The 56,046-nt window shown below is 66.2% G+C and carries 55 protein-coding genes, 2 pseudogenes and 1 other annotated feature (1 of these 58 only partly in view); of the genes and pseudogenes, 20 read left to right on the top strand and 37 right to left on the bottom strand.

All coding sequences use genetic code 11. The features are described 5' to 3' along the window. The 4 genes from O5O54_RS18655 to O5O54_RS18640 form a co-directional block, all read left to right on the top strand. On the top strand, positions 1 to 258 hold the 3' end of the coding sequence (locus O5O54_RS18655; protein WP_082684696.1) for a DUF547 domain-containing protein. 1,179 nt of this gene lie to the left of the window's left edge; 258 of the gene's 1,437 nt are visible here — the last part of the coding sequence; its start codon lies beyond the left edge, outside the window; the stop codon is at positions 256 to 258. Between the two features lie 18 nt (positions 259 to 276). Beyond that, positions 277 to 894 carry a CDP-alcohol phosphatidyltransferase family protein gene (locus O5O54_RS18650; RefSeq protein WP_279483353.1) on the top strand — a complete coding sequence of 206 codons (618 nt, stop codon included), beginning with the start codon at positions 277 to 279 and terminating at the stop codon, positions 892 to 894. A gap of 123 nt (positions 895 to 1,017) precedes the next feature. Next, positions 1,018 to 2,469 carry a vanadium-dependent haloperoxidase gene (locus O5O54_RS18645; RefSeq protein WP_279483352.1) on the top strand — a complete coding sequence of 484 codons (1,452 nt, stop codon included), beginning with the start codon at positions 1,018 to 1,020 and terminating at the stop codon, positions 2,467 to 2,469. A 37-nt stretch (positions 2,470 to 2,506) separates the two neighbouring features. After that, entirely contained in the window at positions 2,507 to 3,211 is a 705-nt protein-coding gene (locus O5O54_RS18640) for a haloacid dehalogenase type II (protein ID WP_279483351.1), read from the top strand. On the opposite strand, the gene O5O54_RS22400 is transcribed toward O5O54_RS18640, so the two are convergent. From O5O54_RS22400 to O5O54_RS18580, 13 genes are all read right to left on the bottom strand, one after another. Then, positions 3,194 to 3,952: an MFS transporter gene (locus tag O5O54_RS22400; protein ID WP_347814897.1), complete on the bottom strand. Its 759-nt coding sequence runs from the start codon at positions 3,950 to 3,952 to the stop codon at positions 3,194 to 3,196. The genes O5O54_RS18640 and O5O54_RS22400 overlap by 18 nt on opposite strands. Continuing rightward, the gene (locus tag O5O54_RS22395) at positions 3,853 to 4,434 is read right to left on the bottom strand and encodes an MFS transporter (protein ID WP_347814896.1); all 582 of its coding nucleotides are present in this window, start codon (positions 4,432 to 4,434) and stop codon (positions 3,853 to 3,855) included. The genes O5O54_RS22400 and O5O54_RS22395 overlap by 100 nt, the downstream gene beginning before the upstream one ends. A 56-nt stretch (positions 4,435 to 4,490) precedes the next feature. After that, on the bottom strand, positions 4,491 to 5,048 hold the full coding sequence (locus tag O5O54_RS18630; RefSeq protein ID WP_279483350.1) for an NYN domain-containing protein: 558 nt from the start codon (positions 5,046 to 5,048) through the stop codon (positions 4,491 to 4,493). Beyond that, entirely contained in the window at positions 5,045 to 5,899 is an 855-nt protein-coding gene (locus O5O54_RS18625) for a universal stress protein (protein ID WP_279483349.1), read from the bottom strand. Before O5O54_RS18625 ends, O5O54_RS18630 begins: the two co-directional genes overlap by 4 nt. Positions 5,900 to 5,913: 14 nt before the next feature. After that, positions 5,914 to 7,395, bottom strand: coding sequence for a SulP family inorganic anion transporter (locus tag O5O54_RS18620; protein ID WP_279483348.1), 1,482 nt, complete (start codon positions 7,393 to 7,395; stop codon positions 5,914 to 5,916). A 70-nt stretch (positions 7,396 to 7,465) separates the two neighbouring features. Continuing rightward, positions 7,466 to 7,518: a sequence feature (sul1 is cis-regulatory element that is thought to sense ions involved in sulfur or methionine metabolism; They are found in Alphaproteobacteria), on the bottom strand. A 255-nt stretch (positions 7,519 to 7,773) separates the two neighbouring features. Further along, positions 7,774 to 8,463, bottom strand: a complete 690-nt coding sequence (locus O5O54_RS18615; RefSeq protein WP_279483347.1) for an RraA family protein — start codon at positions 8,461 to 8,463, stop codon at positions 7,774 to 7,776. Positions 8,464 to 8,485: 22 nt separating this feature from the next. After that, the gene (locus O5O54_RS18610) at positions 8,486 to 9,496 is read right to left on the bottom strand and encodes a hydroxyacid dehydrogenase (RefSeq protein ID WP_279483346.1); all 1,011 of its coding nucleotides are present in this window, start codon (positions 9,494 to 9,496) and stop codon (positions 8,486 to 8,488) included. Beyond that, a complete protein-coding gene (locus O5O54_RS18605) occupies positions 9,489 to 10,361 on the bottom strand; it encodes a CoA ester lyase (RefSeq protein WP_279483345.1) in 873 nt (290 codons plus the stop codon). The genes O5O54_RS18610 and O5O54_RS18605 overlap by 8 nt, the downstream gene beginning before the upstream one ends. Beyond that, a complete protein-coding gene (locus tag O5O54_RS18600) occupies positions 10,358 to 11,575 on the bottom strand; it encodes a CoA transferase (protein WP_279483344.1) in 1,218 nt (405 codons plus the stop codon). The genes O5O54_RS18605 and O5O54_RS18600 overlap by 4 nt, the downstream gene beginning before the upstream one ends. An 11-nt stretch (positions 11,576 to 11,586) precedes the next feature. Continuing rightward, a complete protein-coding gene (locus O5O54_RS18595) occupies positions 11,587 to 12,663 on the bottom strand; it encodes an ABC transporter ATP-binding protein (protein WP_279483343.1) in 1,077 nt (358 codons plus the stop codon). Beyond that, positions 12,656 to 14,374, bottom strand: a complete 1,719-nt coding sequence (locus tag O5O54_RS18590) for an iron ABC transporter permease (protein WP_279483342.1) — start codon at positions 14,372 to 14,374, stop codon at positions 12,656 to 12,658. The genes O5O54_RS18595 and O5O54_RS18590 overlap by 8 nt, the downstream gene beginning before the upstream one ends. Positions 14,375 to 14,441: 67 nt before the next feature. After that, positions 14,442 to 15,548 (bottom strand): ABC transporter substrate-binding protein, encoded by a 1,107-nt coding sequence (locus O5O54_RS18585; protein ID WP_279483341.1) that lies wholly within the window; start codon positions 15,546 to 15,548, stop codon positions 14,442 to 14,444. A 3-nt stretch (positions 15,549 to 15,551) separates the two neighbouring features. Next, the gene (locus O5O54_RS18580) at positions 15,552 to 16,313 is read right to left on the bottom strand and encodes an IclR family transcriptional regulator (RefSeq protein ID WP_279483340.1); all 762 of its coding nucleotides are present in this window, start codon (positions 16,311 to 16,313) and stop codon (positions 15,552 to 15,554) included. Positions 16,314 to 16,916: 603 nt separating this feature from the next. On the opposite strand from O5O54_RS18580, the gene O5O54_RS18575 reads away from it, so the two are divergent. Further along, positions 16,917 to 17,390, top strand: coding sequence for a VOC family protein (locus O5O54_RS18575; RefSeq protein ID WP_279483339.1), 474 nt, complete (start codon positions 16,917 to 16,919; stop codon positions 17,388 to 17,390). A 172-nt stretch (positions 17,391 to 17,562) separates the two neighbouring features. Here O5O54_RS18575 and speB read toward each other — a convergent pair whose 3' ends face one another. The 5 genes from speB to O5O54_RS18550 are packed head-to-tail and all read right to left on the bottom strand — an operon-like array spanning position 17,563 to position 21,495. After that, the gene (gene speB, locus O5O54_RS18570) at positions 17,563 to 18,525 is read right to left on the bottom strand and encodes an agmatinase (protein WP_279483338.1); all 963 of its coding nucleotides are present in this window, start codon (positions 18,523 to 18,525) and stop codon (positions 17,563 to 17,565) included. Between the two features lie 17 nt (positions 18,526 to 18,542). Further along, a complete protein-coding gene (locus tag O5O54_RS18565; protein ID WP_279483337.1) occupies positions 18,543 to 19,319 on the bottom strand; it encodes an amino acid ABC transporter ATP-binding protein in 777 nt (258 codons plus the stop codon). Next, entirely contained in the window at positions 19,312 to 19,977 is a 666-nt protein-coding gene (locus O5O54_RS18560; protein WP_279483336.1) for an amino acid ABC transporter permease, read from the bottom strand. Before O5O54_RS18560 ends, O5O54_RS18565 begins: the two co-directional genes overlap by 8 nt. Further along, complete coding sequence (locus O5O54_RS18555; protein WP_279483335.1) at positions 19,974 to 20,627, bottom strand: amino acid ABC transporter permease; 654 nt, start codon at positions 20,625 to 20,627, stop codon at positions 19,974 to 19,976. Before O5O54_RS18555 ends, O5O54_RS18560 begins: the two co-directional genes overlap by 4 nt. 25 nt (positions 20,628 to 20,652) lie before the next feature. Then, positions 20,653 to 21,495, bottom strand: coding sequence for a transporter substrate-binding domain-containing protein (locus tag O5O54_RS18550; protein ID WP_279483334.1), 843 nt, complete (start codon positions 21,493 to 21,495; stop codon positions 20,653 to 20,655). Positions 21,496 to 21,602: 107 nt separating this feature from the next. Here O5O54_RS18550 and O5O54_RS18545 point away from each other — a divergent pair, with 107 nt between their 5' ends. Beyond that, the gene (locus O5O54_RS18545) at positions 21,603 to 22,523 is read left to right on the top strand and encodes a LysR family transcriptional regulator (RefSeq protein ID WP_279483333.1); all 921 of its coding nucleotides are present in this window, start codon (positions 21,603 to 21,605) and stop codon (positions 22,521 to 22,523) included. A gap of 51 nt (positions 22,524 to 22,574) precedes the next feature. Here O5O54_RS18545 and O5O54_RS18540 read toward each other — a convergent pair whose 3' ends face one another. From O5O54_RS18540 to O5O54_RS18495, 10 genes are all read right to left on the bottom strand, one after another. After that, positions 22,575 to 24,524 carry an AAA family ATPase gene (locus O5O54_RS18540; RefSeq protein ID WP_279483332.1) on the bottom strand — a complete coding sequence of 650 codons (1,950 nt, stop codon included), beginning with the start codon at positions 24,522 to 24,524 and terminating at the stop codon, positions 22,575 to 22,577. Beyond that, complete coding sequence (locus O5O54_RS18535; protein WP_279483331.1) at positions 24,517 to 24,852, bottom strand: hypothetical protein; 336 nt, start codon at positions 24,850 to 24,852, stop codon at positions 24,517 to 24,519. Before O5O54_RS18535 ends, O5O54_RS18540 begins: the two co-directional genes overlap by 8 nt. A 59-nt stretch (positions 24,853 to 24,911) precedes the next feature. Further along, positions 24,912 to 25,505, bottom strand: a complete 594-nt coding sequence (locus tag O5O54_RS18530) for a hypothetical protein (RefSeq protein WP_279483330.1) — start codon at positions 25,503 to 25,505, stop codon at positions 24,912 to 24,914. Between the two features lie 417 nt (positions 25,506 to 25,922). Further along, complete coding sequence (locus tag O5O54_RS18525) at positions 25,923 to 26,672, bottom strand: ABC transporter ATP-binding protein (protein WP_279483329.1); 750 nt, start codon at positions 26,670 to 26,672, stop codon at positions 25,923 to 25,925. Beyond that, positions 26,669 to 27,460 (bottom strand): ABC transporter permease, encoded by a 792-nt coding sequence (locus O5O54_RS18520; RefSeq protein ID WP_279483328.1) that lies wholly within the window; start codon positions 27,458 to 27,460, stop codon positions 26,669 to 26,671. The genes O5O54_RS18525 and O5O54_RS18520 overlap by 4 nt, the downstream gene beginning before the upstream one ends. Continuing rightward, positions 27,453 to 28,298: an ABC transporter permease gene (locus tag O5O54_RS18515; protein WP_279483327.1), complete on the bottom strand. Its 846-nt coding sequence runs from the start codon at positions 28,296 to 28,298 to the stop codon at positions 27,453 to 27,455. Before O5O54_RS18515 ends, O5O54_RS18520 begins: the two co-directional genes overlap by 8 nt. Before the next feature lie 10 nt (positions 28,299 to 28,308). Next, a complete protein-coding gene (locus O5O54_RS18510) occupies positions 28,309 to 29,367 on the bottom strand; it encodes an ABC transporter substrate-binding protein (RefSeq protein WP_279483326.1) in 1,059 nt (352 codons plus the stop codon). Positions 29,368 to 29,399: 32 nt separating this feature from the next. Next, on the bottom strand, positions 29,400 to 29,738 hold the full coding sequence (locus O5O54_RS18505; RefSeq protein WP_279483325.1) for a ferredoxin family protein: 339 nt from the start codon (positions 29,736 to 29,738) through the stop codon (positions 29,400 to 29,402). Then, entirely contained in the window at positions 29,735 to 31,237 is a 1,503-nt protein-coding gene (locus O5O54_RS18500) for an FAD-binding protein (RefSeq protein ID WP_279483374.1), read from the bottom strand. Before O5O54_RS18500 ends, O5O54_RS18505 begins: the two co-directional genes overlap by 4 nt. A 322-nt stretch (positions 31,238 to 31,559) precedes the next feature. Further along, positions 31,560 to 32,750, bottom strand: a complete 1,191-nt coding sequence (locus O5O54_RS18495; RefSeq protein ID WP_279483324.1) for an aminotransferase class IV — start codon at positions 32,748 to 32,750, stop codon at positions 31,560 to 31,562. On the opposite strand from O5O54_RS18495, the gene O5O54_RS18490 reads away from it, so the two are divergent. The 8 genes and pseudogenes from O5O54_RS18490 (at position 32,749) to O5O54_RS18460 (ending at position 40,643) form a co-directional block, all read left to right on the top strand. Continuing rightward, entirely contained in the window at positions 32,749 to 33,621 is an 873-nt protein-coding gene (locus O5O54_RS18490; RefSeq protein WP_279483323.1) for a transporter substrate-binding domain-containing protein, read from the top strand. The two genes, O5O54_RS18495 and O5O54_RS18490, sit on opposite strands and share 2 nt — an antisense overlap. Before the next feature lie 55 nt (positions 33,622 to 33,676). Then, on the top strand, positions 33,677 to 34,345 hold the full coding sequence (locus O5O54_RS18485) for an amino acid ABC transporter permease (protein ID WP_279483322.1): 669 nt from the start codon (positions 33,677 to 33,679) through the stop codon (positions 34,343 to 34,345). Then, positions 34,309 to 35,013, top strand: coding sequence for an amino acid ABC transporter permease (locus tag O5O54_RS18480; protein WP_279483321.1), 705 nt, complete (start codon positions 34,309 to 34,311; stop codon positions 35,011 to 35,013). Before O5O54_RS18485 ends, O5O54_RS18480 begins: the two co-directional genes overlap by 37 nt. Position 35,014: 1 nt before the next feature. Next, positions 35,015 to 35,794: an amino acid ABC transporter ATP-binding protein gene (locus O5O54_RS18475; protein ID WP_279483320.1), complete on the top strand. Its 780-nt coding sequence runs from the start codon at positions 35,015 to 35,017 to the stop codon at positions 35,792 to 35,794. Beyond that, positions 35,791 to 37,197 carry an MmgE/PrpD family protein gene (locus tag O5O54_RS18470; RefSeq protein ID WP_279483319.1) on the top strand — a complete coding sequence of 469 codons (1,407 nt, stop codon included), beginning with the start codon at positions 35,791 to 35,793 and terminating at the stop codon, positions 37,195 to 37,197. The genes O5O54_RS18475 and O5O54_RS18470 overlap by 4 nt, the downstream gene beginning before the upstream one ends. Before the next feature lie 535 nt (positions 37,198 to 37,732). Continuing rightward, complete coding sequence (locus O5O54_RS18465; protein WP_279483318.1) at positions 37,733 to 38,635, top strand: ABC-three component system protein; 903 nt, start codon at positions 37,733 to 37,735, stop codon at positions 38,633 to 38,635. Next, a pseudogene (locus O5O54_RS22390) lies at positions 38,584 to 38,838 on the top strand (ABC-three component system middle component 6); the annotation flags it as partial. The gene O5O54_RS18465 and the pseudogene O5O54_RS22390, both read left to right, overlap by 52 nt. Before the next feature lie 26 nt (positions 38,839 to 38,864). Further along, complete coding sequence (locus O5O54_RS18460; RefSeq protein ID WP_279483317.1) at positions 38,865 to 40,643, top strand: DUF2326 domain-containing protein; 1,779 nt, start codon at positions 38,865 to 38,867, stop codon at positions 40,641 to 40,643. A gap of 159 nt (positions 40,644 to 40,802) precedes the next feature. Here the strand turns inward: O5O54_RS18460 and O5O54_RS18455 are convergent, their stop codons facing one another. Beyond that, a complete protein-coding gene (locus tag O5O54_RS18455) occupies positions 40,803 to 41,009 on the bottom strand; it encodes a hypothetical protein (RefSeq protein ID WP_279483316.1) in 207 nt (68 codons plus the stop codon). 315 nt (positions 41,010 to 41,324) lie between these two features. Here O5O54_RS18455 and O5O54_RS18450 point away from each other — a divergent pair, with 315 nt between their 5' ends. From O5O54_RS18450 to O5O54_RS18425, 6 genes and pseudogenes are all read left to right on the top strand, one after another. Continuing rightward, positions 41,325 to 41,633 carry a hypothetical protein gene (locus O5O54_RS18450; RefSeq protein WP_279483315.1) on the top strand — a complete coding sequence of 103 codons (309 nt, stop codon included), beginning with the start codon at positions 41,325 to 41,327 and terminating at the stop codon, positions 41,631 to 41,633. Between the two features lie 58 nt (positions 41,634 to 41,691). After that, entirely contained in the window at positions 41,692 to 41,940 is a 249-nt protein-coding gene (locus tag O5O54_RS18445; protein WP_279483314.1) for a hypothetical protein, read from the top strand. A 242-nt stretch (positions 41,941 to 42,182) separates the two neighbouring features. Beyond that, positions 42,183 to 42,524, top strand: a pseudogene (locus O5O54_RS22480) (DNA cytosine methyltransferase); the annotation flags it as partial. Between the two features lie 384 nt (positions 42,525 to 42,908). Beyond that, positions 42,909 to 43,280, top strand: a complete 372-nt coding sequence (locus O5O54_RS18435) for a DNA cytosine methyltransferase (RefSeq protein WP_279483312.1) — start codon at positions 42,909 to 42,911, stop codon at positions 43,278 to 43,280. 69 nt (positions 43,281 to 43,349) lie between these two features. Beyond that, the gene (locus tag O5O54_RS18430; RefSeq protein ID WP_279483311.1) at positions 43,350 to 44,495 is read left to right on the top strand and encodes a hypothetical protein; all 1,146 of its coding nucleotides are present in this window, start codon (positions 43,350 to 43,352) and stop codon (positions 44,493 to 44,495) included. Between the two features lie 12 nt (positions 44,496 to 44,507). Continuing rightward, the gene (locus tag O5O54_RS18425; protein WP_279483310.1) at positions 44,508 to 44,846 is read left to right on the top strand and encodes a hypothetical protein; all 339 of its coding nucleotides are present in this window, start codon (positions 44,508 to 44,510) and stop codon (positions 44,844 to 44,846) included. 127 nt (positions 44,847 to 44,973) lie between these two features. Here the strand turns inward: O5O54_RS18425 and O5O54_RS18420 are convergent, their stop codons facing one another. The 8 genes from O5O54_RS18420 to O5O54_RS18385 form a co-directional block, all read right to left on the bottom strand. Next, positions 44,974 to 45,459, bottom strand: a complete 486-nt coding sequence (locus O5O54_RS18420) for a nucleoside deaminase (RefSeq protein WP_279483309.1) — start codon at positions 45,457 to 45,459, stop codon at positions 44,974 to 44,976. 156 nt (positions 45,460 to 45,615) lie between these two features. After that, positions 45,616 to 45,984: a hypothetical protein gene (locus tag O5O54_RS18415; protein ID WP_279483308.1), complete on the bottom strand. Its 369-nt coding sequence runs from the start codon at positions 45,982 to 45,984 to the stop codon at positions 45,616 to 45,618. Positions 45,985 to 46,653: 669 nt separating this feature from the next. Beyond that, the gene (locus tag O5O54_RS18410; RefSeq protein WP_279483307.1) at positions 46,654 to 48,504 is read right to left on the bottom strand and encodes a TniQ family protein; all 1,851 of its coding nucleotides are present in this window, start codon (positions 48,502 to 48,504) and stop codon (positions 46,654 to 46,656) included. Beyond that, a complete protein-coding gene (locus tag O5O54_RS18405) occupies positions 48,504 to 49,616 on the bottom strand; it encodes an ATP-binding protein (RefSeq protein WP_279483306.1) in 1,113 nt (370 codons plus the stop codon). The genes O5O54_RS18410 and O5O54_RS18405 overlap by 1 nt, the downstream gene beginning before the upstream one ends. A gap of 2 nt (positions 49,617 to 49,618) precedes the next feature. After that, positions 49,619 to 51,811, bottom strand: coding sequence for a Mu transposase C-terminal domain-containing protein (locus O5O54_RS18400; protein ID WP_279483305.1), 2,193 nt, complete (start codon positions 51,809 to 51,811; stop codon positions 49,619 to 49,621). 83 nt (positions 51,812 to 51,894) lie between these two features. Beyond that, a complete protein-coding gene (locus O5O54_RS18395; protein ID WP_279483304.1) occupies positions 51,895 to 52,554 on the bottom strand; it encodes a hypothetical protein in 660 nt (219 codons plus the stop codon). Positions 52,555 to 53,488: 934 nt separating this feature from the next. Further along, entirely contained in the window at positions 53,489 to 54,430 is a 942-nt protein-coding gene (locus O5O54_RS18390) for a 3'-5' exonuclease (RefSeq protein WP_279483303.1), read from the bottom strand. Further along, positions 54,427 to 56,046: ATP-binding protein (locus O5O54_RS18385; RefSeq protein WP_279483302.1), on the bottom strand; the 1,620-nt coding region annotated here is incomplete at its 5' end. The genes O5O54_RS18390 and O5O54_RS18385, both read right to left, overlap by 4 nt.

Here is a 56,046-nt window from a genome sequence, read left to right as displayed (position 1 = left end):
CTGCGCGCCGAACCCTACGTCGCCAGGCTTCTCGATGCGCAGCTCGCCGACCAGGTGGACAGGACCTTCGCCAATCCCGCGAAGGGCTACTCTGTCGACGGCGCCACCGTTCGCGTCAGCAAGGTCATGGACTGGTATCGAAAGGACTTCGGCGGGGGCGACGTGGCCGGCTGGATCCGGGCGAACGCCCCCGTAGAGTTGCCGGAGGGCGCGCGGATCGCGTTCCTGGCCTATGACTGGACGCTCAACGCCCTTTGACGGGACCGGCAAGCCGCCATGTTCGACCATCGCATCATCCCGCTCCAGAACCGCGTCCTCGTCCCCATGGCACGGGTGCTCGCGAAGCGAGGCGTGCGGGCCGACGCGCTGTCGTGGACGGGGTTCGGGCTCGGCGTCGTGGCCTTCGGTCTCATCTGGGCCAACTGGTACCTCGCCGGCCTTCTGGCGATCGCGGCCAACCGACTGGTCGACGGCCTCGACGGGAGCGTCGCGCGCGCGACCAGCCCGACGGACCGGGGCGCGTTTCTGGACATCGTCCTCGACTTCGCCTTCTACACGCTCGTGCCGCTTGCCTTCGCCCTCGCGGACCCGGACGCGAATGCCCTGCCAGCCGCCGTGCTCATCGCCAGCTTCGTCGGGACGGGAACGAGCTTCCTTGCCTTCTCGCTTCTGGCCGAGCGACGGGGCCTGAGTTCGACCAAGTTCCCTGCCAAGGGCATCTACTACGTGGGGGCGTTGGCCGAGGGTGCCGAGACGATCGCGGTGTTCGCCGCCATGTGCCTCTTCCCGGCCTACTACGCCGGGATCGCGTACGGCTACGCTGCCTTATGCGTGATGACCACCGCCCTTCGGCTGAGGCTCGGCATGGCGGTATTAAGAAATCGCTCAGGCTAAATCTTCGCGCCGACCTTTCCTTGGGTCATTTCAGAGGATAACCTCAGTACTCTTCGTACCTCCGTAGCATACCCTACAGCAGTCGCTCGCAGTCACGTCTCCGTTCAGGAAGTGGAGTGAGGCATGCTCGTCACCGACACGATCGTCGTTCGCTGGAACGACGTTCTTTTGAAAGCCCTGGAGATCGGAACTAACGAGAAGTCCCTCAGGCTCGGACCGCCGATGGTCGCGCGCCTGTTGTCGATGGTATACACGGCTGCGTTCCAGGCATGGTCGTCCTATGACCACAGTGCGAAGCCGCCACTGCCCGGCGGCCCCGGTCGAGAGCCTGTCGCCAAGCGAACGCTTGGCAACAAGAACGTCGCGATCAGCCATGCCATCTACAGGACTTCGCTGGACCTGTTCCCCAACAGTCGCATTAAGGCTCTTCTGGACGGTCACATGACGTCCCTCGGACTCGACATCGAGTCGACAGCGACGACGGGTAGCGGTCCGGCGGTGATCGGGAACGCCGCGGCGAAGGCTGTGCTCGCCGCCCGCGCGGACGATGGTGCCAACCAAGCGGGAAACAGATCGGGGTCGCCGCCTCCCGCACCGGACGGATCCCGTATTCCTTACGCTGATTATACCGGGTATGCGGCCGTGAACCAACCGGCCATGTCTTTCTCGGGGACCAGCCGCGCTCACGTCACCGAAGTAGCACGCTGGCAGCCGCTCTCGTACATTGACCCTTCCGTCGGCATGGTCACGACGCCAGCTTTCATCGGCCCCCATTGGGGACAGGTCAAGCCGTTCTCCCTCACGAGCGGGGACGAGTTCCGTCCCTCGCCGCCCGAAAGCTTCACCAGCCAAGCCTTTCTCGACCAAGCTCGATACGTTGTGGAGGTACAGCAAAGGCTTTCTTTAGAGCAGAAGATCGTTGCCGAATATTGGGCGGATGGGCCGCGCTCGTTGCTGCCGCCGGGGCATTGGTGCGAGATCGCTGGTGAAGTTTCGCGCCACGACCTCCACGACGTCGACAAGGATGCCAAACTCTTCTTCGCCCTGTCTAATTCAATTCTCGACGCCAGCATCGCCACTTGGGAAGCGAAACGCTTTTACGATTATGTGAGGCCGATCACCGCTATTCGTTGGCTGTATGCAGGCTTCACGATCGATGCTTGGGGTGGGCCGGGGCTAGGCACAACGAAAGTGCGGGGGGAGAAGTGGCGGCCTTTCCAGAAGGATACCTTCCCGACGCCTCCCTTTCCTGAATATTGCTCTGGGCACAGCGCATTCAGCATGGCAGCGGCAACCGTCCTCAAGCACTTCAGGTCCGTAGCGTCAGGGCGCTCTCTCTCCGAGAGCGATCGCTTCCCGCTGGAGCACCTTCAAGAACTACCGCTCGCCGCCGATCCCGACATCAACGGGCTCCCAGTCAGGCTCACATGGGAGACGTTTACCGAGGCGGCCATCAGTGCGGGCGAGTCGAGGATATTCGGAGGCATCCACTTCTACCAGGGAAATGTCGCTGGCCTAGATCTTGGTAGAAAGGTCGGCGAGAAGGCTTGGGCGAAGGCGCAGTCCTTCTTTTAGCCGATACGATTTGGGGCTGAGGAGGCCGGTCGTCGGAATGCCTGAGACCCCTTCCGTCATCGTCTTCGACGTCAACGAGACCTTGCTCGACATCACCGTGCTGGAGCCCCTGTTCGCACGGCTCTTCAGCGACGCATCGGTCATGCGGCAGTGGTTTTCCGAACTGATCCTCCAGTCGGAGGCGTTGACGCTCTCCGGATTGTACGTCCGCTTTGACGAACTGGCGGCGGGAGTCTTGCGGATGATCGGTGACGTGCGGCGGGTCTCTGTCGCAGAGAGCGACGTCGAGGAGTTGGGCGCCCTTCTGCGGGCCATGCCGGCGCATCCGGACGCCGCACCCGCACTGGCCATGCTCAAGCAGGCTGGGTTCCGGTTGGTCACGCTGACGAACTCGCCTCCGTCCGCGGCCCCGAGCCCGCTCGAGCGGGCCGGCCTCGCCTCGTTCTTCGACCGGAGCTACAGCGTCGATCAGGTCCGCCGCTTCAAGCCGGCGCCCGAGACCTACCGGATGGTGGCGGAGGGCGAGGGCGTGTTGCCGGCCGATCTCTGCCTCGTCGCCTGCCATGTCTGGGACACCGTCGGCGCTCAAGCGGCCGGGTGCGTTGCAGGATTGGTCGAACGCCCCGGGAATGCGGCGCTGCGCGCCGAAGGCGTCCCGTTCCCGGATGTCGTCGCCCCCGATCTTCACCACCTCGCGGCCGAGATCGTTCGCCGTTGGGGACGGTCAGCGGCGGAGCGTTAGCGGCACATGATCTGATCCGGGCTCCGGCTTACGGACGATCCGCCGCGACACGACCCACATGCCGGCGGCCGCTACCAGCGCGTAGACGCCCATGGCGGCGAGCTGGAGGTCGTAGTCGACCCCGGCGTCGATGAGGTAGCCCGTCAGCCCCGGACCTGCCGCGCTCGCGAACACCATCGTCGCCACCACGACAGAGCGGATCGCCCCGAGGTGCCGGGTGCCGTAGAGCTCGGGCCACATGGCGCCCGACAGGGTCGACGAGAAGCCGTTGCTGACGCCCATCAGCGCCATGAAGGCGAAGATCGCCCATGGCGCGGTGACAAAGGCGGCGACGAAGCTGGCCGCAGCCAGCGGCAAGAGGAACATCGGCAGGACGCGGGCCGCCGACAGGCGGTCGATCAGCCAGCCGGAGAACAGCGTGAAGGTGACGTTCGCGATCGACATGACCGCAAAGCCCGCCGCGAACAGCGTCAGCGGCCAGCCGCGCAGCTCCGTCAGGTAGACCTGGTGGAAGAAGATCGTCGTCGCGACGAAGGGCGGGGCCAAGACGCCCATCGAGATCAGGTAGAAGTTCGGGTCGCGCAGGACCTCGGAAAGCGTCCAGTCCCGCGCGACCGTGCGCACACTCGCGACCGGATCATTCAGCGGGATGCGGTCGCGCCGCAGGAGCAGCCAGACGGCAGGAAGCGCGACGAAAAGGAGGGTGGCCGTCCCCGTGAACCAGGACTGTCGCCAGCCGATCGCTCCCGCGATGAGGACGAACAGGAACGGAACGACGCCTCGCCCGCCTGCTGGCCGAGCGTGACGAGCGACACTGCGCGGCCGCGGTTGGCGGCGAACCAGCGGCCGGTCGCGGTCAGGGCGGTCTGGGTCATCATGCCCTGTCCGAACAGGCGCAGGAGGTAGAGGGAGAGGACCAGGAACGGCAGCGACGCCGACAGGCCCATGGCCATCGTCGCGACCGCCAGCATCGCGATCGTCCCGGCCGCCACCGTCGTCGTGCGGTAGCGGTCGATGACGCGGCCGAGGAAGGGCAGCGTGAAGGCGCTGCCGAGGGTCGCCAGCATGTAGAGCCCGCCGAACTCGCCGTGGGTCAGCCCGTAGGCTTCGCGGATGCCAGGGTTCGACAGCGAGATGAAGAAGGTCTGCCCGAAGGAGGAGAAGAGGGTGAGCAGGAAGCCGCCCGCCAGCCACCGTGCGTTGTCGGCGATGAACCGCCCCATGCCATGCCTTCCGTATTGTCTTCCGTACGATGCCCCGGCGGGTGCCGGGACCATCTCTAGTCGTTTCGCGTTCCGTCGTCCGCCGCGGCGAGCACCTCCGCGGTGAAGTCGACCACCGCGTCGGCCTCGGCCAGAAGCTCCGGCGACGCGCGGATGACCTCCGGGATCGCAAGCGATGTCGCGACCGTCAGATGCGTGCCCCGTTCCCGCAGCGCCTGCGCGAGGGGCACGAGCTTGCGGTCCCCGCCGACCAGCACGACACGGCGCGCCTCGTCCGCCAGCCCGATGACGGCGACCGCGAGTTCCACAAGGTTGGTGCCGTACCGCTCGCGGGGACCGTTCCCCATGTCGTCGGGCCCGGCCCCACGCACCTCGAAGCCCTTTCGCTTGAGGTGACGCAGGAGCCCGTCCAGCCGTTCGGCTTCCGTGCGGTCGCGTCGATCGCGGTGATAGACCGCCCGCACCGGCTTGTCGTCGGGGACGAGGAACCGCAGGAGGTTCGTGAACGGAATGCGGATCCCGAGCGATTTGCGGATGCGGTCGCAGTGGGCGCCGTCGAACGCCACGAGCACGAAGCCCGGGGCGGTCCGCCCGGCACTGCCGGCCGCGATCACCGGATCACGAGCACGGGGATCGCGCAGGACTGGATGAGCGCGGTCGTCGTGCTTCCGACGATGAGGTGGCGAATGCGCGAGTGCCCGTAGGCGCCCATCACCAGGAGGTCGATCCCGTCCGCCTTCACGCGGCTTGCGATGACCTCGTCGGGTTCGCCGTCCTCGATCAGAACGGTGACGGGAAAGCCGCAGGTCTTCAGGATCTGCTCGGCTGCGCGCAGCCGGCACTGGGCATGTTCCGATGCCTCGCCGACCAACAGGAGCTTGCATTGTGTCCCGGACAGGAGCGGGCTGCGGGTAAGCTTCGAGATGAGCCGTTCCGACGACGGGCTGCCGTCGAAGCAGATGAGGGCCCGTTCGACCGGTCGAAACGCACGTGCGGCTATGAGGACGGGTCTGGTCGCGGAGCGAACGACGCGCTCAAGGTTGGAGCCGAGATGGCCCTTCGCGAAGTCGGCGGCCTCGCCGCGCTTGCCGATGACCACGAGGCGCGTCTCGGCGTCGAGGTCGGTGATCGTGTCCGCCACGTCGCCGTGCCGGAGCTTCTCCGTGACCTCGCCGACCCCGTCGGACCGCAACCGGGCGACGGCCTCGGCGAGGATGTGGTGGCCGCGGGTCGTGGCGAGCTTGGCCTTCTGGCGGTCGAGTTCGGCAAGCTCGCCGATCAGGGCCTCGCGGCCGCCGAACTCGAGGCTGCCGCTGAGGTCGAACGGCGCGCTCGAGGTGTCGCGGCGTCCCAGCGCATGGACGACCTCGACGGGAGCGACGAGCCGCTGTGCGGCCCAGGCCGCGTGGTCGCAGACGCTCGCGCCGTAGGCCGAGCCGTCGATGCAGGCGATGATCTTTGTCATGCGGGTCTCCTCGCTCAATGGCCCATCAGGCGATCCATGGCGCCGGGCTTGTCGTGGACGGCGAGCTTGTCGACGATCGTCGCACTTGCCTCGTTGAGGCCGAGCACGGTGACCTCGGCGCCCTCGCGGCGGAACTTCAGGATGACGCGATCGAGCGCGGCCACCCCGGAGAGGTCCCAGATGTGCGCGGGGCCGACGTCGATCACCACGCGGTCGAGCGCCTCCTTGAAGTCGAAGGCGGAGGCGAAGCGCCCGGTCGAGGCGAAGAAGACCTGACCCTCGACACGGTAGGTGCGGGTGCGCCCGTCCACCGAGAGCTCGGAGGTGACGCGGAAGATCTGGGCGACCTTGGAGGCGAAGAACACGCCCGACAGCATCACGCCGATGACGACGCCGATGGCGAGGTTGTAGGTCCACACGACGGTGACGACGGTCGCCAGCATGACGAGCGAGGACCGCTTCGGGTGAAGCGTCAGGTCCTTCAGCGAGCCCCACGAGAAGGTGCCGATCGAGACCATGATCATGATGGCGACGAGGGCAGCCATTGGGATCACGCGGACCCAGTCGCCGAGCACCACGATCATGAACAGGAGGGCGACGCCGGCAAACGCGCAGGACAGCCGTCCCCGTCCGCCCGACTTGATGTTGATGACCGACTGGCCGATCATCGCGCATCCCGCCATGCCGCCGAAGAAGGCCGTCACCGTGTTGGCGATGCCCTGTCCGACGCATTCGCGGTTCTTGTCCGACGAGGTGTCGGTGAGGTCGTCGACGATCTGCGCCGTCATCAACGACTCCAGAAGCCCGACAACGGCGACCGCCGCCGAGTAGGGCAGGATGACGAGGAGCGTATCGAGGTTCAGCGGGATGTCCGGCAGGAGGAAGACGGGAAGCGTCGAGGGCAGCTCACCCATGTCCCCGACGACGCGCAGGTCCATGCCGAACCCGAGCGAGATCGCGGTGAGGACGACGATGGCGACGAGCGGCGACGGGATCGCCGTCGTGATGCGCGGGAAGAGGTAGATGATGGCGAGACCCAGCGCGACCATGGCGTAGGTCAGGGACGGCACGCCGACGAGTTCGGGGATCTGCGCCATGAAGATCAGGATCGCGAGCGCGTTCACGAAGCCCGTCATGACGGAGCGCGAGACGAACTGCATGGCGTCGCCGAGCCGCAGGAGACCGGCGGCGACCTGGAGGAGGCCGGCGAGGACGGTGGCGACAAGGAGGTACTGGAGCCCATGGTCGCGCACGAGCGTGATCATGAGGACGGCGGTAGCCGCGGTGGCGGCCGAGATCATGCCCGGACGGCCACCGAAGACGGCGGTGAGGACGGCGATCGTGAACGAGGCGTAGAGGCCGACCTTCGGGTCGACGCCGGCGATGATGGAGAAGGCGATGGCTTCGGGAATGAGCGCAAGCGCGACGACCAGCCCCGCGAGGAGGTCGGCGCGCACGTTCCCGAACCACTCGCGGCGGAGTGTTTCGATCTGCATGGATGAGTTTCAGTCTTGGAGGTGAACCCGACGGTCGGCCCTTGGGCACGCAACGGTCAGAATGGGTTCAAATTGGCCGGGGGATCGGCGCCCAGCGTAGCCACCCGATCGAACGGGTCCAAACTCACCGTGCTTATCGGCGAGTTTCGCTGCGAAGGCAACCCTTGGCGGCGGCAGCCATGCCGTGGCCGCGCGGTTCCTTAAACGGAACGTCCGCTTCCGGAGCCTCGCTACGACAGCCTAAAGGTCTTGGAAGGGTCGAAAGCGGGGGGTCCGCTTCTGGGCGTCCGCTTCCTTGGAGCCGATCGGCTCGACCGGGTGGTTTGCGGACCGTCCGTTTCATCGCCGAATGTACGAAAAGCGGACGCATTTGCAGCCTTAGACTCCCTGTAAGTCTTCATAGGTGCAGCCGGCAGCCTCCAGCGCCTTATCCACCCAGGATCGATCTACGGTGCGGGCTTCCGTCTCCTCCATCTGCCGCGTTTCCGCCGCGTGCTTGCGGTGCGCCGCGGAGATTACGGTCTCTACATCCTTCCTGGCGATCGTGACCACGCCGTCCGCGTCGCCGAGCACAAGGTCTCCAGACATGACGGTCAGCCCCTCGAACGAGATGGGATAGCCGATCTCGCCAGGACCCGTGCGATAGGGGCCGCGATGGGTGATGCCGAGCGCGAAGACGGGGAGGTTGCGCGCCTGGAACGCCTCGGCGTCGCGGATCGCCCCATAGAGCACGAAGCCGGCGACCCCGCGCCCGATCGCGTGCGCCAGCATCAGTTCGCCCATCAGCGAGTTCGTGCAGTCGCCGCCGGCATCCACCACGATAACGTCGCCGGCTTCCGCCATGTCGATCGCTTTGTGCAGCATGAGATTGTCGCCGGGCCGCGTTCGCACCGTGAGGGCGGGGCCGGCGAGGACGCCGTCCCGGTGCATCGGGCGAAGCTGCGGTCCGCCGGCCGCGAGGCGCGACATGCAATCGCTGACGTTGGCGACGGGGAGGGTTCGAGCGTCCTCGACGATCGCAGCGGCGGTGCGGGTCCAGGTGCGGTTGATGCGAAAGCCCACGGGCATGTCGTCAGTCCTTTTCGTGTCGTCAGGCGGCGAAGGCGTCGGGCGAGGACAGGCTCGCTGCATCGGGGGCCTTGCCGTCGAGGACGTCGATGATGTGCCGCGCGGCGATCTCGGCCATCGCGCGGGCGGATCCGTTGGTGACGCCGCCGATATGCGGGGTCGCGACGAGGCTCGGGAGGCTCCAGAGCGGGCTGTCGGCGGCGGGAGGCTCGCTCGCGAAGCTGTCGAGCGCGGCCCCGGCGATGCGGCGCTCGGCGAGCGCCGCGGCCAGCGCCGCCTCGTCCACGATGCCGCCGCGCGCCGTGTTCACGAGAAAGGCGGTCGGCTTCATCCGGGCAAGGCGCGCGGCGTCGATCAGATGGCGCGTCGCCTGCGTCAGCGGGCAATGGAGGCTGATGATGTCGGCGGCGGCAAGGAGATCGTCCAGTCGGTCGGCCTGCGTGTAACCCAGCGCCTCGATCGCGCCGGGCGCGGCCATCGGGTCGTGGATCGTGACCTCCATGCCGAGCGCCTCGGCCAGGCGTGCCGTCTCGCGGCCGATCGCCCCGAAGCCGATCAGGCCGATCACCGAACCCGCGATGTCGCGCCCGATGAAGGTCGGCTTCGGCCACTCCCCCCGCTTCACGGCCGGATCGAGCCAAGTGATCTCCTTAAGAAGCGTCAGCACCAGAGCGATCGTGTGCTCCGCGACGGCCAGCGAGTTGCTGTTGAGGGAGCGCAGGACCGGAATGCCGCGCCGCGCGGCGCTCGCGACGTCGATGTTGTCGATGCCGACGCCGTGCTTGACGATGACCTTGAGCCGGGGCGACGCGCCGATGACGAGATCGTTGACCTTGCCCTGCCGGACCATGATCGCGTCGACCGCCAGCTCGCACGCACGCTCGGCGACGATCTCCGGCGGGTCGTAGGGCGGCGAGAAGAACACGTCGATGTCGTGCCGGTTCAGGAGCTCGATGGCGGACGGCGCGATGGAATTGTGGGTCACGAGGATGCGGCGCGCGCGCGACCCTTTCGTCGGATGGTCCTCAGGCATCGGGGCCTCCTCTCTGGTTGGGAACCGACCGGGCGCGGGCGAGAAGCCGTTCGGCCCGGGCCAGGATCGGCGCGTCGACGAAACGGCCGTCGACGAGGAAGGCGCCACGACCGTCGCGGTGGGCCTCGACGTCTGCGCTCAGGACGCGCCGAGCGAAGGCGATTTCCGCCTCGCTCGGCGAGAAGGCTTCGTTGAGGACCGGCACGACACTCGGATGGATGCAGCTCGCGCCGTCGAAGCCGAACTGGCGCGCCTCGCGGGCGGCCGCCAACATCCCATCCCGATCGGAATAGTCGGCGACGGTGCGCAGGAGCCCGAAGGACAGGACGCCGCCGGCCTTGGCCGCCATGTGGATGAGGAGCTTGGGCAGGCGCAGGACGTCGGGCACCGGCTCGGCGCCCATCGCGGTGGCGATGTCCTCGGCGCCCGCGCTCAGCGCGAGGACGCGCGGTCCTGCGGCGATGGCGCGCGCGTCGAAGATGGCGCCGGGGTCCTCGATCAGCGGCACGAAGTCGAGGGGACGCCGGCCGAGGGCCGCTTCGATCGGGGCGACATGGGCGGCGAGATCCGACAGGAGGCCGGCATCTCCAACCTTCGGGACGTAGAGCCCGTCGGCGCCCGCCCGACAGGCGGCTTCCGCGTCGGGCATGAGGAGTTCGCGATCGTTGTTGATGCGCACGAAGACGAGCGCGCCGCCGCGACGAACGGCGGCGACTGTCTCCGTCAGTGCGTCGCGCGCCTCGGCCTTTCTCTCGGCCACGACCGCATCCTCGAGGTCGACGATGATCGCATCAGCGCCGCGTTCGTGGGCCTTGGCGATGAAGCGTTCGCTCGTGCCGGGAACGTAGAGGAGGGAGCGGATCACGCGCGCTGTCTCCGGGCGGCGGGTTCGGCCGGCCGATCAAGGCCGACCTCGGCGAGGATCTCGTCCGTGTGCTCGCCGAGCCGCGGCGCCGGGCGGCGCCAGCCGCCGGGCGTGCCCGACATCCGCGGCAGGATGTTGTGCATCGGGAGGGAGCCGTTGTCGGCGTCCTCCACCTCGACGATCACGCCGCGCTCGGAAAAGTGCGGGTCCGCCGCGATGTCGGCGATGTCGTAGACCGGGCCCACGGTGGCGCCCGCTTCGCGCATGATCCGCAACGCCTCGTCGCGCGGATGCCCGGCGAACCAGGCGCCGACCGCCTCGTCGACCAGGGCGCGGTTTCGCACCCGCTCCGCATTGGTCGCAAAGCGCGGATCGGTCTTCATCTCGGGATGTCCGATGATGTCGAAGATGCGCATCGCGACGACCTGCATCGACCCGGAGAGGGCGACGTACTTTCCGTCGGAGCAGAGATAGACGTTGCGCGGCGAGACCGTGTTCGACGCCGAGCCGGTGCGCTGCTTCACCTTGCCGGTCACGCGGTGGATCGCCGCCTCGGGCCCGAGCACCGCATACATCGGCTCGAGCAGCGACAGATCGATGACCTGGCCGCGCGCGGCGCCCTTCTCGCGGGCGAGAAGCGCCATGGTGACGGCCTGCGCGCCGTAGATGCCGGAGATCATGTCGGCGAGGGCCAAGGGCGGCAGGACGGGTTCGCGGTCCGGGAAGCCGGTGCGCGTGGCGAAGCCGCTCATCGCCTCGACCAGCGTCCCGAACCCCGGATACTGCGCATAAGGGCCGGTCTGACCGAAGCCCGAGATGCGCACCACGATGAGGTCGGGGTTCAGCTCCAGGAGCCGGTCGGGGGCGAGGCCCATCGTCTCTAGCGTGCCCGGCCGGAAGTTCTCGATGAAGACGTCGGCGGTGCGCAGAAGCGCCTCCAGCGCCGCCATGCCGTCCGGCTGGCGCAGGTCGAGCAGGATCGAGCGCTTGTTGCGTCCGTAAGTCTTCCAGTGGAGCGACTGGCCGTCGTCGGTCCAGTCTCGCAACGGGTCGCCCGAGGCGGACTCGATCTTGATCACGTCGGCGCCGAAGTCGGCGAGCTGCACGGACAGCATGTTGCCGGCGACGAGGCGGGAGAGATCGAGCACGCGGACGCCCGACAAGGGGCCGCCCGCATCCGCGTCGAACCGGATGACGTTCGGGAGTGTCGTCATGGCGGCGCTCCTCAGCTCGCGTCCGGTCCGGCCGCGAAGATCGCGGCGGCTTCCGGCGGAATGCGGACGAAGGCGGTCCCGCTCTCGACGGGCCGCGTGGTCTGGATGCGGAAGCGCGAGCCGCCGCCCGAAACCTCGTACTGGTAGACCGAGCCGAGATAGGTCCCTTGCGCGATCTCCACGCGGATGGCGTTCTCGCCGGGTCCGCCGACGAGCTCGATCCGCTCGGGGCGCACGGCCACGACGAGGCCGCCGTCCGGCGAGGCGCGGCCGGCAGGGACGGAAAGTTCGGTCCCGTCGCCGAGCCGGACCCGCGCCCGGCCGCCCGCCTCGCCGATCATGCTGCCGGTCAGGAAGTTGGACGAGCCGATGAAGTCGGCGACGAACGCGTCGGCGGGGTTCTCGTAGATCTCCTTCGGCGTGCCGAGCTGGCGCAGATGCCCCATGCTCATCACGGCGATGCGGTCTGAGACGGCCAGCGCCTCGGCCTGGTCGTGCGTGACGTAGATGGTGGTGACGTTGAGGCGCTCCTGAAGCTCGCGCAGCCAGACGCGGGCGCGCTCGCGCAGCTTGGCGTCGAGGTTGGATAGGGGCTCGTCGAGGAGCAGGAGGCGCGGCCGGTAGACCAGGGCGCGCGCCAGCGCCACGCGCTGCTGCTGGCCGCCCGACAGTTCGAACGGATAGCGCTCCGCGTAGGGCATCATCTCGACGAGCGAGAGCGCCTCGCGGATGCGCTCGTCGCGCTCCGCGCGTCCGAGCCTGCGCAGCTTCAGCGGGAAGGCGAGGTTCTCCGCCACCGTCTTGTGCGGCCAGAGCGCATAGGACTGGAACACGAGCCCGATGTCGCGCCGCTCGGGCGGGACGGAGATGCCCTTCTGCCCGTCGAACAGCACCGTGTCGCCGATCCGGATCGTGCCGGACGTCGCGTGGTTGAGACCGGCGATCGAGAACAGCGTCGTCGACTTGCCGCAGCCGGAAGGACCGAGGAAGGTCAAGAACTCGCCCTTGCCCACGGTCAGCGAGATGTCGTTGACGGCGGTGACGCCGCCGTAGCGGATGGTGAGATGATCGAGGACGAGGTCAGCCATAGATCTTGGCTCCGAAGACGCGGCGCGCGAGGATGACGAAGAGGGCGGTGATCACGACCTGGATCGTGGCGAGGGCCGCCACCGGTCCGTTGTCGCCCTGGGCGCTCAGTTGCAGCATGGTGGAGCCGATGATCTCGGACCCCGGCTGGTAGAGGAACACGGCGGTCACGTATTCCTTGAAGAAGTGGATGAAGAGCAGCGCGAAGCAGGAGAAGAGCGCGGGCTTCAGGATCGGCAGGATGATCCGCGTCACCGTCGTCCACCAGTCCGCGCCGGAGATGCGGGCGCCCCGGTCCAGCTCGTCGCCGATCTGGGAAAGGGCCGGTGCGATGGCGCCGAAGCCGACGGGGATGTAGCGCAGGATGAAGGCGACGATCAGAATGACGATCGTGCCGCGGATGACGTCGAGCCCCGGCACCCAGACCACGGCGTAGAAGAAGCCGAGGCCCGCGATGATGCCGGGCAGCGAGCGCGGGAAGAGGGCGACGTATTCCAAAGGCCGCGCGTAGCGGAACTCGGAACGCCGCGCGACGAGCGCGATCACGGCGATGAAGAACGTGCCGACCACGCCGCCGATCAGCGCGATCAGCACCGAGTTGACGATCGAGCGGACATAGGTGTCGGAGGCGAAGACGGTCTCGTAGTTCGCCGTCGACAGAAGCTTCCAGAACGGGATCAGCGGCGTGAGGAACGACACGCCCGAGCGCATCACGAGCCCTGCGAAGACCGCGACGATGGTGAAGAGCACGTAGGCGCCGACGACGGCGAAGGCGATCCAGCGCCAGGGCCCGAGATCGAGCGTCGAGGCCCGGCTCGCCTTACCGCGCACCGTGACGAAGCGCCCGGAGCCCTTCATCAGGAAGCCCTGGAGCCAGACGAGGCCGGCGACCACGAGAAGAAGGATCAGGGCGGCCGCGCCGACGATGCCGTAGTCGGGCCGCACCGCGGCGTTGATGCCGACATTGTAAAGGAAGGTGGTGACGGTGTTGATGCCGCTCGGCGCGCCGAACAACAACGGGATCGCCAGCATCTCGACGCCGATCACGAAGTTCAGCACCGCCGAGTAGATCATGGCGGGGCGCATCATCGGCACGGTGACGGAGAACAGGGCGCGGAACGGTCCGGCCCCGGCGGAGCGGGCGGCGTCCTCGAGCTGCGCGTCGGCCTTGGTCACGGCGCCGAGGCACATGAGATAGGCCAGCGGCGCCTGGCTGAGGCCGGCGACGATGCCCATGCCGGTGAGCGAGTAGAGGTTCCAGGGGATGAAGCCGAACCACGAGCGCACGGCGAGCGACACGTAGCCCGAGGGGCCGTACATGGTCAGCCAGCCGAAGGCGATCACGAGGTTGGAGACGAAAAGCGGCCAGATCAGGATCTCGCCGATCCACTTGCGGCCCGGCAGGTTGGTGCGGCCGATCACGACGGCCATCACCGAGCCGAAGATCTGCGCGACCACCATGGTCAGCACGGCGAAGTAGAGCGTGTTGCCGAAGATGGTGAGGATCGCGGGATCGCCGAAGAGACGCGCGAAATTCGTCAGCGTCCACTCGGTGTCCGGCGCGTAGAGCGGCCGGTCGAGGAAGGCCTGTGCGATGATGGGCGCGATCGGGCCGATCACGAGGAGGGTGGTGACGAGCGCCACGCCCCAGAAGATCAGGCGCGAGCGGTCGATGCCGGGCGTCTCGGCCCGGTCCAGCGCGGTCGTTGTCATAGCTAGGATCCGCTGATCGAGGATGTGGGGCGCGGCGTCCATCGGCCGCGCCCGGCGGGACGGACGATCAGCGCCCGGCCAGCGCGGCGTTCCACTTTTCGACGAAGGCCGGGGCCTCGTCGATCAGGCCCTTGTCGAAGCCTGCGACGATGAGCTTGTCCTGGCCGACCTTCTCGGCGATGCCCTGGAACGTGTAGCGGACTTGCGTCTCGTCGACGTCGTCGCGGTAGGGCGTGAGGCCTCCCTTGCCGATCAGGGTCTGGCCCGCGTTGCCGAGAGCGTAGTCGACGAAGAGCTTGGCCGAGTTCGGATTGGCGGCGCCCTTCGGAATGCCCATGCCCCGCAGCATCATGATCGTGCCGTCGTCGGGGAAGGCGAAACCGAGGAGTTCGCCGCCCGGCTGCTCCAGGCGCGGGAAGATGGTGATGCCCGAGACCGCGATGCCGGTGACGTACTCGCCCGTCGCGATCTTCTCGTTCATCGGGCCGCCCGACACCTCGCCCCGGATCATCGGGCCGATGGAGGCGAGCTGCTTCCAGCCGTCGTCGCCCTTCACCTTCATGTAGTTCCACCAGGCCGCGAGCCCGAAGGAGTTGCGGGCGGCATCGTAGGTGGTGACCTTGCCGTCGAACGTGCCCTTGTCAGCCAGGGCGTCCTCCACGAGCGAGGCGAAGCCCGTCGGGCGCTGCTCCTCGGGCAGAAGCGCGGCGTTGTAGGTGATGACGAGCGGATCGGCCGAAAGCACCGTGACGCCGGGATAGGGCTTGGCGAAGTCCGGCAGCCTGGCCAATTCCGGGCTCTCGTAGGGCATCATCTTGCCGTCGATGCCGTAGGAGGCCCAGCGGTCGTTGGCGCCCGAGATGAGGATGTCGGCCGTGCGCGAGCCCGAGCCCGCCTCGGCCTCCCAGCGCGAATGCACGGTGCCCGACCCGAGGTCCAGCGTCTCGACCTTGATCCAAGGGTAGGCGGCGCGGAAGCCTTCAAGGATCGGGCCCCAGTTGTTGTCGGCCATGTTGGAGTAAATGACGAGGCCGTTCTCGCCGTGCGAGCCGTCGATCACGGTCTGATAGTCAGCCGGGTAGCCTTCGGGCACCTTGGCGTCCTGCGCGTGGGCCACACCCGTCGAAACGATGGCGGCACTGAGCGCCCATGCGGCCAGCTTGATTCTGGTCATGCGTCAAATTCCTCCCTTGGATGCTGGTCTGATCCGGCTCCGCCGCGCGAGTTCCTCCGAAACCCGTTGCGCGGTGCGGATGGCGATGCCGGTGAGTTCGGCGACGTGGGCGACGATGCGCTCGCGCGGCCCCGACAGGTTGATGGCGGCGACGATGCGCCCTTCCGCGTCGCGGATCGGCGCGGCAACGCCGGCCGCACCCTCGACGACGCCCTTCAGATTGACGGCGCAGCCGGTTGCTCGCGCCTCATCCACCGCCGCGAGGATGTCCGCGCGGGCCTCCGGCGTCGGCACGGCGGCGTCGAGATAGGCGTCGAGCGAGGCCTCGTCGAACCCGGACAGGATCGCCAGGCCGCTCGCCACCAGATGTGCCTGGCGCAGATGGGTGATGTCGCGATCGTAGCGGATTTCCCGCAGGGGCAACCTCTTGGTGAGGTAGCGGATCTGGGCATCCTCCATCACCGCCACGAAGCCCGTCTCGTTCGACGCCTCTACGGCCTCGCGCAAGGGAGCTTCGCTGAGGCGCAGGAGCGTGCCCCAGGCTTCAGTGCCCGCGCGAACCTCTCCGGGGAGTCGAACCAGGGCATAGGTGCCGTTCTTCAAGCGCTCGACATAGCCGCGTTCGGTCAGGAGCCGCAGAAGAAGCAGGCCGCTGCTCTTGGGAACGTCGAGCGCCAAGGCGGTCTCGGTCAGCGAGACGCCGTCCGAGCGAGCGGACAGCCATTCCAGCAAATCGAGAATTCGCTCCGCACCGCGCCCGCTCAAACCTCGCCTCCCAGCGTCGTTCAATATTTTGAACGTATTTATTATCTTGAATTTTGCTGGTGTTCGTATCGCTTGTCAAGGTGATCAGATCCAGCGGCTTCCGCCGGCTGGGGGCAACGTATCTGGGGTGATGGCAGCTCTTACGAGCTCGATCCTCTGCCGAGAAAATCCCACGCCGTCATCGACAGCGGAGATGGAAGTCAACGAGACGCCACCCTGGCGAACACTTGGCGCCACTGCCGAACGGACCGAACGGCTACATCGAACTATGGGATCGGAAGCTAGTGGAGGTGCATCCGACGTCGGATGAGACCCGCATCTATTGTTTCGGTAGACGCTTCAGCTCTAGCTGTTTGGGCTGAGCAAACTGCGTAATTCGAATGTCTGCCGAGCCAAGAGCCATGACTTCTGAGAACTGTCGCAATTGGGTCGATTGCGGTTGGGCCGCTTCCGGGCGTCCGGCTCCGCCGCGCCGATCGCCTCGACCGGATGGTTTCCTGCCGGTCCGCTTCCAAATGACGAATGCATGGAAGGGGACATAGCCGGAAGACCGGCGACGACCCGTTGTAGGTGATTGACCCCTTTGCCGGCAGGAAGTTTCGCATGACGGAACACACGAGCATCCACGTGCGTCGCGCCGATCATGTCGGCTTCGCGGTCGCCTTCCTCGACGAGGCTCTTCGGTTCTGGGTCGATGGGCTTGGTGCACGACTTGTGCGGACCGGCGAGATGGGGGGCGAGTTCCTCGGTCAGGTGACGGGAGCGCATGGGGCACAGGTTCGCATGGCGATCGTCTCGTTGGCGGATCAGACGATCGAACTCCTGGAGTATCGGGGGCTGGATCGGCCAACCGTGCCGGCCAACCCGTTCGACCCGGGCTTTGCGCATCTGGCCCTCGTGGTCGACGACATAGACTCGCTGCTGGTGCGGATCGCCGCCTACGGCTGGAAGGCGCAGGGCATTCCGCAGTCGATCGCAAGCGGTGCGCGGGCCGGAACGCGCGTGATCTACGTTGTTGGTCCAGACGGCGCGACGATCGAGTTCATGCAGCCGCCTGCCTCTGTCCAAGATCTGTGATGCCGCCGGGAGAGAGATCGCTAGCCACCTCGATCCGAAGTCGATAGGGCGCAGCGAACAACCGCTTCAGAGAATCCTCGAAGGCAGTTCGGCCGACCGGGTTGGGTCGATTGCGTAACTACTTTTTTTGAGGCTGGGCCCCACAGGAGCGGACATCTTGCCAGATCGCGGATCAGCCGTCGCGCGCTTTCCGCTGATGACAAACGCGACCGATCCCGTTCAGCAGGAGTTGTGCGGCAAGGATCGCGGTAGAGCCGGAGTGGTCATAGTCCGGCGCGACCTCGACGAGGTCAATGCCGACGACCTTGCCGCGGCGGGCGAGGGCCGCGATCAGTTCTAGGCCCTCGTAGTAGGTGAAGCCGCCATGGCTCGGGGTGCCTGTCCCCGGCGCGATCGACGGGTCGAAGCCATCGATGTCGATGGATAGGTAGTACCGTTTGCCGGCCGGAATGCGCTCGGCGACGGCATCGACGCCAAGCTTGCGGATCTGCCGCACGGACAGGATGTCCGAGCCCATGGCCCTGGCTGCCTCGTAGCCTTCCTTTGCGGTGGACGAGACGTTGCGAATGCCGAGTTGCGTCAGGCCGGTCACCCACGGGCGCTCGGCCGCCCGCCGCATCGGGCTGCCGTGGCCGAAGCGGACCCCGTGCCGCTCGTCGACGAAGTCGAGATGGGCGTCGAGCTGCACGAGATGGATCGGCTCCTGGTCCTCGAAGGCCGCGATGCAGGGGATGTTGACCGAGTGGTCGCCGCCCAGCACCACGGGCATGGCGCCCGATGCCAAGATGGCGCGCACGCCGGTCTCGATCGCCGCGTGGCTGGCGATCGTGTCCGTGTGGACGATGTCCGCGTCCCCGATATCGACGATCCGGACGCCGTCGAGGTAGGTGACATCGTCCTCGTGGTCATAGGCTCCCGCATGACCGAACGAGAAGAGCGTGGAGGCCTCGCGGATCGACCGCGGCCCGAAGCGAGCGCCAGCGCGCCATTGGGTCCCGAAGTCGTAGGGCGCGCCGAGTATCGCGACGTCGGCGTCGATCCGGCTCCAGTCCTCGACATAGGGGCTCTTGGCAAACGTCGAGATGCCGACGAAGGGAAGGTTCAGGCGGCCCTTTTCGTATCCGTGTGCGCTCATCGTCTGTCCTTCCAGGCTCATAGGGCGCGCTCGCGCCAGGTTTGCAGGAACTGTGCGAGGCGCGGGCTCGAAGGCTCCGCGAAGAGGGGCCCGGGCGGTCCCTCCTCGACAACCCGCCCGCCGTCCATGAACACGACGCGGTTGGCCGCGTGGGCTGCGAAGCCCATCTCGTGCGTGACGATCAGCATCGTCATGCCTTCGGCGGCGAGCGTCTTCATGACGCTGAGCACCTCACCCACGAGTTCGGGGTCGAGCGCCGAAGTCGGCTCGTCGAAGAGCATCACCTTCGGTTTGGCCGCCAGCGCTCGGGCGATCGCCACGCGCTGCTTCTGGCCGCCTGACAGTTGCTCGGGGCGATGGCGCGCGTGCGACGCCAGCCCCACCTTCTCCAGCATGGCGAGGCCGGCCGCGTCAGCGTCCCGGCGCCCCATCCTGCCGACAAGGCGAAGGGCAAGCGTGACGTTGTCGAGGACGCTGAGATGGGGCCAGAGGTGGAAGTGCTGGAACACCATGCCGAGCGGCGCGCGGGCCTCGGCGAGTTCACGCTCGCCCGCCAGTTCGCGCCCGAGCGGGGTCTCGCGCCAGCCCATCAGCCTGCCGAAGACGATGGCATCGCCCTCGTCGTAGGCTTCCAGGAAGGCGATCGACCGCAGTAGCGTCGACTTGCCCGAGCCGGAGGGGCCGATGATGCAGGTCACGTCCCCGGCGGCGACGTCGAGATCGACCCGGTCGAGAACGGTGCGGGTGCCGAAGCGCTTGGTCAGTCCGCGCACGCGGATCACGGGATCAGGCATGGGTCCGGCTCTCCGGTGCGCCGAGCGCGCGCTCGGCCTTGAGACCGAGGCGGGCGACGAGTTCCACCAGCGCCCAGTAGAGCAGCGCGGCGGTGAGGTAGGGGGTGACGACGGCGAAGCTCATGTTGCTGATCTCGCCAGCGACCTTGGTCAGCTCGCCGATGGTGATGATCGACAGCACCGCCGACTCCTTGATAAGCGCGATCGCCTGTCCGGTCGCCGGGGCGATGCAGAGTCGCGCCGCCTGGGGCACCTCGATGCGCAGGAAGCACTGCGAGCGACCGAGGCGCAGGAGACGCGCGGCCTCGACTTCGCCCCGCGGCACACCGCTTAAGCCGGCCCGGAAGATTTCCGCGAAGTAGGCAGCGCCGTAGAATCCGAGCCCGACGACGCCGATCGTCGTGGCGGGCAGGAGAACGCCGACCGACGGCCCGCCGTAGTAGAGGAGGAACAGGAGGATCACGAGGGGCGCGCCGCGCATGAACTCGGTGTAGAGACGCGCCGGGCGGCGCAGGAGGGCGGAGCGGCTTCGCAGGGCAATGGCCAGAGGCATGGCCAGAAGAACGGCGAGAAGGATGCCCGCCGCCGAGATGGCAAGCGTCGTCGCGAAGGCCTGCGCGAAGAGCGCCAGCTCCGCCGGGGTGAGCCATTCGCTCATGCCCGCCCTCCCGAAGCCAACCGCCGTTCGAGCCAGAGGCCGATCCCGGCGAGGACGGCGGCGATGGCGAGGTAGAGGACCAACGCCGCGCCGTAGGCCTCCAGCGGGCGGAAGGTGGACGAGGCGATCTGCTGCGCCCGCCTTGTGATCTCCGTCACCGCGATCACCGAGACCAGCGACGAATTCTTCACCAGCGCCAGCATCTCACCGACGAGCGCGGGCAGCATGAGGCGGACGGCCTGCGGCGCCTCGATGCGCAGGAAGGCGGCCCCGCGGCCGATGCCGAGGAGCCGTGCCGCCTCGATCTGTCCGCGCGGGACGGCGAGGAGACCGGCCCGGTAGATCTCGGACTGGAAGGCCGCCGTGTTCAACGCGAGGGCGAGTGTGGCCGCCAAGGCGGGCGGGATCGTCAGTCCGACCATCGGCAGGAGGTAGAAAACGACGAGAAGCTGGACGAGGATCGGCGTGCCGCGCCAGAAGGATCGGTAGAGGCCGGCCGCCACCGCCAGCAGGCGACGAGGCGACAGGGTGCAGGCCGCGATCGCGAGGCCCAGCGGCGCACCGAGGAGGAGCGCGCCGCCGCTGACGAGGAGCGTCGTCATCAAGCCGTCCAGAAGGGCCGGCCCGTGGTCTTGCAGGAACGCGATCATGCCCGGAGCGCCTCGATCCGATGTCTCAGCTCGCCGGCTCGGGCAACGCGTTGGGCAGGTCCATCGGTGCGCCGAACCACTTCACCTGAAGCTCGCGCAGCTTGCCCGACTGGTTGAGCTTGACGAGTTCAGCGTCCACCAGCGCGTTCAGGTCGGCGCTTTCGGCGTCGTTGCGTCCGGCCCAGGTGAAGTAGGTCTTCGGCCCGAAGGTCGGCTGGACGACCTCGAATACGTCCGGCCGCTGGCGCGCCGCCTCGAGGAGGTTCGGAAGCGAGTTCACGACGGCACGGATGCGACCGGCGGCGAGATCGGCATAGGCTTCGCTGAAGTCGACATAGGTCGTGACGTTCGCCACCGGCGTGCCGGCCTTCTCAAGTTGGCCTGCCAGCGTCTGAAGCGCGGCGAGCTGGGCCGAGCCCGCCTGCGAGCCGACGGGCTTGCCGGCGACGTCCTCGGGCTTGGCGATCTCGGCGTCGCCCTTGCGCTTCAGGATGGCCATGGTGGCGTCCGCTACGGGGACGGACAGGTGGTAGGCGGCTGCCCGCTCACGCGTCGCCGTTACGGAGGTGGCCACATAGTCGAAGCGGCCGGCGGCGAGGCCCGGCAGGATGCCCTGCCAGGGCAGATCGAGGCGCTCGAAGCGAACGCCCGGCATCGCGGACATGACCTCCCGCATGATGTCGGCGGAGTAGCCGACGATCTCGCCGTTCTCGACGAACTCGAATGGGGGGAAACGGGCTTCGGTCCCGACGGTCAGGACCCCCTTCGCCTTCACCTCGTCCAAGAGGCCGGCGGAGGCCTGGGTCGGAGCGAGGAGCGCGAGGGCGGCGGAGAATAGGACGGCATGGCGGAGGCGGGAGAGGCGCATGCTTGGCTCCGGGGAGACGTTTCGAACGGACCCAGAAGAGCAGTTCACTTGCTCCCGAAGAATAGGAAAGGTATGGCCTTCACATCGAGGATCCTGATGTATCGCCGATGCAGATCGCGCAGTCCGACCTTCGCTCGCTCGCCGTCTTTCGCTCGGTCGTTGAGCACCGCAGCTTCCTCGGGGCGCAGGTCGCGCTCGGCCTCAGCCAGTCGGCGGTAAGTTTCCACGTGAAGGCGCTCGAGGACCGGCTCGGCTTTCGCCTATGCCGGCGCGGACGCAGCGGCTTCGAGCTGACCGATCGCGGTGCCGTCGTCTACGAACGCTCCAAAGCCCTGTTCCTGTCGCTGAACTCCTTCGAGAGCGATGTCGGGGACCTGCGTCATCGCATCACTGGCACGTTGCGCCTTGGCCTCGTGGACAACACGGTGACGGACGACGAACTGCCGATCCATCAGGTGGTCGCAGCCATCACCCAGCGTGCGCCCGAGGCGCGGATCGAGATCGTGATCAAGATCCCGGAGGATCTGGTCGCGGATCTCGGGAACGGCGGCATCGACATCGCCATCCTGCCCGAGGTCCAACCCTATCGGGGACTTCGCTTCACACCGCTGCGCGCAGAAGCACACTCGCTCTACCGCTCGCCCGGACATCCGTTGCGCGCCAAGGCGCCAGCCGACCTGACGCGGGCGGACGTCGAGGCCCATCCCTTCGTCGTGCGCCCCTACAGCAACTTACGTGAACTACAGCACTTCCCGGGCGCCCGCGTCTCGGCAACGGCCTCCAACATGGAGGCGGTCGCCATCTTCGTCCTATCGGGGCGCTTCCTCGGCTACCTGCCCAACCACTATGCCAAGGCATGGCTGGACAAGGGAGAGTTGGTGCCGGTCATGGCGCCGGAAGCCTCCATCGCCTCGCCGTTCGTCATTGCGACGCGCGAAGCCGAACGAGCTTCGTCGGTTCTGGACCTCTTCATCCGAGAGCTTGCCGGGATCGCCACGGCCAGGCTGCACGAGCGCTCGAAGTCATAGATGGAGTTTCCATTCGGAGCAATCCTAGCATCAAGACCTGTTCCTGCCGTTTCAGGTAAGCGTCACCGCATTCGTCTTAGCTAGACGGGACGCCAACGCATTGATCTCCTCGCGGCGTCTCTCGACGATCGCCTTCGCCTTCCCGAAGCACCGCCCGAGCACCTGTTCCACACGGTCACGCGACCGCTCGCCGTCGCGCCACGCCGCGGCCGAAGCGAGCTCAGTCGTCGGAACGGAATGCAGGTGGCCGCCCAGTCCGAAGGAGAACTCGAAGCTCGTCGCTAGCCGAGTTGCGCGGACGAGGTCGGCGTCGCGTGAGCCGCCGCCGAGGGTGCTGCGCGAGCCGAGGAGGACCTCCTCCGCTGCGAGCCCACCGAGCATGACGACAATTTGTGCCTCGACGCTCTCCCGCGACTGGTCGATGCCCTCGAGGACATCGAAGTCCGTCTGATTGCCCTCTCCATCCCGCACGCGGCGCCGCACCCTGACCCGCGTCGGCACCAGCCCGGAGACCGCAGCCATCTCCAGGCCGGCCACGACGTGACCCGCCTCGTGAACGCACATCCTACGGAAGGCCGCGTCCGAAAGTAGCACGCCCGGCGGTAGGGCGGCCCAGAGGTCTGCTTCCGACATCGAGCGCCGGACCCTCCGGGCGAGCCCGCGCGCCTCGCGGACGAGCTGTGCCAAGGCCGCGCCCGACGCCTCGCCGAACTCGTCGGCCAGACGCATGAGGTTGGCGTCGGGAAGCTCGCCGCGGAGGTGATGTTCGAGGATCCCGACCCTGCCGGCGAGGTCTGGAAGCCGGACCTCGATGTGCCGTCCCAGGCGACCCGGCCGGAGCACCGCCCGGTCGATGACGTCCGGCTTGTTGGTGGCGCCGACCACGATGATCCCATCACGTTGTGCGGCGCCGTCCAGGCATTCGAGCAACCCGTTCACGACTTGACGCTGGTATGAAGCATTGTCGCCGAGCGGCTCGTCCCTCGATCCGACCGAGTCCAGCTCGTCGAGGAACAGGATGCAGGGCGCCGACTTCCGGGCCTCGGCGAAGGCGGCCCGCATCGCCTTCAGCATGTCACCCAAGTGCCCCTTCGCCTGCCAAGCGGCAATGGAATGCGAATGAAGGGGAATCTCGCACGACCCCGCCAGCGCCCGCGCGAACAGCGTCTTGCCAGTCCCGGGCGGGCCATGGAGGAGCATTCCGCTCTCGAGATCCGACCATGGCAGCGTCCCGGCGCGGTACTCGGCCAGGTCGGCCGCGAGCCTCAGGCCCCAACGGCCTGCCTCGCCCATGCCGGGGAGGTCCTCCAAGCGCTCGGGGGCAGGCTGCGGGGTCGCGACAACGCTGGCGTCCGAGGGCTTCCTGACCTTCGCATCCGTCAGCTTGGCGGGGCGGCGCTCCCGCTCGAGCTCGGGCCGGTGCCTGACCAGCCGCCCGGCGATCCGCCACATGCGGTCGGCCGACATGCCGGGGCGAATCGCTAGGTTGAGAAACGGCAGAGGCAGCCGTGCAAGGCGGGCCAGAAGCCTCTCGTCCGGCTGGAAGCCCGCCGCTTCCCTCACGATGTCGGCGATCGCTTCTTGGCTGCGGGCAAGCGGAATGACGCCGTCGGCCACCGTGCCAACGACGCCCGGCACTTCCGTCCGCCTCCGGCTCAGGACGGCAAGGGGACGCGTCGACACGCTCGCGTCCATGAGAAGGCGTTCGACGTACTGGGGACGCTGGCTGGCCAGGTCGGTCCAGTCGCGGGCCGATGCATTGATCTGGACGAAGCATTCCACCGTACCGCCGATGAGGTCATGGACCGCATCGCACAGGACGGAGGCGTCGTCGGGTCGGACGCCGTGAATTACGACAAGGCGTGATCCACCCTCGAAGAAGCGCTCGCAGCCACCCTCGGTGATCGTCTGACGCAAGAGCGCGTCAGCGACTAGCGCCGAGGGTGTCAGTCGTCCGGCGAGCGATGTCGGCAGATCGTTGAAGTCGAGGCGGTCATGCATGGCCGCCTCCCGCAGCGGGAGCGCCGAGAAGCCAGAACCGGCTCTCGGTGCGAACGTAGCCGGCGTCGAGCGCGACGACGCGCAGAGGCGACGTGACGGCGTCGCGCCCGTCGCGGACGACTGGATGGCCTGCGGGCCGGCCGCGCAGGCACGGGACCATTCGCAACTCCGAGGACCAAGCGCTGAGGACACGCGCGTCCGCCAACATGGTATCGGACGGCGCGCGATGGTCACGCAGGTACCGGAGGTCGCGCAGGAGGGCGGCCGTGCTTTCGATCTCGCGGTCGAGCACGTCCGGCCCCGAGGACGGCGTGAGGAAGATGGGCATCGTAATGGCCTTCGCATGGCCGCGGCAACGGCGGCGCGTGACTGATGGGGAGGGCGATGTCAGTCGGCGCGGCGTATCACCCTCGTCCGGGCTCCGAGCGGCATGTCGAGATCCAGGTCGACGACGCGGGCCAGCGCCAGTGCGGCCACGGCGGCGACCGGGCGCGAGGTGTGGCGGATGATCGAGAGGCAGTCCGCGAGCGTCACGCTTCCCTCTTCGTCGAGGGCGGCGAGCAACCGCACCCTGTCGTCGAGACTGACGCGCCAGCGGGCGAGGGGGAGGATGAGCTTCGCGTTCTCGAGGCGGACGGGGTCGATGTCGGAGGGTGTCACGACACGGGAGCCGGACGGCAGGTCATCGCAATCCGCATCCGTCGTTCCCTCCGGCCGGACGAAGACATGCTCTACGCCCCGGTCGCCGTACGTGACGAAGTCGGTGGGGAAGGGGAGGCCGTCCACGGCGATCCAGCATCGCCAGTGGTCCACCTCGGGATCGACGTCGAGGAGGCGCGCGACGTCGGCTGCCAGGGGTGACGCAAACGCGACCTCACCCTGGCAGCGCAGGGGGCGGTAACCGGGGCCGTCGCCACGCGGGCCATCGGTCCGGCGTGAGGACATCGGCGCGCGAGCGCCTGCGAGCTTGTCTGTGAACATGGGATCGCTCCGCTCGGACGGGGCAGTGCCTCGCGTCCGTCAGCCTCGGGAAGGGCTAGCGGTCAGCGTATCGAAGGGTGGGGACGGACGTCGCGCGCGCCCGCGACGCCGATGAAGCGCATGCAGGTCAGCGGAGGCGAGTCGCACGGTCGCATGCGCAGCAGGCTACGTCCCGTCGGCGGAGAGAGTCAACGGTCCGGCGGTGACCCCCGCGTCCGGTGAGCGGTTGCATCGTCCTGCCTCCCGCTAGCCAGTGGTGCGATCCGGAATTGGGAGCGGGCACTGCCGATGCGCTGGCGCACGCGTGCGCTTGAGCCGAACGCGTTCGAGGGGACCTCCGCCATGTCGCTGTTGTCGGCACGGATATCGGGCGCTGCCAAGATAAGCTCTCCTGTCGCCGATGCGGACGTGTCCGCCTCAGTGTCTGGAGCCGAGGATCGACAGCAGGTGACGCTTCAATTCCACGAGGCCGGTACCGTTGCGATCGCGCGGGCGGGGCACGTCGACGGACACCGTCTCGACGATGCGTCCGGGCCGCGAGTCCAGGACGACGACCCGGTCTGCCAGGAACAACGCCTCCTCGATGTCGTGCGTGACGATGACGATCGAGACGTCGCGGCGCTCCCAAATGCGAAGGAGCTCTTCCTGAAGGCGCATGCGCAGGAAGGAGTCGAGGGCTCCGAACGGCTCGTCCATCAGGATGATGCGCGGTTCGGTGACGAGCGCGCGTGCGATGGCCGTGCGTTGCGCCATGCCGCCCGAGAGCTGTCGCGGATAGGCCCGGGCGAAGTCCGAGAGGCCGACGAGGTCGAGGTGGCGTCGAACAAGCTCGCGCCTCGTCGCCGCATCGAGGCCGAGGCTGTCGAGCGCGAGGTCGACGTTCTCCTCGGCCGTGAGCCATGGAAAGAGGCGGTGGTCCTGGAACACGAGGCCGCGGTCCGTGTCGGGACCAGTGATCTCGCGACCTTCCGCCCGCACGCTTCCGACGTGCTCCCGATCGAGACCCGCGATCAGGCGCAGGAGGGTGGACTTGCCGCAGCCCGAGGCGCCGAGGATCGCGACGATCTCGCCCTCCTCGACGGTGAGATCGATGCCGCGCAGAACGGGGACGGGCACACCGTCCACGCTGTAGTCCTTCGCGACGCCGCGCAGTTCGAGCGAGCTCATGGGCGAGACTCCATCCAAGGGAACAGTCGGGCGAAGGCGGTGCGCGACAGCGCATGAAGCGCGACGCCCACCCCGGCCAAGACGATGACGCCGACGGCCACGAGGTCCATGCGGAACTGGTCGCGGGCGCTGGCGAGGAAGCTGCCGACGCCGCGGCCGTTGCCGATCGCGTATTCCGCGCCCACCGTCCCGATCCAGGCCGAGATCAGCGCCACCTCGACGCCGATGCGGATCGAGGGGAGAGCCGACGGCAGGACAAGCTTGAGGAAGCGCGTCCGGCGGCGCAGTGCGAGGGTTTGCCCAACCTCCGCGAGACGGGGCGCCACGTCGTGCATGCCCCGTTCGGTCGCGAGGAAGATCGGGAAGAAACAGGAAAGGCTCGTGAACGCGATCTTCGTCACCTCGCCGTTACCGAACCAAGCCGTAAGGAGCGGGATCCAGGCGAAGAGCGCGACTTGGCGTGCAGCATGGAGCGAAGGCGAGAGCGCGCGCTCCGCGGGGCGGGAGAGGCCGCAGGCAGCCCCAACGGCGAGGCCGAGGAATCCGCCCAGCAGGCTGCCCGCCGCCACGCGGACGAGGCTCTGGGCGAGGCCCTGCCAGACCTGCTGGCCGTCGGGATCGGCGAACGGAGCCGATACGACGTCGATGGGCGAGACCGCCAGCGGTCCCGAGAGGGCACCGGACGCCGCCAGACCTGCCCATATGAGCAGGAACGCGGTTGGAACGGCAGCACCCCGCAGGCGTCGGAGCGTGGTCGGGCCGGTGGAGGGGACCAGGACGTCAGACATCGGCGCCGTACCGGCGCGCGACCCGCCGCTCCACGCGGCGTAGGAGGAGGTCGAGGATGAAACCCGTCACTCCGACCACGATCATCCCCGCGATCACGAGGTCGAGCTGGAACAGGGTCCGGCCCCATACCATGAGGTAGCCGATGCCGTCCGTGCCGGCGAGCATCTCCACCACGACGAGCGAGACGAAGGCTTGGCCCACGGACAGGCGCAGGCCGCGGAACAGGAAGGGCATGGCAGCCGGGAGCGTCAGACGACGCAAGCGTGTCAGAGTTCCGAGGCGCATGACAGCGGCGGCCTCGGACAACTCGTGCGGGACGGCCCGCCCGCCCTCGATCGCGGCGATCGCCATCGGGACGAAGCAGGCCTTGGCTAGGATCACGATCTTCAGCGACTCCTCAATGCCGAGGACGAGGATGAGAACGGGAATCCACCCGAGCGACGGGACGGCTGCGAGGGCCCGGAAGGTAGGCCCGAGATAGTCCTCCAGCGTCCGGGAAAGCGCCAGCGCCAGGCCGAAGGCTAGACCCAGCGGCGCCCCGATCGCCAACCCAAAGATGATGCGCCGCGCCGAAAGCGCGAGGTTGGCGGACAGGTCGCCCGTCAACGCGAGATCGACCAGTGTCGCCCACACCAAGGAAGGTGGTGGCAGGACCTGCGCGGACATGAGCCCCAGTTCGATCGCTCCCTGCCAGAGGCCGAGGATCGCCAGCGGGCCGACGAGGGTCAGCGCCCAGCGCGCCGCGGTGCCACGCAACAGGCCTGCCGCTCGCCGCGGGCCGTCCCAACCCGGCACCCGGCGGCGGTAGCCATGCGTGGCCTCGACCTGGATGGTCATGCCCGACGGCTCAGTTCTGGAAGGCGGCCGGTGCCGCGCGTTCGGGCCAGTAGGCCTGAAGCCCGAGCGAGGCCACCGACGCGTCGAGGAAACGCGACTCGACCCAGGCGTCGAGATCGACGTCCGCGCGGATCAGCTTCTGCTCGCGGTCGAAGGCGATGCCGCTCGCGTAGCGGGCACGGAACAGGTCGTCGAGCCGGGGATCGTACTTGACCCGCAGCGCCGTTCCCTCGTTGGCCTTGCGGATGATCTCGACGGGCGTTCCTGCGCGGCTCCAGATCCGGAAGGCTTCGTCGCGGTTCTCGTCGTGGCCCAGCCATTCCGCGGCCCGCACGAGGCCATTTACGACCTTCTGGGTCGCTTCCGGGTACTTGTCGATGAAGTCCTGCGTGCCGAGGAAGGCCCCGAAGCCGTCGCCGGACGCGCCCTGGTCCGAGGACTTGTAGAAGACCTTGGCCAGGCCCTTGGCCTCGAGAGGCAGGAGGAAATCCGCGCCGAAAGCGGCATCGACGCTGCCGGCGCTGAGCGCGGCGAGCTGGTCGGCGTTCTTCAGGTCGACGATCGTCACGTCCTTCTCGGACAATCCTTCCGCTTTCAACGCGGAAATCAGCCCCCAGTGGATGATCGTGGCTTTCTGGATGGCGACCTTGCGCCCTTTGAGGTCAGCGACGCCAATGATGTCGAGGTCCGGACGCGAGACGCCGAAGATCGTCGTACCGCCGTAGGAGGCGAGAATCCTTGTCGGCAGGCCGCGGGCCTTGCCGATGATGTTGGGCACCGCACCGTAGGAGGCGAAGTCGAGCTGGCCGTTCGACAGCGCCTCGTTGATGGCCGGCCCAGTCCCCGTGAAATAGGTCCATTCCAGCTTGACGGGCGTGCCCTTGAACTCGTCGGCGACGAAGCCCTTGGCGTCGGCGATGGCCTGGAGCCCGACGCCGAAGGGCGTGCCGAAGCCGAAACCGACGTCGCCGAGGCGGATCACCGGAGGCAGGTCCTCGGCCGAGGCGACCGCCTGGATCGAGGTCGAAAGGAGGGCGGCGAGCGCGAGGCTCGAAAGAACGTGGCGCATGGATTCAATCCTTTGGGACAAGGGGAGCGGGATCACGGCACGATCGTGCCGGCTTCGAAGATGCGGTAGCTCAGGTCGTCGCGGGTGCCGCGGGGCTTGGCGTTCTTCCAGCCCATCTCCCGGCGGAAGCTGCCGAGCACCCCGCGTGCGGCAAGGTCGACCTCCGACACCGCGTCCCGCTCGTAGGTCAGCGGCGAGACGTAGAGGGCGTCGGCCGGACAGTAGAGCTCGCAGAGGAAGCAGGTCTGGCAGTCGTCCTGGCGGGCGATGACGGGCGGGGCGTCCGGCACCGCGTCGAAGACGTTGTCGGGGCAGGCGGCGACGCAGATGTCGCACTTGATGCAGCGGTCCTGGCTGACGAGCTCGATCATGACGCCAGCCTCCGCTCCGACTCCGGCGTTTCCGCCACCCAGGCGGCCTCGATGCCGCCGGCGCGGAGGTTGCGGGGGCCCCTTGGGTCGGCGTCGGGAAAGTCGGTCCTGCGCTGGAGCCCGCGGCTTTCCCTCCGGGCAAGCGCGGCCGCCGTCGCCCAGCGTGCCGTTGCCAGGAGGGCTTCGGCCTCCCGCGTACGCCCGTCGGCCCGCCAGGATCGGTCACGCCAGAGCGCCTCGAAGGTCGCGGCGCTCTGCGTCAGGCTCGCCTCGTCGCGGAAGAAGCCTCTCTCCAGCGGCTGCATCCGGTCCTTGACCGCCTCGATCACATGCGTGGCGTTCCCGTTAGCCGCCCTGTCGCCGCCGTGGGCTCGCGCGGCAACTCGGGTATGCTTGCGGGGGCCAAGAGCGTATGCGAACGCCGCGGCGGCCTCGCCGGCCCACGACCCTGTCGCCATGGCGAAGCTCGAATTCGGACCGCCGCCGCCGCTGACCGCGCCGGACATCCTCTCGCGCGAGCTGGCGTCGCCGACGGCATAGAGGCCCGGCACGGTAGTCCGGCCGCGATCGTCCGCGAGGAGCCCACCCGTGCCACGCACGGTGCCCTCGTGGCGCATCGTGACCTCGAAGCGCTGGGTGAACGGGTCGATGCCCATGCGGTCGAAGGGTACGAAGATGTTGGGCTGGCCCTTGCGGAACCCCTCGCGCAGGCGCGGCGAGGCCTTGTCGAGGATGGCGTAGACCGGACCGTCCATCAGATGCCGGGCGATGCCATGGCGGTTGCCGGCAACGTCAAGCGGACGGCCTGACGCGTCGGAGAAGGTCGCCCAGAAGTAGACGACGCCTTTGGTCACGCCGGAGTTGGCCGGCGAGATCCCGTACTGCGCGGAGAATTCCATGCCCGACAGGTGCGCGCCGGCCTCGGCGCCGATAAGGTAGCCGTCGCCGGTCAGGTTGTTGGTGCCGAGCGCTCCGCTGAGGAAGGCGCACCCGCCTGTCGCGATCACGACAGCGCCTGCCCGGACTGTCCAGCGCTCGCCCGTCCGGCGGTCGTATCCCGTCGCTCCGGAAACGACGCCGTCGGAAACGAGAAGCCCGTCGGCCGGACTCTGGTCCCGGAGTACGGCACCGCCCTTGATCAGGCGCTGGCGCATGAAGCGTAGGTAGTCGACGCCACGCAGCATGCCGCGATAGGGCCGGCCGTCCTCGTAGGACGGGAACGGGTAGCCCCAGCCAGCCAGCCGGTCGAGGTTCTCCTTCGTGCAATCGAGAACCCGTTCGATGAATTCGGCGTCCGCGAGTCCTTGCCCGAGCCGCACCCGCTGCTCGACGGACATTCGGCGCTCTACGGTGCCGCGTGCGGTGTAGATGATGGTGGTGTTGCCCGAGGCGGTCGCTCCGCCGGTGCCGACGTAACCCTTCTCCACCAGCGTTACCGAGGCGCCTGCCTCGAGCGCCGTCATGGCGGCCCAGCACCCCGCCGGTCCACCACCTATCACCAAAACGTCGACCTGATCCGCCACGGCATTTCCCCTCGAATGCCAACAGTCTATTTCTAAGATAGACAGATCGGCGAGGGATGCGGTTCCCGTTTTGCTCCGAATAGAGGGAAGGGATTTCTGCTTGAGATCCGGAAGGCCGAATTGCTGATGCGGCGGGCTTAAGTCGTTGACGTGTCTCCCAGTTCCTTAGCTGCGACCCTTCCTCGAAGGTCTTTCCTCAGTCATTGAACAGAGCGACGAGCGTGGCGCCGTGCGCTGCGCTCGTAACGGAGCGATCCTATGTCTCAGTCGCTCGATGCGACGGCGGCGGCGTCTCAAGTCAAAGACCGGCCCTTAATGCCACGCCGATTTCGGTCTCGTAGATGTGGGACAGTTTGCGGGTCCAAGTCCGCTCGACGCTGAAGGAGCGACCATCGATGGACCGTACCGGCGTCAGGCCGCCGAAGGTGCCCGTCACGAACGCCTCGTCGGCGTCGTAGACTTCGGCGAGGGTGAAGTTGCGCAACTCGCAACGGATGCCGTTGTCCCCACAAAGCCCTATCACCTTCTCCCGGGTGATCCCGTTGAAGCAGTAGCCTCCCGTCGACGTCGCGACGATCCCGTCTTTCACGATGAAGAAATTGGTGGAATTGCAGCTCGACACGAACCCGTGCGGATCGAGCATCAGGGCCTCGTCGGCACCTGCGCCGATCGCATGGAGCAGGGCCTGGATCAGGTTGAGGCGGCTGTGGGAGTTCAGGCGCATGTCGAACGTGTCCGGGCCGCTGCAACGGATCGGCACGGTCGAGAGCGAAAGTCCGCACTCCTTGATCTCCGGGTCGGGAAGCTTGTGCTCGGCGACGATCGCGATCGTCGGACGGCCGAGCGCGTTGCGGGGATCCTGATGGACCGTCGTCTTCTCGCCCCGGGTGACCATGAGCCGGACGTGGACCCCGTCATGCATGTCATTGGCTGCCGCCGTTTCCTTCAGCGCGCCCTCCAGACCGTCCCGGTCGAGCCCGATCTCGAGCGCTATCGCTCTGGCGCCCGCCTGAAGCCGGCGGAGATGCTCGTCGAGGAAGACGAATCGACCCTTCACGAGCCGCAGGCCTTCCCAAACGCCATCCCCCAAGCCGAAGCCCGCGTCGAAGATCGAAACCGTCGCCTCGGCGCGGGGGACCAGTCGGCCGTTCAGCCAGATCAACACCTCGCCGTTGCGGGCGTCCTCACGAGGGGTCTGCGCTCCCTTGCCGCTCAACTCCATGCGCTTAGCTCCGTCCTGTCTGGTGGTTCGAGGGTTGGGCGCAGTGAGCCCGCGATCCCGGGGCCGTAACCCCAGTGTTCGACGGCAACATTGGAGGCACCGCGAACACGGCTTGATTCCGTTCCCGTCCGGTAGCACGTTTTTCCCCGTTCGCGGCCCCGAACGCTTTGGGATGCCCTGTTCACGGCCTCGTGCGGTGACGTATCCCTGTTGCTGACGGTCGCGATGCGGCCGTACCGATTCTCGAAGCCTGCCGGAGAGCTGCATGAGTGATGACGTCAATTCGGAACGCCGCCGCCTTCTGCTGGCCGGAGCTCTCGGCGGTGTCGGCCTCGGGCTGGCGGGCGGGATCGCTCCCGCGCGGGCGCAGGACGCGAACGCCTCGACGCTCGAGGCGATACGCGCGAGCGGCAACCTTCGCATCGGCGTTGCGCAGGGCGAACCGTGGTTCTTTAAGGACCAGTCCTCAGGAGAGTGGAAGGGCCTCGGATGGGGCGTCGGCGCGGCGTTGGCGCGTGAGCTGAACGTGACGCCCGTTCCCGTGGAGACGACCTGGGGCACGGCAGTGGCAGGCCTTCAGGCCGGACAGTTCGACGTGATGTTCGCCATGGACGCGACGCAGCAGCGCGCTCTGTCGGTCGAGTTCCCCGTCCAGCCGATGTTCTACTACGCGCAGGCCGTGCTCGCCCGCGACGGGCTGGACGTGACGAACTGGGAGGCGCTGAACAAGCCGGAGGTGAAGCTCGGCGTCGTGCTCGGCACCTCGCCGGACCGCGACGTCACCGTGCGGCTGCCGCAGGCCGACATCCAGCGCTTTCCGAACGCGGACGAGGCGGGCGCCGCCTTCGCGGCCGGCCGTGTCGACGCGCTCTCGCTGTTCCACCCCGCGCTCGTGACGATCGGCAACCGACTGAAGCGCGGCACGGTCGTGGTGCCGACCCCGGTGCGCTCGTCGGCGTCGAGCGCCGCCGTCCGCCGCGAGGCCGACAAGTCGTGGCGCGACTGGGTGGGACACGCCATCGGCTATCTCTACGAGACTGGCGAGACGCAGAAGATCTACGAGGAGTTCCTGACCTTCCGCGGCATCGACCCGAAGACGGCTCCCGGGCTCTCTCCGTCGAGCTGGACCAAGGCTTGAATCCCTCACCGCGCCCTGAAGCGTCGACCCGGCTGGCCAAGCGGCCGGGTCGCGCATGAACTACGACTGGGACTTCTCGGCCGTCACGCGCAATGCCGGAGTTCTTGCGGAAGGGCTCGCCAACACGGTGGCCCTGTCGCTCACCGGGATCGCGGTCGGGCTGGTGGTCGGTTTCGCGCTGGCCATGATGCGCATCTCTGGCCACCGCACGTTGAGCTGGCCGGCGCTCGCCTACATCGAGTTCTACCGCAACACGCCGCCGCTCGTGCATCTGTTCTGGTTCTTCTACGGTCTGCCGATGATGCTCGGGCCGACGCTGAGCCCATTCATGGCGGCGCTAGCGGCGCTGGGTCTCCAGTCCAGTGCCTTCTTCGCCGAGGTGTTCCGGGCCGGCATCGTCTCGGTCGAGCGCGGGCAGCGCGAGGCGGGCAGGGCGCTTGGCATGAGCCGGGCGAGGCTGATGCGGCGCATCATCCTGCCGCAGGCGGTCCGGCGCATGGTCGCGCCCTTCCTCGACCGCTCGTTCGAGCTCGTGAAGACCACCACGCTCGCGGCCGCTTTGACGTTCCACGACCTTGTCTACAACGCGATGGTCGTCGTCACCCAGACGTACCGCCCTCTGGAGCTCTACACGACCGTCGGCCTGATCTTCTTCGTGCTCCTGTTCTCGGTCAGCCAAGTGGTCGAATGGGTCGACGGACGCATGCGGCGGCGGGGCGGCTGACGATGGGACAGTTCCAGTTCGGCGAGATCCTCGCCCATACCGACCTCCTCCTGCGGGGCGTCGGCCTGACGGCGGGCCTCTGGGCCATCGCCTTCGCCTGCGGTCTGTCCTTCGGCCTTGGCGTCGCGCTCCTGAGGCTGTCGGGAAGCCGCTGGATGGCGTGGCCCGCGCGGCTCTTCGTCGAGCTGTTCCGCACCACCCCCGTCCTCGTCCAGCTCGTCTGGTTCTATTATGCGCTGCCCGTCCTGACCGGGCTCCAGCTCCCCGCCTTCTGGGCAGCCGCGCTGGCGCTCTCGCTGAACGCGACCGCCTACTGCTCCGAGATCTACCGCGGCGGCATCCGCTCGATCGTCCGCGAGCAGTCCGAGGCGGCGCGCGCGCTCGGTATGACCTCGGCTCGGACGATGCGCCGGGTGGTGCTGCCCCAAGTGATGCGCCGCATGCTGCCCGCCTTCACCAATCGCGGCGTCGAGCTCGCCAAGAACACGTCCGTCGCCTCCATCGTGACGGTCAACGAGCTGCTCTACCAAGCCCGGATGCTGAGTTCCGAGTACTACCTCCCGCTGGAGACCTTCACGATCGTGGCCGTCATCTACTTCGTCCTCATCTATCCCGGCACGCTCCTCGCCTACGGCCTGGAGCGGCGCTACGCGGCGAAGGGGGCCTGAGATGACGGCGGCCAGGACGGTGATCGAGGCGAGGGGCCTTCACAAGACGTTCGGCGACGTCGACGTCCTCAAGGGCATCGACCTCGTCGTCGGCGAGGGCGAGCGCATCGCCATCCTCGGGTCGAGCGGCTCCGGCAAGTCGACGCTGCTCCGGTGTTTGAACCTCCTGGAGACGCCGTCCGCAGGGCAGATCCTGTTCGAGGGCCACCCGGTCGGAAGACCGGATGCGAAGGGCCGGCCCCGCTTCCGGGAGGCGGACCTCAACAGCCTGCGCCGACGCGTCGGCATGGTGTTCCAGCAATTCCACCTGTTCCCCCACATGACGGTGCGGGAGAACGTGATGGAGGGGCCGATCTCCGTACTGGGAACTCGAAGGGCTGCGGCCGCAACGGTCGCCGAGCGGCAGCTCGCCCGCGTTGGCCTCGCCGACAAGGCGGGGGCCTATCCCGCCACGCTGTCGGGCGGCCAGCAGCAGCGCGTGGCCATCGCGCGCGCCTTGGCGATGGACCCGGAGGTTCTCCTCTTCGACGAACCCACCTCGTCTCTCGACCCCGAACTCGTCGGCGAGGTGCTGGGCGTCATCCGCGACCTGTCGGCGGAGGGGCGCACCATGCTCCTCGTCACGCACGAACTCGGCTTCGCCTACCACTTCGCGACACGCGTCCTGTTCCTGCACGACGGGCGCATCCTTGAGGACGGTACGCCGGAGGAGGTGCTGAAAGCACCGCGAGAGGAGCGCACGCGCCAGTTCCTCGAACGTTTCACCGCGTTCCGCTTTTGAGCGCCACCGCCGCCCTCGCGCGGTTCGCCGCCGAACTCCGCTACGAGGACATCCCCTCGGACCTACGGGAGAAGATCAAGCTTCATATCCTTGATTCCATCGGATGCGGCGTCGCGGGGGCGTCCAATCCCCTGACCGGGCAACTCGCGCGGTTCGCCGTCGGTGAGTACGCGGCCGGCCCGTGCCCGATCCTTGGTTCCGAGACACGTCTCGGTCCGATCGGCGCCGCCTTCGTCAACGCCGGCGCGATGAACGCGCTGGACTTCGACGACGGGCTAGAGTTCGACGGACGGGGAATGGGGCATCCGGGCGCGACCATTGTCGCGGCGGCGCTGTCGGGCGTTTGGGACAGCGCGGTGACGGGTGCCGAGTTCATCACGGCGGTCGCGGCGGCCTACGAGGTCAACGCCCGCGTCATCCTGTCGATGCAGCCGAGCTTCGAGCGGTTCCGGCAGGTCTATGGTGTGTGTCAGCACCAGGTCGTCGGTGCCGCGGCCGCCTACGGCCGCCTCGTGGGTCTCGACGCCGAGGGCATGGAGAACGCCTTCGGCCTCGCTGGCACCCTCGCCTCCGTCCCGAGCCTGAGAAAGTACAACTGGGACGCGCGGCCGCTCGTGTCGTTCAAGGACTTCAACGCCCCGGCCGCCGAAAGCGGCGTACGGGCGGTGCGCCTGCACCAGCAGGGCCTCGTTGGTGCCCGGGCGGTGCTCGACGGAGAGCACGGCCTCTGGCGCATGCTTGGCTCCGACAAGACCGACGTCGAGTGCCTTGTCTCCGGGCTCGGATCCGAATGGCTGGCCTGGAACGCGAGCTTCAAGGCTTTCCCGACCTGTCGCTGGATGCATACGGCCCTCGAGTCCTTCCAGACCGTTCGCGACGAACGCGGTCTGCGAGCGGACGACATCGAGGAGATCGTCGTCCTGTCGTTCTCCGGCATGGGCAGCGACTTTATGGACTCGCGGCCCGTGACGGATATCGATGCGCAGTTCAGCCTGCCGTTCACGCTCGCCGTCTTGGCGTCCGGGGACCGACCTGCGGAGCGTTGGTATGGTCCGGTCAGCCTGCGGGATCCAACGCTCCTCGACCTTGCGGCACGCGTCCGCGTCGTCGTTGATCCGCGGTTCGAGGGGGAGATGGCAAGTGCACGCCGCAGGCCCGCAGGGCAGGCGATGGTCAGGGTGAAGGGAGGTCAGGAGTTCGTCGGACCGGAGCTTTTCTACCCGCTTGGTACTCGGGAGCGCCCGATGGCCGCTGAGCACGTTTTCCAGAAATACGGCACAAACCTGGGAGGTGGCGCTGTGGCCGCTCTGTGTGCGGACGAGCTGATGGCATTGGATACCTGTCCCGATGTCAAACGATGGCTCGAATGCGTTCCAATTGCTGGTCCTTCGAAGTCTCCATGATCAACATCGCAGCCGCATTCCTCGTCAGACCATTGTAGACTCTGCCTATTCAGGTTCTGGATGCCTCCGAGTAGATTCCGCGGGCGATGCGATGCTGGGCGTGTAAGCTGCGGAACCTCAACCCACCCGGTGTCCGCCATGCACTCGTCCACCCTACTCACTGGTACGCTTGCGGTTCTTCTCGCAGTCGGTGTGCCGCCGTTGGCCTCGGACGCTTGGTCTGCGGACGCGGAAGGTAAGGCTTCGGCGTGCGTGACGGTCGACGTCGAGCGGTGCTTCTCGGTCCAGGCGCTGGGGACGACGCGGTCGCGTCGCGCGTCGATTCGCCTCCGACCGTCGGCGCGACCCCGCGCCAGCGTTTGCGGGGGACTTCGTGCGGGCTACCCTCGGTCATCGAGACCGACCGACGCCCTGGCTCATGGCCGATGTCATTCGTCGGCGTTCCGGCTAGGATGTCCCATGGTGACCTGGGCGCGGTCGGCGCCACATGATTCGGGAGACGGGCTTGGCGGATCTGGGACATTGGACGGTCGCCTTGCGGAACGCAGTGTTCCTGGCGTCCGGCAACGCCTTCCAGGACTTCTTCGCCCGGTTCATGGCGTGCGTGCACGGTGACGCGTTCGTACCCATCGAATCCTACGGAAACCGGGGCGACGGCGGTCTCGACGGGTACCATGGGCCGAACGGCACGGTCTACCAATGCTACGGCGCGTCGTCCGGCCCGGCCAAGGACCGGGACCTCTACGTCGCGAAGAAGATCGAGGCGGACTTCGCGACGGCGCGGAAGACCGTGCCGGACATGAAGTCCTGGCGGTTCGTCCACAACCTGAACGCCCTTCCGACTAAGTCGGCGCTGGCGTTGCAGGCCGCGACCGACGCCGGCCGACGCAAGGGCATCGCCGTGTCCCACTTCGGCTTCGAATCCTTTCGGGCCCACCTGAAGGACCTCAGCGAGCAGGATCTCGAATACCTTCTGGGCATCCGCGCGCTTGAGGAGATGGAGAGGGCCTCGCTCCCCGACGTCGTGAACGGGATGATCTTCGAGGTGATGGAGCGCGCGGGCAGGCTCTCGCCCGCCGCCATGACCGTCGGGACCGTGTCCTTCGGAAAGATGGAGTTCAACGGGATCCCCAACGACTGGCAGGTTGCGTTTCTCCAGGCGAGCTTCCACTCGGAAACGGTCGCGGAGTGCATCGAGGGCTTCGGCGACCCGCGCGCCTCCGTCGAGGTTCCGAACTTCTTCCGCAGCCAGTACGTTGACCTGAGGACGCAGGGCCTCGACCCCGGAACCATATTGCAGAGGCTGATCGACATGCTGGCAAGGCCAACCGACCCGGCGGTGAGACTGAACGCCGCGAGGAGCCTCGTCGGGACGATGTTCGAGGGATGCGTCATCTTCGAAGAGCCGCCGGCCGGCTGGGTCCCGTCCCGGCCATGATACTTCCCGGCAAGTTCCTTCCCGCCGACAGGTCCCTGCTCGTGATCGGAGCCGACATCCTCGAGCAGCTTCGCGGCTCCGAGCGGGGAGTTAGCGAGCTCTGGGCCGCGGTCGAGGGCGGGAGACCGCGCGGCGCGACGTCGATCACCTTCGACTGGTTCGCGCTCGCACTCAGTTTCCTGTTCGCCATCGGGGCGGTGGAGTCACGGGACGGCGTGGTGTCGCTTGCTTGGACGCCGTCATCATCGTCGAGATCGACAGCGACCTGCCGACCTTCAAGCGCGTGGAGTTCCGGCCGGGCCTTAACATCCTCCTCGCCGACCGCCACGCGGACGCGAGCGACACCGAGACCCTCAACGGTTCCGGCAAGTCGAGCCTCGTCGAGATCGTCCATTTCCTCCTCGGTGCCAACGCCGACAAGGGCTCTCTACTTCGCGACCCCGCCTTGGAAGGGTACGAGTTCAGGGGGCGCTTCATGTTCGGAGAGGTGGAGGTGGAGGTTCGCCGTCGCGGGTCGAACCCGCGCAAGATCGTCGTCTCGCCGCATCCGGGCACCCTCGGGATGACCTGGCAATCCGACGGCGGGGACGGTGGCCATACCGTGGCGCTCGACGAATGGAGGCGTTGGCTCGGTGATCGCGTGTTCGGCCTCCGGGTCGGCCAGGACCCGGCCATGTCGCTTCCCCACGCCCCCACCTTCCGTTCGCTGTTCGGCTACTTCGCTCGGCGCCGCGAGGACGGGGGGTTTCTCGATGCGGCGAGGTTCTCCAAGCGGCAGAGCGACTTGGATGCACGCGTCGCCCTATCGTACCTCTTCGGGCTGGACTGGAGGATCGCGCGCGAGTTCGACGACGTCAGCAGGGCCGAGGCTGAAGTCAAGGTCCTCAAGCGGCGGTTCGCGCAGCGTCATCCCGGCAGCGCACGATCCTTGGCGTCCCTGCGCGCGGACTTGGCCGTCGCAAAGGCGAAGGCCGCCGAAGCGACCAGAAGGGTGAGCGGGTTCGTCGTCCTGGACCAGTACGGCGACCTCGCCGCCGAGGCGGGACGCTTGAAGAAGGAGCTCGAGACGCTCGCGAAGGATGCGTCCATCCTCGAGACGAAGGTGAGGCACCTCCTGGAGACGACGTCAGACTCCCATCGCCCGGCTCCCGAACAGGACGTCGCGGCAATGTACGAGATGGCGGGAGTGCAGTTGCCCATGCAGGCCCTCCGCTCGTTCGAGGACGTGCGAGCGTTCCACGCCTCGGTCGTGGCGAACCGGCGCCGGCACCTCGAGGTTGCGGTCGCCGAGGCAACCGAGGGGCTTAAACGCCTGCGGGGCGAGATCGCTGACCGCGAGCGGAGGCGTAGCGAGATACTCGCCTCCCTGTCCGGAAGGGGAGCGTTCAGCGACTTGGTGGAGCAGCAGAGGATCTTGGCGTCCCGCATCTCGGAGGCGAACCGCCTCGAGGAGGAGTTCCGCGATCGGCAGCAACTCGAGCTCGAGGGAGGGGACAGCAAGATCGAACGGGAGCGCCTGCGCCTGCGTCTGCTCGCGGATTTCAACGACCGCTGGCTCGTCCTCGACGAAGCGGCGCTTGCCGTTTCCGAGGCCAAGGAGGCACTCTACTCCGAACGGGACGGCCACCTGGAAGTCGAGGCCACCACGAGGGGTCCCGAGTTCGACATATCCATCGAGGGGGACAGGAGCGGCGGCATCGCGAACATGGAGATCTTCTGCATGGACCACGCGCTTGCCACCGTCACCAAACCGCGCCACGGGGGGCCGGGTTTCCTCATCCACGACAGCCACCTGTTCGACGGGGTGGATCCGCGGCAGGCCGCGACGGCCATCGTCGTCGGAGGGCGCACCGCCGCCGCCTTGGGAACCCAGTACATCGCGCTCATGAACGTCGACCAGTTCTCGACGCTGGCCTTCCAGGAGGAGGACGATCCGACGGCAGCCATATTGCCCGTCAAGCTGAGCGACACGGAGGAAGGCGGGCTATTCGGCTTCAAGTTCGCATGAACCCGTCGCAGCACCGTTCGGCGACCGTAGCGAGGCGGCGGGGCGTTTGGGTCGCCGAACGCAGGGACGGCATTTCCAAGCCGGAAGCGCCGAAGCTGCACCCCGACGTGGAAGCTCGGCATCCGCAGAATCAGTGAGGTCTGGCGGTCTTGGTGAGGGTCAAGCAGGTGACGCGCCAGATCGAGCCGCGCGCGCCGAAATGACGCCTAGGATGGCGGCCAGTCCCAGAAGCGCCGCGCTGACCGCGAAGGTGGGTTGGTAGCCGCTTGCGTCGAACGGGACGCCGGCGACGACGGCGCCCGAGGTGATCGCGAACTTCACGACGGCGACCAGCAGTCCGCCGCCGGCTTCCGCGTCGTCCGACATGGTCCTCGCCACCCAGGTCTACCACGCGACGGGGATGGCTGCGGCGAAGAGACCCCAAAGGCCGATGAGCGCCGCGTCGGCAGGGCGGCTGCGCGCTGGAGGGTAGGGTGTCCTGATGGAGGGGATTCGCTGGCTGTCGCGACGCTCATGGAACCGTCCGTTCCGCCCCCGACCCTGGAGGTCGACGGTGTCTTCATGCTCGGCGTCGCCCTCGGCGGGATGGCGGCTGACCTCCTGTCGTAGACCGGAACGCTCCGGGCCCTCGCGGTGTCGGCCGGCGCCCCGCCGAACCTGTCGACGTTTAACCGTTCCCTCATGGTCGCCGCCGCCCATGTCGCGGAGGCTGCCGACCGGCCGGACCTGTCGGCGATGCTCCCAGAGGCGCGCGTCGCGCTGGCGGACATCGGGCTGCTGGACGGCGAGGCAGCAAGTCAGGGTGACACTTGGCGGAATGCCCTGCGATGCGGCCCGTCCGCGGGGGCTGCCCACGCGAGCCTGACCCTCCGTGCGTTCGACGCGCTGTGTGAGGCGAACATGCCCGCGCGGTTCGGGCGCCTGGAGGTCGAGGACGTAGTGCGCTTCCTGAAAGGCGTCCCGCGCGCCCTGCGGGGCTGGACGTGGTAGTATCGTCCCCGCACGAGAGGCGGGGCCGCCGTCCGGTGGAACGTCGAGAACGAGTACCATGTCCAGAACCCTTCTATGGGGCGTCCTGGCGCCGCTGTTCCCCTACCTGCACGCGGAGGAGTACGCGTCGCCGGTCGGACAGAAGAACCCGCGGATGGAACTTACCATCCTTAGCCTCGGTCTCGTCGTGGAGGTGAAGTTCGACCGTCCCGGCGCGCGTTTCGCGGACATCGTCGAGGAGGTCGTCGCGGACGCGTCCCTCTATAGGTCCGACTCCCGATGGTTCTCGCTCGTGCCGTTCGTCTAGGACGACTCCTGCCGCGTCGAGGAGCACGCCACGCTGGTCGACGGGCTCAGGCGCCTCTCGATGGTCCACGACGCGGTGGTGGTTTCCCGCGCGGGGAAGATGTAGCGCGTTGCCGCCGGAGCAGATACCCGGACGGACGAAGGCAGCGGGGACGACGCCCGCTCGGCCCATCTCGCCAAGGATCCGTGAACCGATCCTTCACTGCCTGACGCTACCCAGGGACATCGAATCCTTGGGAGCGGATGCGGATGCGATTCGGAAGCGTGTTCTCCGGCATCGAGGCGGCCAGCGTCGCCTGGCACCCGCTCGGCTGGGAGACCGCATTCGTCGCCGAAATCGATCGGATGGCGAACCACGTCCTCCGGCACCGCCTGCGCGACGTGCCGAACCTCGGCGACATCGCCGCGCCCGACTTCGCTGACCGGGCCAAGGCGTGCGGTCCCATCGACGTCCTGGTCGGCGGCTCGCCCTGCCAGGCATTCTCCTCAAAGGGCAAGCGCGGCGGACTCTCCGACCAGCTTGGCCTCCTGACCCTCAAGTATGCGGAGCTTGTCGATGCCCTCGACCCGAAAGTCGTCGTCTGGGAAAACGTCCGCGGCGTCCTCGACACGGGGAAGGACAACGCGTTCGGCCATCTCCTGGCAATTCTCGCCGGAGAGACCGCAGGTCCTCTCGTTCCGCCAGGGAAAAGGTGGACGCACTTTGGTCGAGTCGTGGGACCCCGCCGATCCCTCGCTTGGCGACTGCTCGGGGCCGAACACTGGGGCTTGGCCCAACGGCGCAATCGCGTCGTGCTTGTCGGAGTTCCTCTCGGAGGCCCTGACGCCGCCGAGATCCTACTTGAAGCCGAAGGTCCACAACGCCATTCCGCTCCGGACCGCCCGCATGAAAAAAGCGCTGCCGAAAGGTCTCCAGGAATTCCTCGAGCATTTACGGGACTCGGAGTCTCCGGCGGACGGTTGATCCACATGCGCGTCCCGCTGCGCCCGACGCCCGACGGCCCCGTCTACAGCGTTCAGGACGGCGAGGTCCCGATGGCCGGGATCGTCGGCACGCTGACCGCCCGGAAGAACGGGGGCGGGCAGATGAACTACGTCTACTACCGCGACAAGTCCGGCGAGATCATGGCCCGCAAGCTGACCGCGCGGGAGGAGGAGCGGCTCCAGGGCTTCCCCGACGACTGGTCGCTGGTCCCTAAGCCGACGCCGAAGGGGAACTGGTCCGAGAAGACGGGTCAGTGGACCTCCGAGACCGGCCGCTCGAAGATGATCGGCAACTCCATGCCGGTGCCGATGATGCGCTGGGTGGGCGAGCGGATCGAGAAGGTGCTGGCCGGCTAGTCCTGCCTCGCGGGGGAACGCACAACGGAGCCGATCGTCGCCTTCGGTTCCACTTCAGAAGACGGCAAGGTGATCCGCCTGTCAGGTGACGATGCCTTGCGAAGTCGCCCGCCCGCCCGCACCCTAGTTCCGATGCAGGTGACGGAGGGGAGGCGGACCATGACGGACTCAGGGATTGACCTCGCCGAGATCGCTGTCGGCGATCTCCTTCCGCGTCCTGGGGAAAAAGGAGGGTCGACGCCGATCGAACGGTGGCTGGCCTCCTCCACGGTCGACGCCGACGCTCTGGCTCAGGAACTGGAGCAGCGCAGGTCACACGGGCGCGAGTGGCAACCGAGGGACAGCGGCGCGCACGCCATCCTGTGGCTCCATCTTGCCCGGCATCCGGCACCCCGGCGGCTCGTCTCAGATGTCGCCGATGCGCTGTCTGCGGCGAAGGGGGTGGGCCTATCGGAAAGCGTTGTCGATCACCTCGAAGCCTGTGCCCGGGCGATACTCGAGAGCGCGGCGTCACGGGCGTGGTCGCAAGGATCCGATGCGTTGCGTAATCTCCTGTCCGAAGCCGAACTCAAGTTCGCGAACAAGGACGTGGAGTTCGCGGAGGGTCTGTCCGTCCCCGCCACCTCCGTGATCGAAGCCTTCGGTGAGCGTCGTTTCGGCCTCGTCGAACTCCGGAGCCGCATCGTCGGCGGCGCGCACGAGTTCGATGCTATCGTCGCGGCCGGGAGAGAGGTCCGAAGGGAGATCTTGCATCACGAGTTGGCCGGGATCGTTCGGGGCGAGAGCGGACCGAGTGTCACTCGCTACCTCGAGTGCTTCCCCTTCCTCCTGGCGGATGTGCATGTCCTCGGAATCCTGCTCGACGCCCTGGCGCGCAGTGCGCCGATGGACGAGACGGCGGAGCGCGTCATGCGCGAAACCGAACTCCTCCAAGTGCTCGGGCAGATGCTGCCATGGACCGGAGAGGACCTCGGGCGCCTCGTATCCCTCGAAGCGATCGCGCTTCGCAACCCTGGCCCGTTCTTCGAAGCCTCGGTCGGCGCGACCACGATCGTCTGGGACAAGGACCGCACGTCGTCGACCTACGCCGCGCTGTGCTTGGGCAGGATCCTGCGCGTCCTCGAGACCGTGAGGCACGACGACGCCAGCGTCGTGCGCACCGAACGGATGGACACGGCGCTGGCCGGGCTCGCGGACGGACATCGGACCCTATAGCTGCTCAGAAGGTTGGGAGAGCTGGACTTCGGTCTCAACCCCCAGGAAGTGGCCTGGGCGAACCTCGACACGGGCGTGAAGGCGCATTGGTCGTGGCTGGTCTTCGAACACGCCAAGGACGACGCCGACTTGGCAGACGCCTTGATCCGGTTCTCCATGAACTGTCTACCGAAGGAGAGCTACGCCGACGTCGAACCGTTGATCGTCGAACTGGTCCGCCACGCCGGGCGGTGGGACATGATCGATCGGCTTGCCGAGGGCAGGGAAGGGGTAGCCATGCTGCGTGCGGGCTACCTGTGCCGACGGCGCAACCTCAACCGCCTTCCAGGCGCCTGCGACTTCGGTGTCTAAAGCCGACTGACGGTGGATGTGAAATTGGCGTGGACCGAAGCGCTGCTGACCCTTGGTGCTGACATGCCCATCGGGCTGTCGCCGCACGCACCTGGGCCTGGTGACGGCGCCGAGACGACCGAACCAGTTATCCCATCCGCCTGACCTGGGAGGCCCGGTGCAAGCGGTGGACCTGCTCGGCCAGCTCGCTCGACGGGCCGTCGGATGGAATGCTCGGCGCCACCTCATTGATCGAAAGCGACTCGACGGGCGACGGCGCCGCCCCGAGTTCCGCTTGCCACTCCGCGAGCTGCGCCGCCGACGACGCGTAGACGATCCGCCCGAGGCCGACCCAAGCATGCGCGGCGGAGCACATGGGGCAGTGTTCTCCCGAGGTGTAGACGGTCGCGGCAGCACGCTCGGCCGGCGCAAGGTGCTCGGCCGCCCAGCGGGCGATCGCGAATTCTGGATGCTGCGTTGCGTCCCCGCTGCCGACCTCGTTGATGGCCTCGAGAAGGGTGAGGCCGTCCGCTGACACGAGGATCGAGCCGAACGGCTCGTTGCCTGCGTCGAGCGCGTCGGCGGCGAGCTGGACGCAGCGTTCGAGATGGCTTCTGTCGACGTCGGTGATCATGGATCTCGGTCCATCCGTTCACGCTTGTCCCGAAACGGGCGCTGGATGTCCGGGCCACCCCTCGAATCGGGGAACTGGATCGACGAGCGCCGAAGGGAACAGCGGCGATCTGGCGCGTCGTCTCGCAGATGAAGCGACCAGACGCTGTGCCGGGGGTCAGCGCGGCGTCAGTGGCTCTTCCACCTCCAATGGAGCGGCGCGGTTTCCACCCTCGGCCTCGAAGCGGAACGCCTCGAGTTCGCACCGGGCTTTCAGCAGGTCCATGTCCAAGATCTCGTTCAGGTCGGCCGCGGCCGGGCGCTGAAAGTACCCGCGCTTCATGCCCTCGTTGATCTTGTCGATGATGTCGCGCCGCATCTCGAGGCAGTCGAACGTGCCGTAGTGCGCGCGAAGGTCGTTGGCCGACATCTCAACGAGCATACGAAGTCCCCAACGCGACAAGGGGCCGTCCTCGCGCGGCGTACGCAGCTTCGCGAAGCGGATGTCGCGCTCGGCGTGCCGCATGTTGATCTCGATCGTGCCCATGTCGGTCCTCCCATCCCCTTCACCGTGCCAGTGGACGAAGGCTGGCTGGTGACGGAGCAAGCGGCAACCGAACGCCCCGATCGCTGCCCGCGGTCATCTCGGTGCTGACGACGGATGCGGACGCAGCGCGCCTGTTCGCCGACTCTTGCTGGTGATGGTCCCGGTCGTGAAGCGACCAACTTGGAATCGAAAAGGCCCGAGCGGAATGAGATCCGCCCGGGCCTTTTGACGTCGCCTCATGCGACCGAGGTTAAGCCGTCGAATTCCAGGCTCCGAGGCCTGCTTTACAGGCCTTCGGAAACTGCGGCAGAGCTAACGTGCCACGACAAGTGCTTCAGAGTGCGCTGAGGCAAACCATCGTGCCGCTGAGAGTCCGGTTACCAACTTTAGTACGCTGCCGGAGGTGAGCGAACTTCAGGCGAGATCGAGCGAACCTTTGCGACGCCGAGCGAGATGAAAGACACGGCATAGGATGGCGCATGTGGAACGTAAATCGTTGTTATCAATAAGTAATTTTTGAAGGTTGGCGCAACTACATTTGCGGTGAAGTCATTGAAGTGGCTCAACCTGCTGTCAGACAACTGGCGCAACCCACCTCTCTAGGAATCAGGCACTAAAAAAACCCCCGGCGTAAGGCCGGGGGTTTGGGAAGATGACTGCGCTGCTGGTTCAGTGATCTGTCGGTGCCTTATCAATCAACGGTTCCACAACCGATCGCTCATAAAACGTTGCACCAACAGTTTCCGGATCAAATGCTGGCACCGCGCCGCCTCGAGTGATCTCCGCGCTCAGCCGTCGGAAATGCACGCCGAGTTCCTTGGCGAGGTTCATCAGCGATACATACCGAGCCGAGAATTCAAATAGGTCAGGTTCAAGCACCACCGTTTGTGGACATCTGTTCGTCGGATTGATCGCTCGTTTCGACGGAAGGTGACCGGCATCGACAAGTGCTTTCACGACCGAATCGTTCGTTCCCATTCGGCGCATCACCTCCCGAAGCGACATCCCGCCGTGTTCGGGTCCCCGGACTAGCGTACCGACTTCTTTGGGATCGACCGCGATCGAGGGGAAAGGCTTCAAATTCGGCTTGATGCGAACCGCGCGAAGCCGCCTATCGAGCAGAAGTTGAACAACTTCCATGACGGAACAGTTCGCCTTCTTCGCGGCAGACAGGATTGGCACGAGGTGCGTCTCGGACGCATCGATTGGTGAGGCATCGGCGTGGAGGCGCTCCACCAGACGGTCGAGATCCGCAACGGAGTACACATTCTTGAGGGGACCGCGATGCGACGTCGAGACTAAGGGGTCGATGACACCCGAGGTGAGTAGAGCACGGTCGTTCGGCCGGGGAACACCGAGGTATCGAGCTGCGCCGGCCAGGGTCATCGCCCCTAGCACTTTACCACTCAGGCTATCGGCAACAGCGGCAGGGAAAACGACTCGATCGTCCGACAGACCGGAGGTTTCGGGCCCGACAACTTCAGCGGCCACGAGGAGCTTACGCAGACGTTTCGGGTGTTCACCGGTCGACCGATGCAGCGTGTGGATGGAATGTACCTTCCTCTCCTCAACGGCTTTCCCAAGGAAGGTTTCGCCTGGTCCGAGAGGCAACGCGTTTACCGCCACGTTCCTCATGATGACGCGAAGCGGCTCGTAGACTGCGTCATCGGTCTCATGCGCGAGCCATTCATACAGGCGTCCGAACACAAGCCGCCCGCCAAGCTCGCCTTTCTTCGCCCCGTGAGCAGCAACGAGGCTCTTCAGAGCGGCTTCGATCGAGGATGGTCCCGCGTCCAAAATTTCGAACCCAAGTTGGCCTGCAGCGTACAGTTCATCCCCCGTCAACGACGCGGGAGTAGCCGACGAGCCATGAGCAACGACCGCGCCGAAGATCTCGCATTGGCTAACCACCGCATAGGGCGGGTAGGTTGCGAGCCAGCCCGTCCCGCCGGTCCTGCCCTGAAACAGATTGATCAGGTGACTCTCTAGGGGGGATGGCTGTCTACCCTTGGTCGCGAATGTGCCGTGGCTGAGGCCTTCCGCAAAAGGCGCCACGAGTTGCGCAAAATCGTGCAATCTGGACGGTGCGGGATCCTTGTCGATAACGACGAGGGCCATGCCGTGCACATGGCACGTGCGGATCGCGTCGATCAGCCAGATAGCTCGACCATACGGTCTCGCCTCCATCGGCCCGCTGCCGCTTTTCATATCGTCCTCGATGCAGCAAGGGCACACCCGCAGGCGGCCGCGGCTCAGGAGGTGACGCGGAAACTGCTGGTTCGCCATCGCGAAGGTCCGGCCACCCCCCTCGACGATCACCCCCGGAAAAGGGCGTCCAATTGTCCTCTCGAACAATCGAAGTTCGTCCGGTCGACCCTCCACTATGCCCTGGAAGACGCCTCCGTAATCCGCGCAGAAGTCGCGAGCGGTGCGGCCGAGGCGGGCGGACGTGCGCGAGACGGCACTAGTAAGCGTCTCGTCTTCATGCAGGTGCGGGACAAACGAGCGGTGGAGCAGCATCAATGTGTGCTCCCGTTCTTCACAGAGCGGCGGCGGCTTCGATCCTCTTCCTCCAAAGCGTTTTCAGGATACAGCGCGCTGCGCACGTCAATCGTTTCCCATTCGGAGGCCAAGAAAACGTTGCGCATAGCGTCGCAACCGGTCCGACGCTGATACGCCGACGCAAAATGTCCGTCCGTCAGCTTGTCGTCTCCGGCTCGGATTGCGATCGTGATCGCATCCTGCACCATCTCGATGACTATGCCGATTTCATCGATCGATGCGTGCGCGAGCCGTCGGACGAATTCGTCGGTGGCTTTATCCTCTTTGCTTCGTGGATCGCGTATCAAGCCATCGTGCTCAAGGCCTCCGCGTTGGCAAAACTGCGTGACGATCGTCCGCACGATGGCGATGTCCCGAGGCATGCTGAGGCTGTCGAACCGTACGATCGTGCACCGGCGTCGGATTTGCGTATCGGCTTGCAGGAATGGCGCGATCTCAGGCGTTCCCGACAGGATCAGCGATACTGGCCACACGCTGTTCTGCATGAGCGACTTCAGCGTATCGCGCACCTTTTGTATCTCGATCGGGTTCGGGACTTGATGGATATGCTGCAGCTCATCGATGTGCACGAAGCGTACGCCGCGCAACGCGATCTGGCGACGAACCAGATCCCATGCGACGTTTTCCTGCAGAACCCGTTCGGTCTTGTACCCAAGGGCTCTCAGAAGCTGCATCGCCACTTGCTTCGATACACCAGGGGAGGGGGCAACGATCGAGATCAGCAGGCTGTCACTGGTCGGGTCTTGATAGCCCTCGAACGCCTTCACGCGGGCGAGAGCTTTGTGCAGGACAGTGGTCTTTCCGGTTCCGGATTGACCGATCAGGCAGAATGCACGCCCCTCCAAGAGACGGCCACGGGCGCGTCCCTCGGACACCTGTTCCAAGGCCATCGCGCAGTGCTCGATAAGGTCGTTAAGGCGATCCTTAAGTTCCTCGTCACGAGGCAAAGGGAGATACGCATTCAGAACGTGCTGGACGCGCTTGCTCTTCGCAACATCATCAGCATTGCGGTGGGCACGCAGCCGGTCGATAGCGTTGATCGGTTCTTTACTAGATGTTTCAATCGCCATGCTCAGTCCTCCAAGGTGAATTTGGTTTCGAAGTCATCCTCGTCGGGCTCTTCGTCCGGTTCGACGTCGCGCTCCAAGACAAAGCTGGCGGCTATCAAGTCATCGTCCGTTGCATACTCCGAAGAGTCGACAGCACGGACGTCGATGGAGGTGGGGGGCAACACTGCCAGCCGCTCCGGCGGAGCCGGGTCGTGATCGATCATCTTCGTTTCTACGGGGTGTGAGCGTTCGGCCAGAATGTCGATCGCGTCTGCGTCGGCTCTGTCGAAACCACTGAAAAAGTGCTTCTCGATACGGCGGTAGTCTGCGTCCGAAAGGACAGGCGAGGCGATACCCGCTCGCCGTCTTGCGCCCTCCGCGGCCGCCCGGACGTCACGCAGCGCTTCTAGGACCACCGGTTCGGATGTTGCAGCTTCATCCGCGTAGCGGCGTCTCGCAGTCGCTGCCGCCAAGAGCCACTGCTCCAGGCTGACCCCCTCCATTCCTTGCCGCATGCATGGAACGCGCTGCCAGACGGAGCCGTCGAATGCCCAAACCCATCCGAGGTCGGAAGGATCGACCCGGATTTTTACATCGTGACGGATCTTCCCGCGTCGAATGCGCTGAAGGGGAAGGGACTGGTAGCGCAGACCGCAGAACGCAACGCCCGAGTTCGTGATCCGCCGCTCGACCACGGTGCCAAAGATCGCAGCAGCCTGCGCCTTCGACGGCGGGGGCCGGACGCCGTAACGTCGACAAAGGTCGATCCATGCATTGCGCGGCGTCTGACCGCCAAGCCCTCGGTGAGGGGTATTATGGTAAACGTCGACAACGAAACGAACGATCAGTTTTGCGATCGCTTCGATGTCGAGGGTCGCATTGGCCTCGCTGTCGTAATCGCCTTTTTCGACGACATTCATGAACGAGCGACCGTCGAACAGCGCGATGAATTGGCTATGGAGCGTCCGATATAGACGCTCTTGCGTGCCTCGCATGCGCGGCGTGCCAGCCTGCGGGTTTAGATACTCCGCGCCCAGATCGAGCACCGTGCCACGAAACTCGCCGGATCTGAACGACGGTCCGGCGTCGGCGCCGAGTGTCTCGAAAATGCCACCCTGATCCCAAGGCGACTTGCACCCGGCCGCTTGCGCGTAAGCGCTTTTGTCGGATACCGCCATTTGAAGAGTCGAAATCGCGTTCGCTGCCGTGCACGTGCGGCTGAGCCGCATCGCCAAAACAACCTTCGTGCGGACGTCGATCACGGTCGACAACCAGAGCCGGCTCGTCTCAACCGCCTTACGCTGCAGTCGATTCAACTGCTTCCACAATCCCGCGTTCGTCAGGATGACTTGAAGAGGGAGCTTCCACTCGTCTGCCTCGACGCGTTCGAGCGGCCGGTCGACCTCCAGCCCTCGAGCGGTGATTGCGAACCGACGTTTGGCGGCATCGGCGCCTTCGCGACCCACGTAGACGGCAAATTCGTCCAGTTGGTCAATCGCGTGCGAGAGGGCCAAACGTCCGGGACACACCAACTGGCGCAGACCGGCGTGGAAGCGCATGCGATTGAGGCGGTCGACGATCGCTCTCATTTCACGCCAGATGCCGATTCTCGTAGGCTTGCGCAGGCTGGCATAGCGGGCGGCGAAACGGCGAAGCAGAACTTGCTCTTCCGGTTCGAAGCGTGACAACCGGTTTCCGCTGCGGCCGTAGTTCGGGCACAGCGACATCGGATCGTAGGCGGCCGCTTTGAGGATTTTCATCCAGCGGCGGGCCGTCGTAGGCGACGGCGGGTTGGGGATCGTTGTGGACTTTCCGCAGCGACCATCGGGCGACGTCCGGCGCCTTGCGTCTTCTGCGTACTGAAGCCACGCGTCAGAGATGGTCTTCGACAGGGCTTTGTCCGAAAGCGATGTTTCGCCGTGTTCGAGCGCCCGGAGGATTGCATCGCAGATCTGCTTGCGGAAAAGCACGGCTTCCATCCGGGCTTTCGGCAGGTCAACCAATCGTTCACATGGACGGCTTGCCGCTAGAAGAGCTGACGTCGTGGAGAGCGCTCCGGCGCGTTCGATCAGCAGCCCGCGCTTCTGGTAGTCCGCCAGGTGGGCATGCGTGAAACTCTCGACCAAGTCAGGAGCATCAGCCCGCCTCATGACATGTGCATGCTCGTCTGAGGCGACGGGAACGAAGAGAATCCCGCTGATTTCAACGAGCGACATGGGCGCGAACGCGAAGCGTTGGCCGGACTGTCGAGTTTGATCGGTGATTAGGTGGGCAGAGGTTCGAGGGAGTGCCTTTGACATCAGGCGTGTTCCACGCGTTCGACGAGCGTCGCTGCGGTGATCAAACCCGAGGTCGCACAGCGCAGGTGCCCGTTGTCGATCAGCCGAATGGCGGCGAAAAAGGCCAGCGGCTGATGCGGTATCTGCGCGCAGATCACCTCGATGGTGCAAGCGCCTCGCAGCGACTCGACGATCGCCGTCACCTCTGCGATGGCATCGTCGATCATCAAACGGCGCGAGTGCAGGATGAGTCGGGCGTTTCTAGCGGCTACTCGGCAAATGTCGCGCTCGGTGCGGATCTCGAAGCGGTCCGCGAACGTCGGCCGCTGGGCAGCGATCAACGTCAGCGTCCGCTCAAGACCAGACGACGCGACGCGCCAAGACGGCTTAACGGCGATCGCGAGCGACGTCCCACAGCGCAGTCGCAACATGAAGTCGAACGTGTGATGCCGGATGCGCGCAACGTCGCGATAAGCGACCGTCGGCGGCTGTTCTTGAACAGCCTGAACGTCGGGATGCGTCAGTGCGATCACGCTGAAATCCCGCTCCAGTGTGCTCGCGTAGACAACCTCGCGGCCCGTCGCATCGGTGAAAGCGCCGCGAACGGATCCCCGCGACCGGCTCGGGGGACGGATCGCCGCCGACGATTCGACGTGCGGACGGAAGGTGGCTTCGTTCACGAGAGACCGCGTCTTCAAGACATGCCTCCGTGCTTGTTCAAGAGCGCGGGAACCTGGCTGAGAGCGAGTCGGACGGGGTGGTCTTCACGATCAAACGCCGGATGCGTGTGCTGATCGAGCAAGTCGATAAGCAGAGCCGCCATGCGGCTTCCCGGCAGCGGCAACGGGTTTTGGAGCTGGTAACGATGCGGCGTATGTCGTGCCGAACGCGATGACGAATTTCTGGCCGGGGCCAGCGGGTGGTTAACCATGGACGCCTTCTTTCAGGGCAACCGTCCGCTATCGCCGGTACCGCGCTTGACGATTGGCGAGCAATCGGCAAATGTCGGCACACGATCGGATGATCGGACGTGATGGATGGATGACTGCTCGGCCAGCGTTCCTGGAAGTCTGCAGGGCCGAGTACTCTTCGTGAACGACTAGTTCATGTTGAAACTTTCATAGTTTGACGCCGACGCTAATGACGGGGGTGTGTGTTGTGACACACCCCCGGTCATTACCTGCGAAGTCTGGATAACTCCGCATCGACAATCGAGTTAGCGATTCAATCTTCAAAGGTCGAGTCTGCACGATCTGGTTGCTTGCGGATTTCAGGCCTCCGGCGAGTAAACCCAGTTGACTCTCGTTTTCGGCAAGCAAGAATCGTTAGAATTGACTCTGAATCGCGGGTATCGGGTCTACAAAGACTCTTGATCATGTTGATTCCACACAAGGAATCGAAGATTTACTGTCTATTAACTCCTCCCGGTGTTAGATATAGCTTGTTAACGCTTCCCGGTGTAGGATAGCGGTTGTGCAGACTGGTTTGATCGAATGTTCTCGTGAACGTAGTGCGTCCGAAGCGTGAACATCGCCTCGAGAAATCTTTCTTTTTAAATTCGGCGCTACGGTTAAGAACCCGTTGCGTGTTTTATTGCGCCCCGACAACTGATGTTCATCGGAGACTTCGGACGATCGGGGCGCCTTCTTTCGCGTAGACTGTGGAGCTCAACCAGACGGTCTCGCGATCGGCATCGGCTTTGGCGAGTTGAATAAACCAGCCTTTGGGTGTCGTTGCCGTTCCTGGGGACCACCGATATCCGCGGCCCTTTAGCTGATCCCGCCAAGCGTAGGTCGGGCCGCCTGCGATGATCTCGACTTTGGCGGTCCCCAACGACGCCAACAGGCTTGCGAACGGTGAACGCTCTGCTGCCGACCATCGGTCCGCGGCCAGGATCTCCACCAAGGCATCGCAATCCGCCATTGCGCGATGGGCGGTGTGGAACAACCCGACATGCCCCAGTATGCCGGAGAGGCGGCTGTTTTCGGCACCGAACGAGCGCCAGTCGATATCACGATACGAGCACAGCCACGTCTTCGCTGAGAGGCTCGCGAAACGACGGCGGCAAAATTCGCGGTCGAATTCTGCGTTGTGGGCGATCACGACGTCTGTGCGCTTGATAAAGGCCGCGACGGCATCAGGATCGATTTGGTGGCCACGCAGATCCTCCAGCGTGAGACCCGTCAGCGAGGTGATTTGCGGGGTGAGACTCTTCGACGGCTCATGCAGGCCGGTGAAACGCCCAACGACATCATGAAGGCCGTGCTCGTCATACGTGGCCGCGATCATCGCAAGCTCGACGATTTCATCGACCTCCGGATCGAGACCGGTCGTCTCTGTATCCAGCACAATCGCCACGCGAAGGGCCGTGGAACTCGTTCGATCGGGAAGCGCCCGAATGGGGCGGGGTTCAAGACGGCGAAGGACCCGAAACAGTCCCGTTGTCTCCAATCGGCGCGCCGTATCCTCCAACGTTCTGGGGGCCTCATCGACAAGGAGGTCCGGCTTTTCAACCGCTCCGGTGTCCGGGCGACCGCTCGTTGCGACGGTTCTCATGCCAACTCTCCCATATTGTCATTGTCGATGGGTTCAACCGCATTCGGTGCGTAGCCGTGCTCGGCCGCGAAGCGCTTCAACGCGTCCTCCCCCAGAACACGCGCCGTCATCACGATGGTCGCGAGATCGATGATTGCCGCTCGGTGAAGCCAGACAAGGAATGTCGCCTCAGCGTGGAGGCGTCGCAATTGCGTCTCCACGAACGCGCCGTCCGCACTCTCCGATATGCGCAACCGAGTGCCTAGACCGGCCAATCCATCAAGGGCAGCGAGCATGCTCGTGGCCACGCCGAGATCAGACTGCAATCCACCTCCGGCACCGGCCGACGCGGCACCGAGAATGCTCAACTCGGCGGCCCGTCCGGCTAGAACGGGGACGAGTGAACGCATTACGTCATCGAGAGTGCCGTCGCCGATACTGGTGGAAAATCGCACATGTCCTTCAGTCGAAGCTGTCGCCATGATCGATATTGAGGACGGAAGATTTCCCATTGCCATCGATGCAACCGCGTGGCCTGCCTCGTGTATCGCGACCCGCCATTGCATCGCCTGTGGTCGACGGTCCGGCGGGAAAGCAGCTGCCATGAGGTCGGCGCCAACCACCGGGCGCCTTTCGTGACGAGCGCGTTTTCGCGTATCTCGGGCAATACGGGCGACGTCCGCACCGGATATGGTCCCTGCTAAGGCTGTCGCGACTGTGGAAATGTCTGCGTCCGAAACAAGGTCGTTGAGATACGAAGAAAAGATGGACTTCAGGGCGCTTTCATCGGGAAGCGCGATGTGGAACGTGCGATCGAGGCGCCCTGACCGGACGAGAGCCGGGTCCAAACGTTGCGGTGCATTACAAGCTGCGATGACCACGACGCCATCTGGCCTGCAGGCGCCGTCGACTTGCTCGAGGAGTGCATTGACGATGGCGTTCCACCAGTCCTGACTCGCTGCGTTGCCGGACCTTGTGGGGAGAGTGTCGATTTCATCGATGAAAACGATGGAAGGCGTCTCCTCCGCCGCTTCGCTGAATATCTTGGCGATCTTTTTGGTGACATCGCCGAGATGCCCTGAGCCGCTGGACTGCCAGTCAGCATACGACGTTGCCGTGAATGAGCAGCCGATGTACTCAGCCAGACTTTGCACAAACGTCGTTTTACCGGTGCCGGGCGGCCCGGCAAGTAGCGCGCCGTCATCTACGTCCGACCACGGCAAGTTGCCTGCCTTATACGATGCTATGTCGGCAGCGAGTTGAAGCCCCCAGGATTTGGCTTCACCGTATCCGTCAAGCGTTGCGAACGGCGCGACACGGGGCGTTGATGAGCGTTGCATGCCTAACGTGGGCGTTTGATGCAGCCGCGTCAGAACGGAGATCGCTCGCTCTGCATCTGCCGATCGCGTCATGGCAACGTCAATCAAAGCCGGAGAGAGCCTCGCCGGATCGCAATCGGCTGGCCATACACCGTCCCAACCTGTGAAGCGTCGACGGAGCATTCCTGTCATAGCTCCGGCATCCAAAGGGTCGATGATGACCTGTATGTCGGTAAGGGTACGCAGCACCGCGGGTAGCTGGGGCGGCGGAACATCCGTGCAGAGTATAACTGTCTGGTCGGACATGACCGACAAAAG

This window comes from Aureimonas sp. SK2 (assembly GCF_029813115.1).
Lineage (GTDB): Bacteria > Pseudomonadota > Alphaproteobacteria > Rhizobiales > Rhizobiaceae > Aureimonas.
This window is presented reverse-complemented; position numbering and strand designations above follow the sequence as displayed.

Excerpts from the sequence above, each read along its gene's own strand:
- O5O54_RS18650 (WP_279483353.1), top strand. The coding sequence starts at position 277 with ATGTTCGACCATCGCATCATCCCGCTCCAGAACCGCGTCCTCGTCCCC.
- O5O54_RS18645 (WP_279483352.1), top strand. The coding sequence starts at position 1,018 with ATGCTCGTCACCGACACGATCGTCGTTCGCTGGAACGACGTTCTTTTG.
- O5O54_RS18640 (WP_279483351.1), top strand. The coding sequence starts at position 2,507 with ATGCCTGAGACCCCTTCCGTCATCGTCTTCGACGTCAACGAGACCTTG.
- O5O54_RS22395 (WP_347814896.1), bottom strand. The coding sequence starts at position 4,434 with ATGGGGCGGTTCATCGCCGACAACGCACGGTGGCTGGCGGGCGGCTTC.
- O5O54_RS18625 (WP_279483349.1), bottom strand. The coding sequence starts at position 5,899 with ATGACAAAGATCATCGCCTGCATCGACGGCTCGGCCTACGGCGCGAGC.
- O5O54_RS18620 (WP_279483348.1), bottom strand. The coding sequence starts at position 7,395 with ATGCAGATCGAAACACTCCGCCGCGAGTGGTTCGGGAACGTGCGCGCC.
- O5O54_RS18615 (WP_279483347.1), bottom strand. The coding sequence starts at position 8,463 with ATGCCCGTGGGCTTTCGCATCAACCGCACCTGGACCCGCACCGCCGCT.
- O5O54_RS18610 (WP_279483346.1), bottom strand. The coding sequence starts at position 9,496 with ATGCCTGAGGACCATCCGACGAAAGGGTCGCGCGCGCGCCGCATCCTC.
- O5O54_RS18600 (WP_279483344.1), bottom strand. The coding sequence starts at position 11,575 with ATGACGACACTCCCGAACGTCATCCGGTTCGACGCGGATGCGGGCGGC.
- O5O54_RS18595 (WP_279483343.1), bottom strand. The coding sequence starts at position 12,663 with ATGGCTGACCTCGTCCTCGATCATCTCACCATCCGCTACGGCGGCGTC.
- O5O54_RS18590 (WP_279483342.1), bottom strand. The coding sequence starts at position 14,374 with ATGACAACGACCGCGCTGGACCGGGCCGAGACGCCCGGCATCGACCGC.
- O5O54_RS18585 (WP_279483341.1), bottom strand. The coding sequence starts at position 15,548 with ATGACCAGAATCAAGCTGGCCGCATGGGCGCTCAGTGCCGCCATCGTT.
- O5O54_RS18575 (WP_279483339.1), top strand. The coding sequence starts at position 16,917 with ATGACGGAACACACGAGCATCCACGTGCGTCGCGCCGATCATGTCGGC.
- speB (WP_279483338.1), bottom strand. The coding sequence starts at position 18,525 with ATGAGCGCACACGGATACGAAAAGGGCCGCCTGAACCTTCCCTTCGTC.
- O5O54_RS18565 (WP_279483337.1), bottom strand. The coding sequence starts at position 19,319 with ATGCCTGATCCCGTGATCCGCGTGCGCGGACTGACCAAGCGCTTCGGC.
- O5O54_RS18560 (WP_279483336.1), bottom strand. The coding sequence starts at position 19,977 with ATGAGCGAATGGCTCACCCCGGCGGAGCTGGCGCTCTTCGCGCAGGCC.
- O5O54_RS18555 (WP_279483335.1), bottom strand. The coding sequence starts at position 20,627 with ATGATCGCGTTCCTGCAAGACCACGGGCCGGCCCTTCTGGACGGCTTG.
- O5O54_RS18550 (WP_279483334.1), bottom strand. The coding sequence starts at position 21,495 with ATGCGCCTCTCCCGCCTCCGCCATGCCGTCCTATTCTCCGCCGCCCTC.
- O5O54_RS18545 (WP_279483333.1), top strand. The coding sequence starts at position 21,603 with ATGCAGATCGCGCAGTCCGACCTTCGCTCGCTCGCCGTCTTTCGCTCG.
- O5O54_RS18540 (WP_279483332.1), bottom strand. The coding sequence starts at position 24,524 with ATGCATGACCGCCTCGACTTCAACGATCTGCCGACATCGCTCGCCGGA.
- O5O54_RS18535 (WP_279483331.1), bottom strand. The coding sequence starts at position 24,852 with ATGCCCATCTTCCTCACGCCGTCCTCGGGGCCGGACGTGCTCGACCGC.
- O5O54_RS18530 (WP_279483330.1), bottom strand. The coding sequence starts at position 25,505 with ATGTTCACAGACAAGCTCGCAGGCGCTCGCGCGCCGATGTCCTCACGC.
- O5O54_RS18525 (WP_279483329.1), bottom strand. The coding sequence starts at position 26,672 with ATGAGCTCGCTCGAACTGCGCGGCGTCGCGAAGGACTACAGCGTGGAC.
- O5O54_RS18520 (WP_279483328.1), bottom strand. The coding sequence starts at position 27,460 with ATGTCTGACGTCCTGGTCCCCTCCACCGGCCCGACCACGCTCCGACGC.
- O5O54_RS18515 (WP_279483327.1), bottom strand. The coding sequence starts at position 28,298 with ATGACCATCCAGGTCGAGGCCACGCATGGCTACCGCCGCCGGGTGCCG.
- O5O54_RS18510 (WP_279483326.1), bottom strand. The coding sequence starts at position 29,367 with ATGCGCCACGTTCTTTCGAGCCTCGCGCTCGCCGCCCTCCTTTCGACC.
- O5O54_RS18505 (WP_279483325.1), bottom strand. The coding sequence starts at position 29,738 with ATGATCGAGCTCGTCAGCCAGGACCGCTGCATCAAGTGCGACATCTGC.
- O5O54_RS18490 (WP_279483323.1), top strand. The coding sequence starts at position 32,749 with ATGAGTGATGACGTCAATTCGGAACGCCGCCGCCTTCTGCTGGCCGGA.
- O5O54_RS18495 (WP_279483324.1), bottom strand. The coding sequence starts at position 32,750 with ATGCAGCTCTCCGGCAGGCTTCGAGAATCGGTACGGCCGCATCGCGAC.
- O5O54_RS18485 (WP_279483322.1), top strand. The coding sequence starts at position 33,677 with ATGAACTACGACTGGGACTTCTCGGCCGTCACGCGCAATGCCGGAGTT.
- O5O54_RS18480 (WP_279483321.1), top strand. The coding sequence starts at position 34,309 with ATGGGTCGACGGACGCATGCGGCGGCGGGGCGGCTGACGATGGGACAG.
- O5O54_RS18475 (WP_279483320.1), top strand. The coding sequence starts at position 35,015 with ATGACGGCGGCCAGGACGGTGATCGAGGCGAGGGGCCTTCACAAGACG.
- O5O54_RS18455 (WP_279483316.1), bottom strand. The coding sequence starts at position 41,009 with ATGTCGGACGACGCGGAAGCCGGCGGCGGACTGCTGGTCGCCGTCGTG.
- O5O54_RS18450 (WP_279483315.1), top strand. The coding sequence starts at position 41,325 with ATGGTCGCCGCCGCCCATGTCGCGGAGGCTGCCGACCGGCCGGACCTG.
- O5O54_RS18445 (WP_279483314.1), top strand. The coding sequence starts at position 41,692 with ATGTCCAGAACCCTTCTATGGGGCGTCCTGGCGCCGCTGTTCCCCTAC.
- O5O54_RS18435 (WP_279483312.1), top strand. The coding sequence starts at position 42,909 with ATGCGCGTCCCGCTGCGCCCGACGCCCGACGGCCCCGTCTACAGCGTT.
- O5O54_RS18420 (WP_279483309.1), bottom strand. The coding sequence starts at position 45,459 with ATGATCACCGACGTCGACAGAAGCCATCTCGAACGCTGCGTCCAGCTC.
- O5O54_RS18415 (WP_279483308.1), bottom strand. The coding sequence starts at position 45,984 with ATGGGCACGATCGAGATCAACATGCGGCACGCCGAGCGCGACATCCGC.
- O5O54_RS18410 (WP_279483307.1), bottom strand. The coding sequence starts at position 48,504 with ATGCTGCTCCACCGCTCGTTTGTCCCGCACCTGCATGAAGACGAGACG.
- O5O54_RS18405 (WP_279483306.1), bottom strand. The coding sequence starts at position 49,616 with ATGGCGATTGAAACATCTAGTAAAGAACCGATCAACGCTATCGACCGG.
- O5O54_RS18400 (WP_279483305.1), bottom strand. The coding sequence starts at position 51,811 with ATGTCGCTCGTTGAAATCAGCGGGATTCTCTTCGTTCCCGTCGCCTCA.
- O5O54_RS18390 (WP_279483303.1), bottom strand. The coding sequence starts at position 54,430 with ATGAGAACCGTCGCAACGAGCGGTCGCCCGGACACCGGAGCGGTTGAA.